Consider the following 55,423-nt stretch of genomic DNA (forward strand, 5'->3'; position numbering starts at 1 on the left):
CGTGGGACACGAGACCTCCGGGTCGTCGGTGAGGCGTCAGCACCCACACCCTCACCCGGAGGTCTCCTCGCTGTCTCAGCCCGCTAGGCCGTCAACAACGCTCGTGGTCACTACAGCTAGGCCGTCAACAACGCTCGTGGTCACTACAACTAGGCGGCCTCGTCCGGCGAGCACCTCGGCCCCTCCGCGGGGGCGGCGGGGCCTCCCTCAGTCGCGGAGCTTCGCGCGCAGCGCGGCCTGCTCGGCGGCGCCGAAGCCGTGCTCGTCGAGCCAGCCCAGCGGCCCGCCGTGCCGCTCGCCCAGGATCTCCAGCAGCCGGCGCATGGTCGCCGCCCGCGGCGTGTGGCTGGCGACGTCGCGGCGGGTCATGTCGTCGGCGTACGTCGGCGACCGGCGCAGCTTCGCCACCAGTGCCTCGATGACCTCGGCGGTCAGCGCGTAGTCGGCGACGATCTCCTCGTCGGGCACCCCGGCCACGGCCAGGCAGAACATGGCGACGACGCCGGTGCGGTCCTTGCCCGCGGCGCAGTGCACGACCGCCGCGCCGTCGCTGGCCACGATCGCCCGCAGCGCCGCCAGCACGTTCTCCGGGCGGTGGTGCAGGTAGCCGAGGTAGGAGCGCACCGCCGGCGGCTCGACCTCGTCGGCCTCGGTGGTCTGCCGCGGCAGCACCGTCTCGGCCCAGTCGGCCGGCAGGTCGGGGACCTCGTCCTCCTCGACGGCGAACACGTCGGTGTGGTGGCCCCGCTCGGGCAGCAGGCTGAGGTGCCGGTGCGTGACCTCGGCGACCGCGCGCAGCGGGCCGCGGCCCTCGAGCAGCACCTCGGCGGTGGTGCGCAGGTCGATCACGTCGCTCAGGCGCAGGTCCTCGAGCAGCCGCCGCACGTCCTCGTCGCTGAGGGTCTGCAGGTTGTCGCTGCGCAGCACGCGGCCGAACGCCGTCACGCCGCCGTCGGTGGTGGGCAGGCCGCCCAGGTCGCGCGTGTTCGTCGTCCCGTCGAGCCGCAGCCAGCGGTCGGTGCGCACGTCATCGGAGGTCGAGGTCACCCGTCCGACGGTACGGGCCCGTGGTGAACGTCCCGTGCCGCCCGGAGAGGTGTGCTCGCTCACCACAGGGACGGGTGTGGCTGTGGAGGTCACCGACATGGGCAGTCCGTGACGGGCTCCCTACGGTGTGGTCCAGACCACGCCGGACGGGACCGTCCGGAGCAGCAACCGTGCACCGCCGCACACACCGAGGAGCTCGCCATGTCGCGTCCCCGCCACCGGTCCCGGACCGCCGTCCTCGCCACGGGCGCCGCGCTGGCCCTGTCGGTCGCCGCCTGCGGCAGCCCCACCGCCGCCTCGTCGGGAGGGAGCGGCGGGGACGGCGGCGGCGAGGGCGAGCCGATCCGGGTCGGGCTCGTCTTCTCCTCCACCGGGCCGCTGGCCACCTACGGCGAGCAGTACCTGCAGGGCTTCGAGGCCGGCCTGGACTACGCCACCGACGGCACCGGCGAGGTCGACGGCCGGCCGATCGAGATCGTCGAGCGCGACGACGCCGGCGACCCCGCCAAGGCCGTCGCCGAGGCCACCGACCTCATCGGCCAGGGCGTGCAGGTGCTCGCCGGGTCCACCGCCTCGGGCGTGGCCACCCAGGTCGCGCCGCTGGCCGAGCAGAACGACGTCCTGTTCATCTCCGGGCCGGCCGCCACCGACGCGGTGACCGGCGTCAACAACAACACCTTCCGGTCGGGCCGGCAGACCTACCAGGACATCCTCACCGCGCAGTCGTTCATCGGCGACGCGCAGGGCAAGACCGTGCTGGTCTTCGCCCAGGACAGCGCCTTCGGCCAGGCCAACGTCGGCGCCGTCACCGCCGTCCTCGGCGAGGCCGGGGCCACGGTCACCCCGCTGCTGGTGCCGGCCAGCGCCACCGACTTCACGCCGTTCGCCTCCCAGGCCCGCGACGCCGGCGCCGACCTGGTCTTCGTCGCCTGGGCCGGGGAGACCGCGCCGGCCATGTGGCAGGCGATGGGCCAGCAGGGCGTGCTCGACTCCACCACCGTCGTCACCGGCCTGGACATCCGCGCCAGCTACGCCACCTACGGCGCGCAGGCCACGCAGATCGACTACCTGTCGCACTTCTTCGCCGAGGCCGTCGACAACGAGGTCAGCCAGGCGATGACCGAGCGGGTCGAGGAGGCCGGCGGCACGGTCGACCTGTTCACCCCGGACGGCTTCACCGCCGCGCAGATGGTCGTGCACGCGCTCCAGGAGGGCGGCGACGACGTCGGCGCCATGGTGGACGCACTCGAGGGCTGGCAGTTCGACGGCGTCAAGGGCGAGCTGACCATCCGCGAGGAGGACCACGCGCTCCTGCAGCCGATGTTCCAGGCCCGCCTGGAGCAGCAGGGCGACGAGCTGGTCCCGGTGCTCGTCGAGACCCTCGACCCGGAGGCCACCGCGCCGCCGGTCGCCACCTCCTGACCCGGGCGCTCCTCCCGAGGACCGGGCAGTGACCACCTCCCTCCCCGCCCCGGCACCGGCCGCCCGCCCCGCGGGCGAGCCGGTGCTCCGGGTGGCCGGCCTGACCTGCGCGATCGGCGGCGCGGTCATCGTCTCCGACGTCTCCCTCGAGGTCGCCCCCGGTGAGTTCGTCGCCGTCATCGGGCCCAACGGGGCGGGCAAGACCTCCCTGTTCAACCTGCTCTCCGGGCTGCTGCCGGTCACCGCCGGCACGATCACCCTGGACGGTACCGACATCACCCGCGCCGGCCCGGCCGCGCGGGCCCGCCTGGGGCTGGGCCGGACCTTCCAGTCCTCGTCGGTGTTCGCGGGCCTCGGCGTCCGGGAGAACGTGCGCCTGGCGGCGCAGGCCCGGCTCGGCGGCAGCCTGCGGCCCTGGCAGCGGGTGCGCCCCTCGGACCGGGCGTTCGAGGTGGCCGAGCGGGCGCTGGGCCGGGTGGGCCTCGCCGCCCGCGGCGACGCGCTCGCCGGGTCCCTCTCCCACGGCGACAAGCGCAAGCTGGAACTGGCGATCCTGCTGGCCACCGACCCCGCCGTCGTGCTGCTCGACGAGCCGATGGCCGGCGTCAGCACCGGGGAGGTCGCCGGCCTCACCCAGGTCATCGCCGACGTGCACCGCGAGGAGGGCCGGACGGTGCTCATGGTCGAGCACCACATGGACGTCCTGCTCGGCCTCGCCGACCGGGTCGCCGTCATGCACCACGGCGCGCTGCTCGCCCTGGACACCCCGGCACGGGTCACCGCCGACCCCGTCGTCCAGGAGGCCTACCTGGGGGACCAGCTGTGACCGCCGACCGGCCGGTGCTGCTCCGGCTCTCCGACGTGCACGTCCGGCTGTCGGGATCGCACATCCTGCAGGGGGTCGACCTCACCGTCCGCCGCGGCGGGGTGACGGCCCTGCTCGGCCGCAACGGCGCGGGCAAGACGACGACGGTGAAGTCGGTGCTCGGCCTGGTGCCCTCGACCGGCCGCATCGAGCTCACCGACGCCGCCGGCCGCGTGCACCGGCTGTCGGGCCGGCGCACCCACGACGTCGTCCGGCTCGGCGTCGGCTACGCGCCCGAGGACCGCGAGGTCTTCGGCGGGCTGACCGTGGCCGAGAACCTCACGCTGGCCGAGCGGCGCGACTCCGCGCACCACCACGACCGCGTGTACGAGCTGTTCCCCGAGCTCGCGAAGCGCAGCCGCCAGCTGGCCGGGACCCTCTCGGGCGGCCAGCAGCAGATGGTGGCCATCGCCCGGCTGCTGCTCAACGACAACCAGCTGCTGCTCGTCGACGAGCCGACCAAGGGCCTGGCGCCGCTGCTGGTCGCCGAGGTCGCCGACGTGCTCGCCCGCGCCGCCGAGGAGGTGACGGTGCTGCTCGTCGAGCAGAACCTGTCCGTGGTGCGCCGCATGGCCACCGACGCCGTCGTCGTCGACCAGGGGCGCGCGGTGTGGAGCGGGTCGGCGCCGGAGCTGCTGGCCGACGCCGACCGCACCCGCGAGCTGCTCGGCGTCGCCTCGAGCGGGGGTGCGCACGCAGTGGGCGAGCTCGCGAGCCCACCGGGGACAGAGCCACGGGTGCGCGTGCACCGGACGAGCGCCGGCGAGGCCGGCGCATGAGCACCATCGTGCTGCTGACCGTCACGGGCCTCGGGCTCGCGGCGCTGTACTTCCTCGTCGCCTCCGGGCTCTCGCTGATCTTCGGGCTGATGGGCGTGCTCAACTTCGCCCACGGCGCCTTCCTCACCATCGGCGCCTACGGCACCTGGTGGGCCTCGGAGAACCTGCCCGGCGCCGGGTCCGGCGGGTGGGGCTTCGCGTTCGCCGTCGCCTTCGGGGTCGCCGTCGGCACGGTCGTCGCGGCGCTGATCGAGCTGTTGCTGATCCGCCCGCTCTACGAGCGGCACATCGAGCAGGTGCTGGTCACCGTGGGGCTGAGCCTGGCGCTGGTCGCGCTGGTGCGGGCGATCTGGGGCGCCGACCCGCGGCCCTTCCCCGCGCCGGCCTGGGCCAAGGACACGACGTCGGTGCTCGGCGCCAGCGTGCCCAACGACCGCTTCCTGCTCATCGGCAGCGCCGTCGTCGTGCTGCTCGCCGTGCTGGCCTTCCTCCGCTACACCCGCTTCGGCCTGGTCATCCGCGCCGGCGTGGAGAACCGGTCGATGGTGACCGCGCTCGGCATCGACGTGCGGCGGGCGTTCACCCTGGTCTTCGCCATCGGCGGCGCGTTCGCCGCGCTGGCCGGCGCCCTCGGCGGCGTCTACCTCGGCTCGATCTCGCCGGGCCAGGGCACCTCGCTGCTGATCTTCGCCTTCATCGTCGTCGTCATCGGCGGGATGAGCTCGATCACCGGCGCCGCGGTGGCGGCGGTCCTCGTCGGGCTGGTGCAGCAGTTCGCCAACTACTACGCGGCCAGCGGGGTGGGGGACCTGTCGGTCGTCCTGCTGCTCGCCGTCGTCCTGCTGACCCGCCCCGGCGGGCTGACTGCGAGGGTGGCATGAGCCGGAACCTGACGCGGCTGGCGCCGCTGGTCGTCCTCGTCGTCCTGGCGGTCCTGCCGTACTCCACGTTGCAGGTCCCGGGCCTCTTCGACGGCGTCCTCAACAGCCCCGGCACCCTCCAGCTGCTGGCGCTGTGCCTTGTCTTCGGCGGGGTGGCGCTGTCCTACGACCTGCTGTTCGGGTTCACCGGGCTGCTGTCGTTCGGGCACGCGCTCTACTTCGCGGCCGGCACGTACGTGGCCAACCTGGCGCTGACCGAGCTCGGCTGGGGCCTGGGCGCGGCGCTCGCGCTGACCACCGTGGTCGGCATCGCGCTGCCGCTGCTGGTCGGCGGGGTGGCGCTGCGGGTGTCGGGCATCGCCTTCTCCATGGTCACGCTGGCCATGGCGCAGGTCGGGTCGATCGTCGTCCTGCGCGACCCCGGCGGCCTGACCGGCGGCGAGGAGGGCCTGGCGCTGGACCGCTCGAACGTGCCCGACGCGTTCGTCGGCGTCCTCAACACCGTCAACCTGTACTGGCTGGCGCTGGCCTACCTCGCCGTCGTCTACGTCGTCGTCGCGTGGGTGACCGGCTCGCGGGCCGGGCGGGTGTGGCAGGCGATCCGGGAGAACGAGCGCCGGGTCGAGGTGCTGGGCCTGCGGCCCTACTCGTTCAAGCTGGTCGTCTTCGTCCTCGCCGGCCTGCTGGCCGCGCTCGGCGGGGTGGTGCACCTGCTGCTGCTCGGCGGCTCCACGCCCCGGACGACGACCGCCGACTTCACCCTCGGCCTGCTGGTCATGGTGGTGCTCGGCGGGGCGGGCAGCCGGTGGGGCGCGGTGCTCGGTGGCGTCCTCTACACCTACCTCGACAGCCGGCTCACCGACCTCGCCTCCTCGCCCGCCGTGCAGGACCTGCCGGCCTGGCTGCGGGTGCCGCTGTCGGAGCCGCTGTTCCTGCTCGGGGCGCTGTTCGTGGTGGTCGTGTTCTTCGTGCCGGGCGGCATCGCGGGCCTGGTCGCCCGGCTGCGCGAGCGCCGCTCGGGCCGCCGTCCTTCGGCGCCCACCGGTGGGGAGACCCCGCCGCCGGGCCGGGTGGTCGAGCAGCTGCGCGAGACGGCGTCCCGCGGGGTGGGCGTCGGCGCGGCCGGTCCCCGCGACGGCGTCTGACGCGGGATCCGCAGCACGATCAGCTGACCTGATCATGCCGCGTCCTGGCTCACCGTCGACCGTGAGCCAGGACGCGCTGCGGTGAGCTAGGACGCCAGCAGCGCGTCGCAGACCTCGACCAGCCGCCGCCGCAGCGGGGTCGCGCGCCCGGCGAACCCCCGCTGCGCGGCCACGTACGCCGCCTTGCCCTCGGCCGTCTCGATCCGCACCGGCGCGTAGCCGCGGTCGGCCAGGTCGTAGGGCGAGGCCCGCATGTCCAGCTCGCGCACCTCGACGGCGAGCTCGAAGCAGTCGGCCACCAGCTCGCCGGGCACCGCGGGGGAGAGCTTGTAGGCCCACTTGTAGAGGTCCATCGTCGCGTGCAGGCAGCCCGGCTGCTCCATCGCGACCTGCGTCTCCCGCGTCGGCTGCAACCGGTTGAGCCCGACGGCGGACGGCGTGAAGAACCGGAACGCGTCGAAGTGGCTGCACCGGATCGCGTGCGCCTCCACGACGGCGTCGGTGCCCGCCTGCCCCAGCCGCAGCGGGACCGCGTGCCGCCGCTCGTCGGCGCGGTGCACCATCGCCCACTCGTGCAGCCCGAAGCAGCCGGTCTGCGCCGGCCGGGACGCGGTGGCGGCGAGCAGGTCCCGCACGAAGCGGACGGTCGGCGCCCGGTCGGCCAGCCAGGCGGCGACGTCGAGCCGCACCGCGCCGTCGCCGCCGGTCGCGTACCAGCGCCAGGCGGCGTGCGGCGCCGGTCCCTCCGCCGACGGCGCCAGCGCGACGCCCGGGCCCGGGTGCCACCGGCGCAGCCGCGACGGCGTCTCCGAGTAGTAGGTGAACAGGAAGTCCAGCACCGGGTGCTCCTCGCCCCGACGGCGGCGCTCGCGGTGCGGCGCCGTCCACCGCTCCACGCGCGCGGCGTGCGCGGCCGCCCGCGCCGTCCACTCGGCCGCCGGCAGGCAGGGGAGGACGGCGGTCACCGGACCAGGGTAGGAGGGACCTCGGACCCACCGGCCGGGGACGCGACGGTGCCAGCCTGGGGGTCTGCGACGAGGGAGGCGATCGCCATGGCCGGCGACGCGCGGACCACCCCGAAGCCCCTGCTCTGCCGCCTGGGGCTGCACGCCTACGTGCAGCGGCACCCCGACGACGAGCGGCTGCGCGGCCCCGGCCACGAGGTCTGCCGGCGCTGCGGCCGGCGCCGGGACGTCGGGATCGACAGCATCGTCCCGCCGGGCGTCATGGGCTGACCGCTGCGCCCTCGGCGGTGGTCAGCCGGTGCAGCCGCAGCGCCAGCTGCACCTCCAGCGCCCGCTCCGGTGCGGACCAGTCGCGGCCCAGCAGCCGGCCCACCCGGTCCAGCCGCTGGGTGACCGTGTTGACGTGCACGTTGAGCACCTCGGCCGCCCGCGCGGGGGAGCCGCCGGTGTCGAACCACGCCCGCAGCGTGGCCACCAGGTCGGTGCCGCGGCGGGCGTCGTAGTCGAGCACCGGTGCCAGCGTCGCCTGCACGAAGCCGGGCACGTCGCGGCCCTCGCCCACCAGCAGGCCGACGAAGCCCAGCTCGTCCGCGCTCGCCGACTCCCCGGTGCGGCCCAGCGCCTCCAGCGTCGAGGCGCACCGCCCGGCCTCGGCCCAGGCGCCGGCCACGGCGGCCGGGCCGGGTGCGGGCCCGGCGCCGCCGGCGGTGACCGGCCGCCCGACCGCCGCGGCCACCTCCCGGCGCACGAGCGCGGCCGCCGCCCCCGGCGCGAGGTCGGGCAGGCACAGGACGACGCGGCCGTCGCGGGCCCCGGCGAGCCCGCCGCGGGTGGCGGCGAGGTGCGCGGCGGCGGCCAGCGCCCGGCCGCGGCAGCGCTCCTCCACCCGGACGACGACGACCGACGCCGGCCGGTCCAGGTCGGTGCCCAGCCGGCGGGCGCGCTCGCGCAGGCCGTCGGGGTCGCGCAGCGGCACGGTCAGCAGCTCGTCGAGCAGCTCGCCGCGCACCCGGCTCTCGGCCTCGCCGGCGGTCCGCCGGATGAGCAGCAGCAGCGCGGTGACCAGCGCGGCGCGCTCGAGGATGCGCTGGTCGGCGTCGGACAGGTCGCCCTCGCGCTGCAGCACCAGCCCGCCGAGCAGGTCGCTGTCCACGGTCACCGCCGCGGTCCACCAGTCGCCGTCGCGCACCGTGCGGCCGGTGGAGCGGGCCAGCGCCAGCGCGCCGGCGGGGTCGGGCGGGAGGGCGCCCCCGTCGGCCGCGGGCGACGGGCGGCCCTCCTCGTCGAGCACGGTGATCCGGCCGCCCAGCGCCTCGGTCACCGCCGCGGCCACGCCCTCGACGCCGCCCCCGCGGAGCACGACGTCGATGAACCGGTCGTGCGCTCCCGCGGCCCGCTCCACCGACTCGGTGTGCTCCCGCAGCTCCCGGGTGGCCGCCGACAGCTCCTCCAGGGCGGCCCGGGTCTCCTCCAGCAGCCGCGCGTTGTCCAGCGCGATCGCCGCGTGCGCGGCCAGCGAGCCGAGCAGCGCCACCTCGGACCGGTCGAAGGTCCGCTCGGCGCGGTCGGCGGCGTAGAGCACCCCGATCACCTGCGACCCGCGGATCAGCGGCACGCCGAGGATGGCGACCAGGCCCTCCTCGCGGACGCCGCCGTTGATGTCGTCGGTGTGGTGGAACCGGGCGTCGTCGAAGTAGCTCGCCGTCGCGTAGGGCGCGGCCGTCTGGGCCACGAGCCCGCCCAGCCCCTCGCCCATCGGCAGCCGCAGCGCCTGGAAGCGCGCGGACACCGAGCCGTCGGTCACCCGCATGTAGGTGTCGCCGTGGGCGTCGTCGTTGAGCGTCAGGTACGAGACGTCGGTGCCCAGCAGCTGGCGGGCGCGGCGGACGATCGCGGTGAGCACCGAGTCGACGCCGCGCAGCGTGGCGAGGTCGCTCGCGGTGTCGAACAGCGCCGACAGCTCCGACTCCCGGCGGCGGCGGGCGGCGAAGGCGGCGCGCACCTGCAGCGCCAGGAGCCGGACCCGTTCCAGCTCGGCCAGCGTGGCGGGGTCCGCGCCCGCGGCCCGGGCGCGCACCAGCGGGCCCTCGTACTCGATGGCCGCGGCGTCGTCGAGGACCATCTGCAGGTACTCGGCGGCCGCCGAGGGGACCCGGGACGTGCGGCCGGGGCCGTCGGCGGGCGGTGCTGCGGTCCGGGCCACGACCGGCATTGTCACCGGCCGGGCGATCAGTGGGCGGTCCACCCGCCGTCCATGAGCAGCGAGGTGCCGGTGACCGAGGCCGCGGCGGGGGAGCAGAGCCAGGCGACGGCGTCGGCGACCTCGGCCGGCTCGATCAGCCGCTTGAGCGCCGCCGGCGCGAGCATGACCCGCTCGACGACCTCGTCCTCGGAGATCCCGTGGCTGCGGGCCTGGTCGGCGATCTGCCCCTCGACCAGCGGCGTCCGCACGTAGGCCGGGGCGACGCAGTTGGAGGTGACCCCGTGCGGGGCACCCTCGAGCGCCACCACCTTCGACAGGCCCTCGAGCGCGTGCTTGGCGGTGACGTAGGCGGACTTGAACGGCGACGCCCGGTGCCCGTGCACCGAGCTGACGTTGACCACCCGGCCCCAGCCGCGCCGGTACATGTGCGGCAGCGCGCCGCGCACCAGCCGGAACGGCGCCTCGACCATCAGCCGCTGGATGGTGGAGAAGACCTCGACGGGGAACTCGTGCAGCGGCGCGACGTGCTGGAACCCGGCGTTGTTGACCAGCACGTCGACGTCGAGGTCGAGCGCGTCGACGGCGGCCAGGTCGGAGAGGTCGACGGCGACGGCGGTGCCGCCCACGGTGCGGGCCGCCTCCTCGGCCGCCGCGCCGTCCCGGTCGACGACGACCACCGCGGCACCGGCCTCGGCCAGCCGGGCGGCGACCGCACGGCCGATGCCCGACCCCCCGCCGGTCACCATCGCCCGCCGTCCCTCGAGGTCCTTCGCGCTCATGGCGGCGACGCTAGGCCGCGGGTGCGACCCCTCCCACGGCGGCGGCACACACACCTGCGGCGCCGGTGGTGGGTGCCGCCCACACCGGGTGTCCCGGCCGGTCGGGGCACGGTCCCGCCGCGGGACATGTCCGCGGACCACATGACCTGGTTCACAGAACTGGCCTCCGGCACATGGGCAGGCCCCCGCGCGCTTCCTAGCGTCGGTCGGGTCCGGATCCGTCCACCGAGGAGAACCGCGTGTCCGCACCCGCCCAGACCCACCGGAGACGGAGCTTCGGCCGCGTCGTCGGTGCGAGCATCATCGGCACCACCGTCGAGTGGTACGACTTCTTCCTCTACGGCTCGGCCGCCGCGCTCGTCTTCGGCCCGCTGTTCTTCCCCGACTCGTCGGACTTCGCCGGCGTGCTGCTGGCCTTCGGCACCTACGCCATCGGCTTCGCGGCCCGCCCCATCGGCGCGCTGGTCTTCGGCCACTTCGGCGACCGCGTCGGGCGCAAGAAGCTGCTGGTCGTCTCGCTGCTCATGATGGGCGGCGCCACCTTCGCCATCGGCCTGCTCCCGACCTACGCGACCGTCGGCGCGCTCGCCCCGCTGCTGCTGGTGTTCCTCCGCCTGGTGCAGGGCTTCGCCCTCGGCGGCGAGTGGGGCGGTGCGGTCCTCATCGTCTCCGAGCACGGCCGGCCCGAGAACCGCGGCTTCTGGGCCTCCTGGCCGCAGGCCGGGGCGCCCGCCGGCCAGCTCCTCTCCACCGCCGTGCTCGCGGTGCTGGCTGCCGTCCAGTCCGACGCGGCCTTCGAGTCCTGGGGCTGGCGCATCCCGTTCCTGCTCTCGGCCGTGCTCATCCTGGTCGGCCTGTGGGTGCGGCTGGCGGTCAGCGAGTCGCCGGTGTTCCTCGAGGCCCAGCGCGCCGCCGAGGAGAAGGCCCGGGAGACCGGCGCGGCCGAGCAGGCGCCGATCACCGTCGTCCTCCAGCGCTACAAGCGCGAGGTGCTCGTCGCCATGGGCGCCCGCATCGCCGAGAACGTCGCCTTCTACATCCTCACGGCGTTCACCACGGCCTACCTCACCAAGGCGCTCGGCCTGGACGCCTCGTTCGCCCTGAACGCGCTGCTCGTCGCGTCCGCGGTGCACCTGGTGACGATCCCGATGTGGGGCGCGCTGTCCGACCGCGTCGGCCGGCGGCCGGTCTACCTCCTCGGCGCCGCCGGCACCGGCATCTGGGGCTTCGTCCTGTTCGGCCTGTTCGACACCGGGAGCTTCGCCCTCGTCGTGCTGGCGCTGATCGTCGGCCTGCTGTTCCACGGCGCCATGTACGGCCCGCAGGCGGCGTTCTTCGCCGAGCTGTTCGGCACCAAGGCCCGCTACACCGGCGTCTCCATCGGCGCCCAGCTGGCGTCCCTGGTCGCCGGCGCGCCCGCGCCACTGATCGCGGTCGCCCTGCTCGGCAGCTTCGACGACCCGAGCCCGACCCGCGTGGCCGTCTACCTGGCCGCCTGCGCCGTCGTCACGCTCGTGGCGGTCCTCGCCTACGGCGAGACCCGCGTCCGCGACCTCGCCGCGGACGACGCCGTCGGGACGACGGCGGACCGGGCGGGCGCCCGGGTGTAGCCGCACCCGCTCCCGCCACGGGGCACCCCTGACACGTGTCAGGGGTGCCCCGTGCGTCTGCGGGCCCAGGTCGTGAGGGACGGCACCTGTGCCGGGCCCGGACCGGCGGCAGCGTGGGGACGTGCCCCGGAGGACCGGCCGACCAGGAGCCGGCGGGGCGCGAGGAGGAGGCCCCGTGCAGCTCACCCACCCGCGCGCCGACGTCCGCACCCGCGGGGACGCCGGCGCTCCCGCCGTCGAGGTCACCGACCTGCGCCGCCGTCACGGCGCCGTCGAGGCCGTCCGCGGCATCAGCTTCGAGGTCCACCCCGGCGAGGTGTTCGCCCTGCTCGGCGTCAACGGCGCCGGCAAGACCTCCGCGCTGGAGGTGCTCGAGGGCCTGGCCCCGGCCTCGGGCGGCACCGTCCGCGTGCTCGGCGCCGACCCGGTGGCCGACCGCGCCGCCGTCCGCCCGCACCTCGGCGTGCTGCTGCAGTCCAGCGGCCTGCCCGCCGACCTCACCGTCCGCGAGACGGTGGCGACCTGGGCGGCCACGCTCACCGGACCCCGGCCGGTGGCCGAGGCCCTGGAGCAGGTCGACCTGACCGGCCGCGCCGACGTCCGCGTGCGCAGCCTCTCCGGCGGCGAGCGGCGCCGGCTCGACCTCACGCTGGCGCTGCTCGGCTCGCCGCGCGTCGTCGTCCTCGACGAGCCCACCACGGGGCTGGACCCCGAGAGCCGCCGCGCGGTGTGGGAGCTGGTCCGCCGCCGCGTGGCCGGCGGCGCCGCGGTCGTGCTCACCACGCACCACCTCGAGGAGGCCGAGGAGCTCGCCGATCGGATCGCGGTCATGCGGGCCGGCCGGATCGTCCTCTCCGGCACCGCGGCCGAGATCGCCGCCACCCGGCCCGCCACGGTCCGCTTCACCCTGCCGGCGGCGGCCCCCGGGCTGCCGGCCGTCCCCGGCGCCGAGGTCGTGGCCACGACGCCGCGGGTCGTGCTGCACACCCGCGCGCTGCAGCCCGTCCTCACCCGCCTGCTGGCCTGGGCCGACGAGCACGGGCTGGTCCTCGGCGACCTGCAGGCCCGCGCCGCCTCGCTCGAGCAGGCCTTCCTCGCCGTCGCCGACGGCGCCGACCCGTCCTGACCGCACGATCCGGGAGGAGCCCCCGATGACCGCCACCACCGCGCCCGCCCCGTCCCGCCTGCAGCGGGTCGCCGCGCTCGCCGGCGCCGAGACCCGGCTGCTGCTGCGCAACCGCACCGCCGTCGTCAACTCGCTGCTGCTGCCGCTGTTCCTCGTCGCGTTCGTGCCCGTGGCCGGGCTCGGCGGCGACGGGCCGCTGGGCCCGCGCCTGGTCGTCACCGCGTTCGCCGTGACCCTGGTCTTCCTCACCTACCACAACCTGGTGACCACCTACGTCGCCCGCCGCGAGGAGCTGGTGCTGCAGCGGATGCGCAGCGGCGAGCTCACCCCCGGCGAGGTGCTGCTGGGGACCGCCGTCCCCACCCTGCTGGTGACCCTCGCGCAGGTGGTCCTCGTGCTGGCCGGCACCGCCGTGATCGGGGAGTGGTCGGCTCCGACCGACGTCGTCCTGCCCCTGGTGGCCCTGCTCGGCGGGATGCTCCTGATGACGCTGCTGGCCGCGGCGAGCACCTCGTTCACCCGCACCGCCGAGAGCGCGCAGATCACCACGCTGCCGCTGGTGGTGCTCGCCTCGATCACCTCCGGCATCGTCGTGCCGCTGACCGCCTTCCCCGAGCAGGTCGCGCAGGTGGTGCGGCTGACCCCGATCGAGCCGGTCGTCGAGCTCGCCCGGCTGGGCCTGGCCGGGCAGACGTGGGACGGCCGGTCGGTCGACTGGGCCGGCGCCTGGGCCGCCGCGCCCCAGCCGCTGCTGGTCCTCGCGGCCTGGATCGCCGTCGCCGCCGCCGTGGCGCCCCGGGTCTTCCGGTGGGCGCCCCGCAGGTGAGTGACGCGGCCCCCGGCGGTCGGTACGGCAGCATGGGCGCCGTGCCGACCGTCGCGCGCTGGTGGCGGGACCGCTCGGACCCCCAGCGCCTGGACCTCTACACCCGCTGGTCGTTCTACGCCTGGCTCGGCCTGACGCCGGCGTGGGCGCTGCTGGTCGTCGCCGGTGCGGGTCTCGGCGACACCGGGACCGCGCGGCTGTACCTGGCCGGCTCGGTGCTCGTCGCCGTCACCACGGTGCTGCTCGCGCGGGCCGGGCTGGCCGCCCGCGCGACGCAGCGCCCGCTGCCCGGCCGCCCGCTGGTCGCCGCCGCGGCGGCCGCGGCGCTCGCCACCGCCCTCGGCGTGGCCGCGACCGTCGGCGCGGGCGCCGACCCCGAGGGCCGGTGGCTGGTGGTGCTGCCCCCGGCGATGCTGCTCACCGCGGTCTCCCCGGTGTGGACGTCGCGGGCGCTGGCCCGCGCCGCGGCCGTCGTCGGGCTGGGCGTCGGCGCGCTGGCGCTGGCGTCGGGGGAGGTCTGGCCGGCCGCGCTGGTGCTCGCGGTGACGTTCGCGGTCGCCGTCACGGGCCTCGTGCTCGCCTTCCGCTTCTCCGTGTGGGTGCTCGACGTCGTCGTCGCGATGGAGCGCAGCCGCGGCGTGCAGCTGCAGCTCGCCGTCGCCGAGGAGCGGCTGCGCTTCGCCCGCGACCTGCACGACGTCATGGGCCGCGACCTCTCGGCGATCGCGGTGAAGAGCCAGCTGGCCGGGGAGCTGGTGCGGCGGCAGCGGCCCGAGGCGGCCGACGAGGTCGCGGACATCAGCCGGATCGCCGAGCGGTCGCTGCGCGAGGTCCGCGACGTCGTCCGCGGCTACCGTAGCACCGACCTGGCCGGCGAGCTGGCCGGCGCCCGCTCGGTGCTGCGGGCGGCCGGCATCGCCTGCACGGTGCACGGCGAGGAGCACGGCGCCGCCCTGCCCGAGCCGGTGCAGGCGGCGCTGGGCTGGGTGGTGCGCGAGGCGGTCACCAACGTCCTGCGACACAGCTCCGCGGCCGAGTGCACGGTCACGCTGACGGCCGGGGACCCGGTGCGGCTGAGGGTGGAGAACGACGGCGCCGGCCGGGCCGGCGCCGGCTGGGGCAACGGACTGCGCGGGCTGTCCGAGCGGCTGGCGGCCGCCTCCGGCCGGCTGTCCGCGGGGCGGCACGGGGACCGGTTCGTCGTCGAGGCCCGGGTGCCCGCCCGGGCGGTGGAGGAGGTGCGGTGATCCGGGTGCTGCTCGCCGACGACGAGAACCTCATCCGCTCGGCGCTGGCGGCGCTGCTGGCGCTGGAGGACGACCTGGAGGTGGTCGCGCAGGCCGCCTCCGGCGACGAGGCGCTGGCCATGGCGCGGGCGCACGCCCCCGACGTCGCCGTCCTGGACCTGCAGATGCCCGACCTCGACGGCATCACCGTCGCCGCCCGGCTGGGATCGCTGGTGCCCGGCTGCGCGTCGGTCATCGTCACCGGGCACGGGCGCGCGGGGCACCTCAAGCGGGCGTTGGCGGCGGGCGTGCGCGGCTTCCTGCCCAAGACCGTGGCGGCGCCGGTGCTCACCGACGTCGTCCGGACGGTGGCGCGCGGCGGCCGCTACGTCGACCCGGAGCTGGCCGCCGAGGCCATCAGCGCCGGCGACAGCCCGCTCACGCCGCGCGAGGCCGACGTCCTGGAGCTGGCCGCGGGCGGCGCTCCCGTCGAGGAGATCGCCGCCCGCGCCCACCTGTCACCCGGGACGGTGCGCAACCACCTGTCGTCGGCCGCGGGCAAGCTCGGCGCGGCCAACCGGCACGCCGCCGTGGAGGTCGCCCGCCGCCACGGCTGGATCTAGCCCGCCGCCGCGGCCGGGATCAGCTGGCCTCGTTGCCGCCGCGCACCACGGAGTCGTCCCGCTGGGCGTCGTCGTCGGTGGTGAGGGTCGTGTCCTGCTCGCCGCCGTCGGACCGGTCCTCGCCGGGGACGCCGTCGACCATGTTGCTCGCGGTCGGGCCGTCGGTGGTGTCCGGGGACTCGCGGTAGCCGGTGTGCTCGGTCTCGCTCATCAGTCCGATCTCCCTCCGGAACGGGACGTGGGTCCCGGGACCTCGCCGGACGGGCCGTCCGTCCGGGCCCGGGCGACGTCGCTGTCGGCGCGTGCCGGCAGGTCGTCGCCGGAGGCGGCGTCCCGCTCGAGGGCCTCGTCGCGGGTGAGGGGGACGTCGTCGAAGCCGGTCCCGGTGCTGCTGTTGTCGCCCGAGCCCGACGCGGTCGGGACGCCCTGCTGGATGCGGTCGCTGCCCTGCGGGTCGGTCATGGTGCCTCCTGTCCGACGGCGCTGTCGCGGGAGGCCATGCCCGCCGTCGCCCCCGCGAAACGGACGACGGCCGCGGGCCGCGGTGAGGTCCTGGAACGGCCACCCCGCCGGGCCCGGCGCCGGGCGTGCGGGGCGTGGGGGGAAGGGGGTCCTCCTAGAACGCGCCCTCGGGGACCTCCATGAGCGCGTTGTCGGTGGCCTGGACGATGGCGCGCTCGCCGGCCAGGCGCGGCAGCACCTGGGTGGTGAAGAAGCGGGTGGCGGCGAGCTTGCCCTCGTAGAACAGGCGGTCCTTCCCGCTCACCTCGCCGGCCAGGGCGGCCAGCGCCACCTCGGACTGGCGGACCAGCAGCCACGCGGTGACCAGGTCGCCGACGGCCAGCAGCAGCCGGCTGGTGTTCTGGCCGACCTCGTAGAGCCTGGTCACGTCCTCCTGGGCGCCGGTGAGCTGCCCGAACATGGCGGCGAGCATCGCCTGGACCTCGCCGAGGGCGGTCGCGAGGTGCGCCCGCTCCTCCTTGAGCCGGCCGTTGCCGGCCTCGGCGTCGATGGTGGCCTGGATCTGCGAGGCCAGCCAGGTCAGCGCGACGCCGCCGTCCTTGACGACCTTCCGGAAGAAGAAGTCCTGGCCCTGGATCGCCGTCGTGCCCTCGTAGAGGGTGTCGATCTTGGAGTCCCGGATGTACTGCTCGATCGGGTAGTCCTGCAGGTAGCCCGAGCCGCCCAGGGTCTGCAGCGACTCCTGCGTGAGCAGCTGGGTGGCCCGCTCGGAGCCGAAGCCCTTGACCACCGGCAGCAGCAGGTCGTTGACGCGCGCGGCGAGCCTCGCCTCCTCGCCGTCGGCGGTGCCGGCGGCCTCGGCCTCGGTGACCCGGTCGCGGAAGCTCGCCGTGTACAGGTACAGCGCCCGCATGCCCTCGGCGTAGGCCTTCTGCAGCATCAGCGAGCGGCGCACGTCGGGGTGGTGGGTGATGGTCACCCGGGGGGCGTCCTTCGACGTCGCGGTGAGGTCGGCGCCCTGCACCCGCTCCTTGGCGAAGGCCAGCGCCTGCTGGTAGCCCGCCGACAGGGTGGCGATCGCCTTGGTGCCCACGAACATGCGGGCGTGCTCGATGACCTTGAACATCTGCGCGATGCCGTCGTGCACGTCGCCGACCAGCCAGCCCCTGGCCGGGACCGGCCCGTCGCCGAAGGTGAGCTCGCAGGTCGTGGAGACCTTGAGGCCCATCTTCTTCTCGACGTTGGTCACGTACACGCCGTTGCGCTCACCGAGCGCGCCGGTCCCGAGGTCGACGTGGAACTTCGGGACGACGAACAGCGACAGGCCCTTGGTGCCGGGCTTCGCGCCCTCGGGGCGGGCGAGCACCAGGTGGACGATGTTGTCGGACAGGTCGTGCTCGGCGGAGGTGATGAACCGCTTCACGCCGGTGACGTGCCACGAGCCGTCGGGCTGCTGCACGGCCTTCGTCCGGCCGGCGCCCACGTCGGAGCCGGCGTCCGGCTCGGTGAGCACCATGGTGGCGCCCCACCGGTGCTCGATCATCAGCTCGGCGAGCCGCTTCTGCTCGGCGTTGCCGAGCTCGTGCAGGACGGCGGCGAAGGCGGCCCACGCGCCGTACATGAACACGGCGGGGTTGGCGCCGAGCACCATCTCGAACGCGCCCCAGGTCAGCGCGTGCGGGGCGCCGAAGCCGCCGAGCTCCTCGGGCAGGTCCAGGCGGTACCACTCGCCGTCCTCGATGGCCCGCACCGAGCGCTTGAAGCTCTCCGGCAGCGTCACCGAGTGCGTGGCCGGGTCGAACACCGGCGGGTTGCGGTCGGCGTCGGCGAAGCTCTCGGCGATCGGACCCTCGGCCAGCCGCCGGATCTCGGCGAGCACGCCGCGCGCGGTCTCGGCGTCCATCTGCGCGAACGGGCCGGTGCCGAACCGGTCCTTGGTGTCGAGGAACTCGAACAGGTTGAACTCGAGGTCCCGCAGGTTCGCGGTGTAGTGGCTCATGCGGTCTGGCTCCGTTGCTCCGTACCGGGGGGACGGCGGGCAGGGGTGCCTACTCGCCGGTAACGAACGTTATTACCGGCGGGTAACCAGGAGCAAGGCCGCGGCCCGGGACACGCCCGCAGGGGTCAGGCGCGTCCCGGGCAGGGGTCAGCGGTTGCGGCGGCGGGCGCGCAGCACGAGGCCGGCCAGCGACGCGACGAGCGCCCCGAGCGCCGCGGCGATGAGCAGCGCCACCACCAGCGGCGCCTGCACGTCACCGAAGACGAGGCTGATCTGCACCGTCTGGCCGTTGAACACGACGAACAGCACCAGCAGGACGGTGACGAACAGCAGCAGGCCGAGGGCGAGGCCGCGGCCGACGGTGCGGCCGGCCGCCCCGGCGCGCGACGGCCCGGAGGGGCGGGGCGTCGCGGGGGAGGTGCCGGCGGGGGAGCCGCCGGCGGACGTCGACGGGGTGCCGTAGCCGCCGGCGGACGTCGACGGGGTGCCGTAGCCGCCGGCGAGCGGGTCGCTGCCGGGCGCGGACGTGCCGGACGTGGGGTACCGGGGGTCGGCGGGCGAACCGGGAGCAGTCATGATCACGGACTGTCCGCGGGACGGCTCCCTCAAACCGCGGACCCCGGGGTTCCGCTCGGGGAGCGGGGCCTCAGTCCCGGTGCGCGGCCGGCTCGGTCTCCGCCGGCGGCCAGGACGGGCCGGCGGCGCCGTCGGCCGGGCCGGTCGCCTCGGGGCCGTCGGAGTCGGGCGCCGGCGGGCCGGACGTGCTGCTGCCCAGCGGGCCGACGGAGCGGGGCTCGTCCGGCTCGGGCATCTTCTGCTCGCGGGTGCTCACCCGCCCGAGTCTGCGGCCCCGGCGGGCGGGCGGCGACCGGACGGCGTCAGTCGTCGAGCGCGGGGCCGGCCTCGTGCGCGGGGTGCCCGGCGGTGCGCTCGCGCTGCTTCATGCGCGCCTCGAACACGTGCCGGTCGCCGTCGGCCAGCTCCTCGCGGGCCCGCTCGTCGAAGGCGCGGAACACCGACCAGTAGTTCGCGTCGTAGTCCTCGACGATCTGGAAGGTCCACCGGTCGGCGATGACGTTGCGGCCCACGAGGTCGCGGTCGAGGTCGTCGGCGAGCTCGGTGTGCCCGGCCTTCCGGAACAGCTCCACCGCCTCCTGCAGGAGCAGGTCCGCCTTGCCGGAGTGCTGGTGGAAGCCGTAGAGCTGGCCCCGGGCCTGCTCGATCGTCTCCAGCGCCTCGGAGAGCTTGCCGAGGCCCTCGACGGTCGTGTCGTCCAGGTCGGGGCGGCTGCGGTCCACGGTCACCGGCCCATCCTGCGGGCCCGGGGCCGGGCCCGCCCGGCGAGCGGTGCGGCTCCCCGCCGGGCGCCGGGTCAGGCGGGGACGGCGACCGGCCCGGCGGGAACCGCGGCGGAGGCGGCGACCGCGAGGTCGGTGAGCTGCTCGGCCAGCGCGCGCCCGTGGGCGGCCGGGCCGTCGGGGCCGAGCAGGCCGCCGGAGAGGTACATGCCGTCGATGATCAGGTGGACCTGGGCGGCGAGGTCCTCCCCGAAGCCGGGCGCGACCTGCTCGGCCAGCCGCTCGAGGCGGGCGTGCAGCTCGAACTTGTAGTCGGCGGCCGCGCTGCGGGCCGGGTGCGCCGGGTCGTCGTACTCGCTGCTGACGTTGGTGAACGGGCAGCCGCGGAAGCCGGCGCGGGTGACGTCGGCGTCGACGTACTCGACGACGGCGAGCAGCGCGGCGCGCGGGTCGTGCTCGTGCAGCAGCAGGAGCTCGTCGACGTGCCCGAGCACCGTGGCCGCCTTGCGGGCCAGGTAGGCGCCGACCAGCTCGTCCTTGCTCTTGAACAGCCGGTAGACGGTCATCTTGCCCAGGCCCGTCTCGCGGACGAGCTCGTCCATGCCGACGCTGCGCGAGCTGCGGGCGGAGAACAGCCGCTCCGCGGTGTCGAGGACGATCGCCTCCCGCTCCGCGCGGCTGCGGCGGACCGGGGCGGGGCTGTCGGCGTCGGCGTCGGCGAAGGAGAGGGCGGCGGCGGTCACGCGGTGGATCGTGCCGCCTGCCGTGACGGATCAGTTCGCGGCACGCCGGGTGCCCGGCACGGCTGCGCGCTCGTGGGTGCCGAGGGGCGAACGCGCAGGTCGGGGCGGTGGTGAAGCGTGGGACCGCTGTGACGACGCGGCGGGCGCGTCAGGCGCGGCGGGTGCGGCGCGGGTTGGCCGGCAGCTGGACGACGCGCTCGGCGGCCGCCTGGGCGGCACCGGACCCCGGGGCCGGCGGGGTGCCGGTGGCGTCGTCGCGGATCCGGTCCTCGGGCCGCACCTCGGCCATGCGGGCCGGCCTGCCCCGCTCGGCCCGGGGGAACGGCCCCCGGCGGGGACCGCACCCGCCCGGGGGTGGGACGTCCGCCACCCCGGGGCGCGGCACGGCCGGGCCGTGCCGGGCCCCGGCCGGGACGGGTCCGTCCCGGTCAGACGTCGGGGCTCTCGGCCGGGCCGTCGCCCAGCGGCTGCCCCTCGGCGGGCTCCTCGGAGCGCGGGGTGCGCCCGGCGTCGCCCTCGTCGCCGGGCGGGTCGCCCTCCGCGCGCTCGGGCGTGCGCGGCGGCCGTTCGGGCTCGGTCACGGCGTCCTCCTCGGGATGCGGCGGTGCGGTCGGGGAGGCCTTGCCCACCTGCGCGCCCGCCAACCCCGGGTCAGTCCACGCGCACCGCCGCGGGCACCCGCGGCAGCACCGCCCGGACCGCGGCCGCGTCGGGCAGGGCGCCCCGCGCGCCCGGCCCGGTCGTCGACAGCGCCGCGGCCGCGACCGCCTCCCGCACCGCGCCCGCCAGGTCCGCGCCCCGCGCGAGGGCGGCGCCGAGCGCGCCGCACAGGCAGTCGCCGGCGCCGGTGGTGTCCACCGGCTCGACCGGCGGCGGCGCCTGCAGCAGCACCGGACCGTCCGCCGGCACCACGAGCGCGCCCCGGGCGCCCAGGGTCACCACGGTGGCCGCGGCGCCGAGGGTGCGGGCGAGGGCGGCCAGCTCCGTGGGCGCCCGCGGCCCCGGGTCCGCGCCGGCCAGCTGCACCAGCTCGTGCTCGTTGGGCACCAGCACCGCCACCCGCCGCAGCAGCTCCGGCGGTAGCGGCTGCGGCGGCGCGGGGGTGAGCACGACGGTGCCCGACGCCGCGTCCGCGGCCGCCCGCACGGTCGGCAGGGGCACCTCGAGCTGCAGGAGCACCACCGCGGCCCGCCGCACGGCCGGCACGTCGACGTCCTCCGGCGTCAGCTCCCCGTTGGCCCCGGGGACGACGACGATGAGGTTCTCCCCGCTGCCGTCCTCGACCGGGATCGTCGCCGAGCCGGTCGGGTGCCCCGGCGTCGGGAGGACCAGCGCGGTGTCCACCCCGGCGTCGGCCAGCGCCGCCCGCTGCCGCTCCCCGGCCGGGTCGTCGCCCACCCGGCCGACCATCGCCACCCCGGACCCGGCCAGCCGCCCGGCGGCCGCCGCCTGGTTGGCGCCCTTGCCGCCGGGGGCGAGCACCGCCGCCCGCCCGACGACGGTCTCGCCGCGGCCGGGCAGCCGCCCGACCGCGACCAGCACGTCCTCGTTGAGGCTGCCGACGACGGTGACGGACACGGGCGACCTCCGGGAGCGCGGTGACGACGGCGCTCAGTCTGCGGGCCGCACCCCGTCGTCCGGCGGGCCGGGCCGGTGGGCGGTGTCCGCGCGCCGCGCCCACAGCGGCAGCCCGTACCAGGTCGCCGTCCCGACGAGCAGGACGCCCACCCCGGCGACGACGCCCGGTCCGCGGCCCAGGGCGACGTCGAGGACGAGCAGCACGCCGGAGCTGATCGCCAGCACCAGCAGGGCCAGGCCCACCAGGAGCAGCCGGTCGCCGACCACGACGAGCACCGCCTTGCGCCGCCGGCGGAACACCAGCCGGTGGAAGGCGACCGGGGCGATGAGGGCGACCGTCGCCAGCGCCGAGGCCAGCAGCGTGACGGTGTACACGGTGAGCTGGAAGCCGTCGAGCTCGGTGAACCGCTGGGTGAAGGCCAGGCCGAGCAGGAAGGCGAACAGCACCTGCACGCCGGTGATCGCGACCCGCAGCTCCTGCAGCAGCTCGGCGAGGTTCCGGTCGAGGACCTGGTCGAGGCTCTCCCCGCGGGCCTCGGCGTTCTGGGTCGCGGTGGCGACGTCGATGCCGCCGGCGCGCCCGCGCGTCGTCGTCCTCCCGTCGCCGTCCCCACCCGGCACCACGGCCCCCGGGTACCCGGGACGGCGCCCGCCTACCCGGCCCGTGCCCGCGCGCCGTTTCCCGAGGTCGGCGCCGCGGTACCGCCCGGGGGAGACCGACCGAGGAGGGGCCGTGGCCGACGACGACCGGGACGCGATCAGGAAGGACTTCGACGGGGCGGTCAACATGAGCGCCTCGGAGCTGGAGCGGTGGCTGGCCACCGACGAGTCGCAGTCGGTGGGGCAGAAGAGCGGCGGGTCGGGGGAGTCCACCGGGCACGAGTCCGGACGGCGGATCGTCGAGCTCCTGCGCAAGGAGCAGGGCGACCTCACCGACGACGACTACGCGCACATGCGGAAGGTCCACGGCTACGTCCAGCGGCACCTGGCCCAGGAGCCGGCGAAGGAGGACGTCGAGGACTCCAGGTGGCGGTACTCGCTGATGAACTGGGGCCACGACCCGCTGAAGAAGGGCTGACCCCGCCCGTGCGCATCGACGACCCCCGCCGCAACGACCCGGCCCAGTACGACGACCTGGCCGACCAGTGGTGGGAGGTCTCGGGCGGCTTCGCCATGCTGCACTGGCTGGCCGCCCACCGGGCCCGGTACATCCCCCCGGCGCCGGGCCCCGGCGCCCTGCTGGTCGACCTCGCCTGCGGCGGCGGGCTCATGGCCCCGCACGCCGCCCGCCTGGGCTACCGGCACGTCGGCGTCGACCTGGGTGCCGCCGGGCTGGCGGTGGCCGCCCGGCACGGGGTGTGCGCCGTCCGCGGCTCGGTGCTCGCGGTGCCGCTGCGGGACGGGTGCGCCGACGTCGTCGTGGCCGGGGAGATCCTCGAGCACGTCACCGACGACGTCGCGGTGCTCACCGAGGCCGCGCGGCTGCTGCGCCCTGGCGGCACGCTGGTCATCGACGCCATCGCCGCGACCCGGCTGGCGGAGCTGATCGCCGTCCGGCTCATGGAGCGCGTCCCCGGCGGGCCGCCGCCGGGCATCCACGACCCCGCCCTGTTCGTCGACCGGCGCCGGCTGCTCGCCGCCGCCGACGGCCTCGGCCTGGACCTGCGGCTCGTGGGGCTGCGGCCGTCGGTGCGCGACCTGGTCGCCTGGCGGCTCGGCCGGCGTGACGTCGTCCGCATGCGCGAGCTGCCCACGACGGCGGTGCTGTTCGCCGGCCACGGCCGCCGGCGCGACGCTGCGCGTCCGCCGGGTGACGGCACGCCACCCGAGGAGCGCCGCACCGCCTCCGCCCGTACGGTCGGGGCGTGATCGCCTCGCTGAGCAGCGCGTTCCCCCGGGGGCCCCGCGGGTGAGCGCCGCCCTGCTGACCGGCGCCGGAGCCGCCCTCCCGGCGACCCTCGACCAGGACGCGGCGTGGGAGGGCTTCTTCGCCCGCCACTACGAGGGCGTCCGCGCCGCCCGGCGGATCTGGGCGAGCGCCGGCGTGCGCACCCGGCACGCGGTCGCCAACCCGGTCGACGAGGACCTCAGCCGGTGGAGCACCGGCGCGCGCATGGCCCGCTACGTGGAGGAGGCACTGCCGCTGGGGAAGCAGGCGGTCGCCGGGGCGCTCGACGACGCCGGCCTCGCGCCGGGCGACGTCGGCCTGTTCGCCGTCGCCACCTGCACCGGGTACGCGACCCCCGGGCTGGACATCCGGCTGGCCAGCGACCTGGGCATGCCCGCCGGTCTGCAGCGGTTGCTGGTCGGGCACATGGGCTGCTACGCCGCGCTGCCCGGGCTGGCCGCCGTCGGCGACTTCGTGGCCGCGCGCTCGCGCCCGGCGGTGCTGCTGTGCTGCGAGCTGACCAGCCTGCACGTGCAGCCGGCGCAGCGGGACCTGGACCAGGTGGTCGCGCACGCGCTGTTCTCCGACGCCGCGGCCGCCGTCGTCGTCGAGCCCGGCGCCGCGCGCGGGCGGCGGCTGGCCGGCGTGGTGGCGCGCACCGACCCCTCGACGGCCGACCACATGACCTGGGACGTCACCGACCTCGGCTTCCGCATGGGCCTGTCCCCGCGGGTGCCCGACGTGCTGTCCCGGCACGTGGGCGACGTCGTCGCGGAGCTGCTCGACGGCGCGGGCCTGCGGGTCGAGGACGTCGCCGGGTGGGCGGTGCACCCCGGGGGCCCGCGGATCATCGACGTCGCCCGCGACGAGCTCGGCCTCGCCGAGGCGCAGGTCGCGGCGTCCCGCCGGGTGCTGGCCGAGCACGGCAACTGCTCCTCGGCCACCGTGCTGCTCGTCCTCCAGGAGCTCGGCGACGTCGACGGTCCGGTGGTCGCGATGGCCTTCGGACCGGGGTTGACCCTGTACGCAGCGTTGCTCCTGCCGATCTGACCTCGCAGGACCCTCCGTTTCCGCACTACCCTCTGTGATCCTGATCACGATCGTGGAGGGGGGGCGGTCATGGTCACCGGTGCGTCCGTCCGCGTGTTCCTGGTCGACGACCACGAGGTGGTGCGTCGGGGCGTGGCCGAGGTCCTCGAGGACGACCCGGGGCTGGCGGTCGTCGGCGAGGCGGGCAGCGTCACCGAGGCCCTGGCCCGCTGCCCGGCGGTCCGGCCCGACGTCGTCCTCGTGGACATGCGGCTGCCCGACGGCGACGGCGCCGAGCTGATCCGCGAGCTGGGGGAGCGGCTGCCCGGGGTCCGCTGCCTGGTGCTGTCCAGCTACGCCGACGAGGCGGCCGTCGCCGCGGCCGCGTCGGCGGGGGCGGCCGGCTACGTCGTGAAGCAGGTGCGCGGCGCGGACCTGGTCTCGGCGGTGCACACGGTCGCGGGCGGCGGCACGCTGGCGGGCTGGCCCGGGCGGCGGCCGGGGTCCGGGCCCGACGGCGACCGGCGCCTGGCCGCGCTCACCGAGCAGGAGCGCACCGTGCTCATGCTGATCGGGGAGGGGCTGACCAACCGGCAGATCGGCGAGCGGATGGGCCTGGCCGAGAAGACGGTCAAGAACTACACCAGCCACCTGCTGGCCAAGCTGGGGCTGGAGCGGCGCACCCAGGCCGCGATCCTGGCCACCGAGCTGCGCGGCCGCCGGTCCTCCTGACCGGCGGGCCGGGCACTCAGGACCGCTGCGCCCACCCCGGCACCGTCCAGGTCACCTCGGTGCCCGCCGGTCCCCCGGTCGCGGTCAGCCGGCCGCCGCGGCGCTCGGCCCGCTCGGCCAGGTTGGCCAGCCCGCTGCGGACCGTGACCGCGGGCAGCCCGCGGCCGTCGTCGGTGACCCGGACGGACACCGGCGCGCCCGGCCCGTCCTCCCCGACCTCGACCGACACCTCGACCCGGCTCGCGTCCGCGTGCCGGACGACGTTGGTCACGAGCTCCCGCACCACCGCCAGCAGGTCGGTGGCCAGGCCCGCGGGCAGGCCGTCGAGGTCGCCGCGCAGCCGCAGCCCCGGTTGCACCGCCGAGCCCTCCGTGGCCTGCCGCACGGCGTCGGCCACCCCCGCGGCCAGGCCCTCGGGGACGACGTCGTCGTGGAGGCCGAAGATCGCCGAACGGATCTGCCGCAGCGTCCCGTCCAGCTCGTCGACGCTGCGCCCGATGCGGCGGGCGGCGTAGGGGTCGACCTCCTCCAGCGCCCGGCTGATCCGGTCCAGCGAGAGCGCCGTCGCGTAGATCCGCTGGACGACGTGGTCGTGCAGGTCACGGGCGATCCGGTCGCGGTCGGCCTGCACCTGCAGCCGGCGCTCGCGCCGCTGGCTGCGCGCCAGCTCCAGGGCCAGCCCCGCCTGACCGGCGAACGCGGACAGCGCCTCGAGGACCTCCGCGTCGAACGGCTCCCGGTCGGCGCGGCGCAGGCAGACCAGGGTCCCCAGGGCCGGGCCGAGCGGGACGATGACCGCGGAGCGGGCGCCGCGGACGAGCTCGACGGCGACCTCGGCGTGCCGGCCCAGCACGGGGTCCGCCGCGACGTCCTCGACCAGCTCCCCCAGCCCGGTGCGGTGCACCCGGCCGACGTGGGTGTCCTCGAGCGGGACCCGCACCCCGTCGAGCTCGCCGGCCATGTAACCGGCCGAGGCCACGATGGTCAGCGCCTCGGGGTCGCCCTCCTGTGCGATGAGCAGTGCCCCGGCCTCGGCGTCGCTCAGCGCGACGGCCCGTTCGGCCACCGTCAGCAGCACCTCGGCCGGGTCCTCACCCGACAGCAGCTCGGTGGCCACCTCGGTGCCGGCCTGCACCCACGCCCGGCGGCGCTCGGCGGCCTCGGCCAGCCGCGCGTTCTCGATGGCCAGGCCCGCGGCCGCGGCCAGCGCCAGCACCGCCTCCTCGTCGGCCTCGGTGAACGGGCCGCCGGTGCGCTTCTCGGTCAGGTAGAGGTGGCCGAAGACGGCGTCGCGGACGCACACCGGCACCCCGAGGAAGGACTGCATCGGCGGGTGGCCGGCCGGGAAGCCGACGGAGTCGGGGTGGGACCCGAGGTCGTCGAGCCGCAGCGGCCGGGGGTGGTCGACCAGCAGGCCGAGGATGCCGGCGCCGGCCGGGAGGCGGTCGATGCCGGCGCGCGTCTCCTCGTCCATGCCGACGATGACGAAGCGGTCCAGCCGCCGCCCGTCGCGGGTGAGGACGCCGAGCGCGCCGTAGGTGGCGTCGGCGTGCGCGACCGCCGCCTCGACGATGGCGTGCAGCGTCGCCTCGAGGTGCTCGCCGGCCGCGGCCGCCCGCACGCCGGCGGCGAGCGCCGGCGGCGTGCCCTCCGGGCCGGGCGGGGTCACGGCCCGTCCGGAGGGGTCCTGCTGCGCGTCGGGGCGGCCGTCCGCCGGGGTGGTCCCGCCGGAGGGTTCACGCACCGTGCGCGAGGCGGCGGCTCGGGTGGCGCGGCACGACCTGCCGCAGGAGGGCGCGTCCCGATCCGTTCACCAGCACCAGGTCACCGCCGCGGCCGGCGCCGACGAGGGCCTCGAGCAGCGGCCGCTCCAGGGTGGCGGTGCGGACGCGGCCGGTCACGCCCGTCTCGGCGATGGCGCGGACGACCTGGGCCTCGATCCGCTCGAGGACCACGGCGCGGGTCTGCTCCGCGGCCGCGCGCTGTCCGGTCAGCGTCCTCTCGCCGCCGTCGACGACGTCGACGGCGAGCACGGTCCCCTCGCGGCGGGCCGCCTCGCGCAGCGCCCAGACCAGGGCGCCGTAGCCGGAGGGCGAGCCGTCGACGTGGACGACGAGCGAGGGCGCGGGACGACGGGAGAACTGCGGGACGAGCCGGACGGGCTCGACGGGCTGAAGGGACCGGTCCTCGGGCGGAACGGGAGCGGTCGGATCTGCCATGCAGTGATCCTCGCGACACGCGGCGCGTCGGGACAGGGACCAAGGGCCCGGTCAGCCCCCGCGGGCCCCCGTGACGACCGCGGTCCCGTCCTCCCCGGGGCCGTGGACGTCCGGCCGCAGCCCGGCGGCGGCGAGCACCGCGGCGAGCACGGGCGCCTGGTCCTCCCCCGCCTCGGCCAGCAGGACCCCGCCCGGGGCGAGCCAGGCCGGGGCGCCCGCGGCCACGCGCCGGTGCACGTCGAGGCCGTCCGCGCCCCCGTCGAGCGCCGTCCGGGGCTCGTGCAGGCGCGCCTCGGGCGGCAGCAGGGGCAGCGCCGCGGTGGGCACGTACGGCGCGTTGACCACCAGGACGTCGACCCGCCCGTGCAGCCGCCGCGGCAGCGCGTCGAACAGGTCGCCGCCGTGCACCTGCCCGCCCACCGGCGCGAGGTTGCGCCGGGCGTGGTGCAGCGCGGCGGGGGCGACGTCGGCGGCGTGCAGCTCGGCCAGCTCGACGGCGGTGGCCAGCGCGAGGCCGACCGCGCCGCAGCCGCAGCACAGGTCGACCGCGACCGGCGGGCGCCCGTGCCGGTCCCGCGCCGCCCGCGCCACCTCCACCGCCCGCGCGACCAGGGCCGCGGTGCGCCGCCGCGGCACGAAGACCCCGGGGCCGACGGAGACCCGCAGGCCGCAGAACTCCACCTCGCCGAGGACGTGCTCCAGCGGCTCGCCGGCCACCCGCCGTCCGGCGAGGGCGTCGAGCTCCTCCGGTGTGGCCGCGGCGGCGGTCAGCAGGCGGGCCTCGTCCTCGGCGAAGACGCAGCCGGCGGCGCGCAGCCGCGCGACGAGGGCGTCGGTGGCCGCGGCGGAGAGCCCCGGGCTCATCCCCGGCCTCCGCGGGACGGGTCCACGGACAGACCCTGGCACGGCCGCCGGTCCGCGGCCCGGCCGGGCGTCAGTGCGGGGACGCGGCCGGGACGTCCTGCCCGGTGGTGCGGGGCACCGGGGCGGCCCGCAGGGCGGCGCCGGGGGAGTGCGGCCGGCGGCGCTCGGCCCCGGTGGCCACCGCCTCCTCGTGCACCGCCTCCTGGTGCACCGCCTCCTCGTGCGCCGCGGCGGGCAGGGGACGACCGAGGTGGTAGCCCTGCCCGTACCCGACGCCGAGCCCGCGGAGCGCGGCCAGCTCGTCGGCGGTCTCGATGCCCTCGGCCACGAGGTCCAGGCCGAGCGTCTGGCCCAGCTGCACGATCGCGCCGATGACCGCGTGGTCCTCCGGGCTCGTGGCCACGCCGTCGACGAAGGACTTGTCGATCTTGAGGACGTCGATGGGGAACCGGCGCAGGTAGCCCAGTGACGAGTAGCCGGTGCCGAAGTCGTCGAGGGCCAGCCGGACGCCGAGGTCCTTGACCTCCTCCAGCTTGCCGGTGGTGGCGGCGGCGTCCTGCACGAGCAGCGACTCGGTGATCTCGAGGGTCAGCCGCCGCGGGTCCAGGCCGGAGCGGTCCAGCGCCTCGGCGACGTCGCCGACGAGGCTGGGGTGCTGGAACTGGCGCACCGACACGTTGACGCTCATCCGCGGGCCGCTGCCGTCCGGTCGCTGCCACGCGGCGGCCTGGCGGGTGGCCTCCCGGAGCACCCAGCGGCCGATCGGGACGATCAGGCCGCTGTCCTCGGCCAGCGCGATGAACCGCGCCGGCGGCACCAGCCCGTGCGCGGGGTGCTGCCAGCGCACCAGGGCCTCGTAGCCGCTGGTCGTGGCCGACGCCAGGTCGACGATCGGCTGGTAGTGGAGGACGAGCTCCTGCCGGTCCAGCGCCTGGTAGAGGTCGGCGAGCAGGCGCTCGCGCTCGAGGTGCGCGGCGTGGTGGCTGGGCTGGAAGGTCTCGTAGCGCCCCTTGCCGCTGGACTTGGCCACGTACATGGCGATGTCCGCCGCGCGCAGCAGGCCCAGGCCGCTGGCGGCGCACGTCGCCGAGGTGGCGATGCCCATGCTCACGCTGGCGCGGACGGCGCGGTCGGCGACGTGGACCGGCTGGGCGAGGGCGGCCAGCACGCGCTCGGCGACCAGGGGCGCCAGCTCCCCGCTGCGCGCGCCGCTCATCAGCACGGCGAACTCGTCGCCGGCCAGGCGGGCGAGGGTGTCCTCGGGGCGCAGGCAGCCGCCGACCCGCTGGGCGACCACCCGCAGCAGGGCGTCGCCGCCGTCGTGGCCGAGGTTGTCGTTGACGGTCTTGAGGTTGTCCAGGTCCAGGAACAGCACCGCCGACGGGGTGCCGGTGACCCGCTCGCGTTCCTCCGCCGCGCGCAGGCGCTCCATGAACAGCGCCCGGTTGGGCAGGCCGGTCAGGGGGTCGTGGAAGGCCTGCACGCGCAGCTGGTCCTCGAGCTCCTTGCGGTCGCTGGTGTCGCGCGTGGTGAGCACGATGCCGCTGACGGCCGGGTCGTCGAGCAGGTTGCGGGCGGCGGTGTCGGTCCAGCGCCAGGAGCCGTTGCGGTGCCGCATGCGGGCGGCCGGCCAGGTCGCCGGCGGCTCCCCGGCGGCCACGCGGCCGAGGTGCTCGCGGAAGCCCCGCACGTCCTCGGGGTGGACCAGGTCGTGGACGTCGGTGCCGATCAGCGTCCCCGGCGGGTAGCCGAGGACCCAGCCCACCGACGGGGTCTGGTACGTCACGGTGCCCGCGGTGTCGACGACGGTGATGACGTCCGAGGCGTTGCGGACCAGCGACCGGAAGTGCTCCCCCGCCTCCAGGGCGTCGAGCAGGCTGTTGAAGGCGCGGGCGGTCTCGCCGAGCTGGTCGTCGGAGTCCACGGTGATCCGCTGCGACGTCGACTGCGACCAGTCCCCGGTCCGGCTGGCGTGCGAGATGGTCTGCGCCACCGAGTGCAGGTGGGTGCTGAGGACGGCCAGCCGCCCACCGACCAGGCACCGGCACAGCGTGTAGCTCAGCCCGCCGACCAGGAAGCCGGCGACGAGACAGGCCGCCCGGAACACCGGGCGGTCGGCGTACTGGGCGGGGACCCCGAGGCCCGTGGCGAACGGCGGGAAGACCAGCCCGACCGCGATGCCGAGGCCGACCATCCACACCGCGAGGTCCCAGAACACCCGCGAGGTGAGACGGAAACCCCGGGGCCGTCGCCGGTCGCCGTCGACCCGGAGCTGGAAGGCACTCATGCCCAGGGACGTCGTCACCGTGCCCGGGCGCTTGAGGCCGGGGACCGGAGATCACCCTCAGGGGGTGGACCCGGGCGGGAGGCGCGGCGCCGGGCTCGATTTCGGCCGGGACGTGCCGATGGGGATCCCATGCGACTGGTTCCCGACACCTCCCCGGGCCGGCTCGTCGGCGAGGACGTCCGCGTCCCGACGGCCGGCGGGGGGCTCACCCGCTACGTCGACCTCGACGCCGCGGCCACCAGCTCGTCGTCGGTCCGGGTGGCCCGGGCGGTGCAGGAGTTCCTGCCCCGCTACTCGAGCGTGCACCGCGGTGCCGGCGCGAAGTCCCGGTACACCAGCGCCCGCTACGAGGCCGCCCGCGAGACTGTGCTCGCCTTCGTCGGGGCGGACCCCGCCACGCACGAGACCGTCTTCGTCCGCAACACCACCGAGGCGCTGAACGCGCTGGCGTTCCGGCTCGGGCTCGAGCCGGACGACGTGGTGCTCACCACCGCGGTCGAGCACCACGCCAACCTGCTGCCGTGGCGCCGCGCCGCGCGGCTGCGGGTGGTCGAGGTCGGCGCCGGGGGGACCTTCACGGCCGAGGACGTCGTCGCCGCGCTCGACCAGCGCCCGACCCCGCGAGTCCTGGCCCTCACCGGCGCCTCCAACGTCACCGGCTGGCTGCCCGACCTGGCCGCCATCACCGCCGCGGCCCGGGAGCGCGGCGTGTTCGTGGTGGTGGACGCCGCCCAGCTGGCGCCGCACCGGCCGATCGACGTGACCGCCCTCGGCGTCGACGCCCTCGCCCTGTCGGGGCACAAGGCGTACGCGCCCTTCGGCGCCGGCGCGCTCGTCGCCCCGCGGAGCCTGCTCGGCCGCGGCGAGCCCCTGCTGGTCGGCGGCGGCGCGGTCCGGGCGGTCTCCTTCGACGACGTCGTGTGGGCCGGTGCCCCCGACCGGGACGAGGCCGGTTCGCCGAACGTCGTCGGCGCGGTCGCGCTGGCCGCCGCGGCCGAGGAGCTGGCCGAGGACTGGCCCGGCCTGCTCGCCCACGAGCGCGCCCTCACCGCGGCGCTGGACGCCGAGCTCGCGACGGTCCCGGGGCTGCGCCGCCTCGGCCCGGTGACGGGGGACCGGCTGCCCGTGGCGGCCTTCCTCCTCGACGACCTCCCGCACGGTCTGGTGGCCGCCCGGCTGTCCGCGGAGTTCGGGATCGGCGTGCGCAGCGGCTGCTTCTGCGCCCACCCGTACATGGCCCGCCTGCTGGAACTGAGCGAGGAGCAGGTCCGCGCCTTCCACGACGCGGCCCGGGGCGGCGAGGTCCGGCTGCCCGGCGCCGTGCGCGCCAGCGCCAACCGCGGGACGACCCTGGACGACGTCGCGGCGCTCGGGGCGGCGCTGCGCACCGTCGCGGCGACGCCGGAGGAGAGCGCCCGCTACCGCGTCGACGAGCGGGGCGAGTACCTGCCCGGTGAGGCGCGGACGCCGGTCCTGCTGGGGGCCTGACCCCGGGAGGTCAGACGCGGGCGAGCAGCGACCTCAGCGGCGGCGGGTACGCCGCGGGCTCCAGCCGCTCGACGAGGGCGCGCGCGTAGCGGGCCTTGCGCCCGCTGGTGGTGCCGAGGAAGCGGCGCAGCTGCGCGTCGGCCGGGCGCCCGCGCTGCGCCGGCTGCCGCCGGAAGGTGGTCAGGGCGTGGGCCTCGCGGTGCTCGGCGACGGCCGCCTCGACCCCGGCCGTCCCCACCGCCCGGACGAGCTCGTCCTCGAGGTCGGCGACGCAGGCGGAGAACCCGGCCGTCGCCGGGTCGGGCACCCCGAGCGCCCGGCGGACGACGTCCCGCTCGGCGAGGTCGTAGAGGCCGGCCACGCGGACGCCGGGACCGATCGCGGCCAGGTGGCGGCGGACGGCGTGCGCACCGCCCATCGCGACCACGTCCACGCCCTCGGCGGCGAGGTCCCGGCCCAGGCCCCGCGCGGCCGCCAGCACGGCCTCGCGGTCGCTGACCCCCTCGACGAGCACCACCGCGCGGAGGACGGGCGGGAGCGGCACGGGCGGACGGTCCCACGCGGGGAGCGGGGAGGCCACCGGGTTGCCGGGTGGAGCGGAGGAGAGCGGGTGACGGGAATCGAACCCGCACTGTCAGCTTGGGAAGCTGATGTTCTGCCATTGAACTACACCCGCGACGGCCTGACGGCCGGACGCCAGCGTAGCAAGGGCGGCGGCATCGGTCGGCAGGCCGGGGTCAGCCGGCGGGCCGGGGGCTGCGGATGGTCACCGTGGTCCCCTCCGGCCCCGGAACCGCGGTGACGTCGGCGAACGCGCTCATGAGCATCGAGCCGCGGCCGCGGTCCATGCTCGACGTCCGCTCCTTCCACTGCCCGTGGTCGCGCACCGCGATCTCCACCGCGCCGCCGTCGACGGCCACCCGGACGTCCACGTACGGCTCGCGCGGGTCCTGCGCGTGCTCCACCGCGTTGGTGGCGGCCTCGCAGGCGGCCAGCACGAGGTCGTGGACGCGGTCCTCGTCCAGGCCGGCGTCGGTGAGCAGCGCCCGCAGCCGGCGGCGCAGCGGCGGGATCGCCGCCGCGCTCGAGGGGAACCGCCAGGTCGTCGTCGTCGCACCCGGGAGGTGCGCCGGGGTCGGCGCCGCGGGGGCGGCCGGGACGGCGTCGGCGGCGCGGGGACGCGGCGGCGCGGGAGCGGGGACGGCCGGGGCGGACGGCGACGGGGCGGCCGGGGGCGCCGGCTCCCGCCGGCCCCGGGAGCGCTCGAGGACCGCGCGCAGCCGGCCGAGCAGCTCCGCGGACTCGAACGGCTTGGGCAGGTAGTCGTCGACGCCGGCGTCGAAGCCCTCGACCGCGGCCTCCTGCCCGGCCCGCGCGGTGAGCATGACCACCGGGACGGCGCGCGTCGCGGGGTCGGCCCGCAGCGCGCGCAGCAGCCCGAACCCGTCCAGGCCCGGCATCATCACGTCGCTCAGGACGACGTCGGGACGCACCCGCGCGACGTCGCGCAGGGCCGCCTCGCCGTCGGCCGCCGTCCGCACCGTCCACGACGGCGACAGCAGCCGGGCGAGGTAGGCGCGCATGTCGGCGTTGTCGTCGACGACGAGCACGGTGCCCAGCGGGTCGGGCGACGGGGCGGGCCGGCGCAGGTCGTCGTCCCACGGGGTGAGCGCGGCCGCGCGGACCGCGGCTGCCGACGCGGGCGGCGGGGTGTCGGTGTCCGGCTCGCCGAAGGGCAGCCGCACGGTGAAGGTGCTCCCGGCGCCGGGCTCGCTCTCCACCTCCACGGTGCCGCCGTGCAGCGCGACCAGCTCCCGGACCATCGCCAGGCCCAGGCCGGTGCCCTCCCGGCTGCGCGCGGGGGAGCCGGTCACCCGGTGGAACCGCTCGAACAGCGCCGGCAGCTCGGCGGCGGGGATGCCCACGCCGGTGTCGGCCACCCGCAGGACCACCTCGTCGCCCTCGGCGCGCAGGGAGACGGTGATGCCGCCGACGAAGGTGTACTTGACCGCGTTGGCGACCAGGTTGAGGACGACCTTCTCCCACATCCGCGGGTCCACCGCGGCGGGGCGGGGCAGCGGCGGGCAGTCGACGTCGAGGGTCAGGCCGGCCCGCTCGGCCGCGGCGCGCAGCACGCCGGCCAGCTCGCCGGTGCAGGCGGCGAGGTCCGTGGCCACCCGCACCGCGGCCGTGCGCCCGGCCTCGATGCTCACGAACTCCAGCAGGTCGTCGACCAGGCGCTTGAGCCGCTGGCCGTTGCGCAGGGCGAGGGTGAGCCGCTCGCGCACCGGCTCCGGCAGCTCCCCGCCCGAGTCGGCGAGCGCGTCGGCGATCGGGGCCAGCAGCAGGGTCAGCGGCGTGCGCAGCTCGTGGCTGACGTCGGAGAAGAACGTCGTCTTGGCCCGGTCCAGCTCGGCCAGCGCCTCCGCCCGGGCGCGCTCGGCGGCGTAGGCGCGCGCGTCGGTGACCGCGCCGGCGACCTGCGCGGCCAGCAGCTGGTGGAAGGTGCGGTACTCCTCGTCCAGCGCCCGGTTGGGGCTGACGCCGACCAGCAGGGCGCCCACCGTCTCGCGCCCCGCCCCGCCCGACAGCGGCAGCGCGACCGCCCGCTCCACCTCGTCACCGAACGGCCCGCCGGGCACGTGCAGGCCGGCGACGTCGACCGCGCCGAGCTCGGCCGCCGCGCCCACCGCCGCCGGCAGCGCCGCGGCGCCGACGCCCGCGGTGGCCACCCGGTGCAGCCGGCCCTCGCCGTCGCCCAGGTAGACCGCGGCGAACGGGACGTCGAGCGGGTCGGCCCCCAGCGCCCCGCACACCCGGACGGCCAGGTCGCGCTCGTCCTCGCGCCGGCCGGCCGCGGTGGCCACCTCGTGCAGCAGCCGCTGCCGCCGCTCGGCCACCACCTGGCGGGTCACCTCGGTGCACACCGCGTGCATCCCCGCCACCTCGCCGTCGTCCCCGAAGGCGGGGGCGTGCGAGACGGTGAAGTAGGTCTCCTCGCGGTAGCCGGCGCGCTCGAGCAGCAGCAGGAGCTGCGGGATCCACGAGGCCTCGCGGGTGGCCATCGCCCGCTCGACCGGCTCCTGCAGCGCGGCCCAGCCCTCGGCGAGGGTGATCCGCAGGTCGTCGCCGATGGCGCCGGGGTGCTTCGCGCCGATCAGCGTGGCGTAGGCGTCGTTGTAGAACTGCGTGTACTCCGGGCCCCAGGTCAGGATCATGGGGAACCGCGAGGCCAGCACGGTGCGGACGGCGTAGCGCAGGCTCGCGGGCCAGCTCTCCACCGGCCCGACCGGCGTCGTCGCCCAGTCGAAGGCGGCCATCAGCCGGCCGTTCTCGCTGCCGCCGGCGAAGACGTCCTCGGTCCCGGGGCCCGGCGCGACGCCGCGGACCCCGCCGGACGCGACGGGATCCGGCGCCACGCACACCTCCCGGCACAGCCGTGCGGACGCGGGCGGGACCGCCGCCGGCGCGTCAGGACCTCGGGAGCCGAGCTGCTCCCCGCTGCTCGAACGGTACATCCGTGACCCGGGACCCCACCGGCCGTGCCGGGGTCAGCGCCGCATCTCGGCCAGGAACCCGGTGGCCTCCGAGCGCAGCCGCTCGGCCATCTGCGACAGGCCGGTGACGTCGGTGTCCGCGGTGCCCAGCGACGCCGTGCCGTCGACGGCCGCGGCGATCCCGTCGACCAGGCCGTTCATGTCGGTGACCGTGGTGCCGACCGAGCCGATGACGGCGGTGACGTCGTCGCAGGTCGCGCGGATCGCCTCGACCTGCGCGGTCACCCGCTCGGTGGCCTGCGCGGTCTGGTCGGCGAGGTCCTTGACCTCGGAGGCGACGACGGCGAAGCCCTTGCCGGCCTCCCCGGCGCGGGCGGCCTCGATCGTGGCGTTGAGCGCCAGCAGGCGGGTCTGCGCGGCCACGGACTCGATGAGGGCGATGACCTCGCGGATCTCGGCCGAGGTGCGGGTCAGGGAGCCGAGCGTGCCGGTCGCGTTGCCCACCTCGGCCGACGCCGCCGCCGCCGCGCTGGTCAGCCCGGCGGCGGACGCGCTCATCTCCGTGGCCGCCGTCGCGACCTGCTCGCTCATCGCCAGCACCACCGACTCGAACGCGTCGGCCAGCCGCAGCCGCGAGGTCTGCGCCTCGGTGACCCGCCCGGCGGTCGCCCGCATGGCGTCGCGGGCGGTGTTGATGTCGGTGGCCGCGTGCCGGTAGGCGCCGTGCAGCCCGGTGCGCAGGACGCTGCGGTGGAAGCGGCCCTCGGCGGCGGCGGCCAGCGCCGCCCGGGACTCGCGCACGAAGGCGTCGCTGACGTCGAGCGCGCGGTTGACGCCGTGCCGCAGCGCGGCCAGTTCCGGCACGGCGTCCGAGCCGTCGACCGGCACGGCCCGCGCCTCCAGGTCCCCGCGCGCGGCCGCCTCGCAGGTCTCGGTCAGCCGGCGCACGAACGCGCGGTGGACCTCGAGCTCCGCGGCGTCGGAGCGGGTGCGGGAGCGTGCCATCTCAGTCCTCCTCCTCGGCGATGACCGACCACACGAAGTCCGCGTAGGACGCCGCGTGCTCGCCGATCAGCCGGTCGAACAGCTCGGACGACGCCGCGACGGCCGCGCGGGCGTTCGGGTGCCGCCGCTCCTCGGCCAGGAGGCGCTCGTAGATCGGGCGGACGCGGTCGACCGCCCGGCGGGAGGGCCGGCGGCGGTTGGAGTGGTAGCCCACGACCGACCCGTCGGCGCCGTAGGACGGCGTCACGTGCGCCAGCACCCAGTAGTGCGCGCCGTCGGCGGCCAGGTTGTCGATGTAGGCGAACAGCTCCTGCCGGGCGGCGAGGGTGTCCCACAGCAGCGTGAACACCGCGCGCGGCATGTCGGGGTGCCGGATGAGGTTGTGCGGCTGCCCGATGACCTCGTCGAGGGTGTAGGCGCCCACCCGCAGGAACACGTCGTTGGCGTACGTGATCACCCCGCGCAGGTCGGTCTTGGAGACGATGAGCTCCTCGGCCGCGAACGTCCGCTCCTCACCCGTCGGCCGCACGGCGAGGCGGCCGGCGCGCGGTGCGGTCCGGGGGCGGGTGTCCAGCACGCGGTGTCCTCCTGCGTCCGGCGGGTCGTCCCGGCAGGTATCGGCAGGAACGGTCCGGACACGACCCGAACCGGGGGGTCCGGGACCTCCGTCCCGCGGGAAGCGGAGGGGGCGCCCGGCGGCCTCCCTAGACTCCGCGCCATGCTGCTGTCCGACCGCGACATCCGCGCCGCGATCGCCGAGGGGCGTCTCGGCATCGAGCCGCACGACGCGGGGCTGGTGCAGCCCTCGAGCATCGACGTCCGGCTCGACCGCTACTTCCGGGTGTTCAACAACGCCCGCTACACCCACATCGACCCCGCCCAGCAGCAGGACGACCTGACCACCCTGGTCGAGCCCGACGGCGACGAGCCGTTCGTCCTGCACCCCGGCGAGTTCGTCCTCGGCTCCACCCTCGAGGTCGTCACCATCCCCGACGACCTCGCCGCCCGGCTGGAGGGCAAGAGCTCGCTCGGGCGCCTGGGGCTGCTCACCCACTCGACGGCGGGCTTCGTCGACCCCGGCTTCTCCGGCCACATCACGCTGGAGCTGTCGAACGTGGCCAACCTGCCGATCACGCTGTGGCCGGGCATGAAGATCGGCCAGCTGTGCCTGTTCCGGCTCACCGGCCCGGCCGAGCACCCGTACGGCTCGGCGGTGTACGGCTCCCGCTACCAGGACCAGCGCGGGCCGACGCCGTCTCGCTCGTTCCGGAACTTCACCCGCGCGGAGACCCGGCGGGCGCAGGGCTGACCGCCGCCGGCGACCAGCCGGGCACCTCGTCGTCGACGAACCGGTCCCGGGTGACCAGCCACCCGGTGACCGTGAGCCCGACGGTGGCGACGGCGACGAGCACGAACATGCCGGTGTAGCCGCCGGTCGCGCCGCGCAGCACGCCGACCAGCAGCGGCCCGGCGCCGGCGAGGACGTACCCCCAGCCCTGCGTGACCGTGGACAGCGCGGCCGTCGTCTCCGGCGTCCGGGCGCGCAGCCCGATCAGCGCCAGCACCATGCTGAAGGTGCCCATGCCGACGGCGAGCACGCTCATCCACAGCCACGGCAGCGTGCGCGGGGCCAGCCACAGGCCGCTCCAGCCGACGACGTAGCAGGCCATGAAGCCCAGCAGCAGCGGCCGCTGCCACCGCTGGCGGACGGTGAGCGACGGGGTGACCGCGTTGACCGGGATGACGACGACCGAGTTGATCCCGAGCAGCAGCCCGGCGGTGGCCGCGCTCAGGCCGGAGTCGCGCAGGTACTGCGCCGACCAGCCCATGACGACGTAGGCCTGCGTCGCCTGCAGGCCGAAGAACGCCGCCAGGGTGAGCGCCAGCGGGCTGCGCGCCAGCGGCGCCATCCGCACCGCGCGGTGGGTGCCCCGGCTCGCACCGGGGGAGCGCGGGGCGAGGAACCACGGCACCGCGGCGACCAGCGCGAGCAGCGCCCACACGCCGATGGCCCACCGCCAGCCGCCCGGGCCGACGGCGGCGGCGATCGGCGCGGTGGAGATCGCCGCGACGGCCCCGCCGATGGCCATGGACGCGCTGTAGGCGCCCACCAGCAGGCCGGTGCGCGCGGGGAACCAGCGCTTCACCAGGCCGGGCAGCAGCACGTTGCCCAGCGCGCCGCCGACCATCGCCAGCACCGTGCCGGCGACGAACAGCGGGAACGAGTCGACGACCGCCCGCAGCACCAGCCCGGCGGCCATGGTGAGCAGCGCGCCGGCCAGCACGTGCGCGTCCCGGAACCGGGCGGCCAGCGGCGGCCCGGCGAAGCCGATGGCGGCGAAGCACAGCACCGGCAGCGTCGTCACCACGCCGGCCGCGGCGCTGGAGACGCCCAGGCCGCGCTCGAGCTCCTCGAGCACCGGGCCGACGGTGCTCACCGCCGTCCGCAGGTTCGCGGCGGTCAGCACGATGGCGACCGCGACGAGCGCGAGTCCGCGCCGTCGCTCGCCGGCCGTCGGGATCGGGGGAGCGTCGTCGGCCGTGCGGGTCACCCGTCGATGGTCCCCCGCACGTCCGGCCCGCCCGGAGGCGGGTGCACGGGCCAACCGTCTAGGTGCGCAGTCCCGTGCGCGGCGTGGCCTCGAAGCGGGGCAGCACCTGGGGGACCCGCCGCCACAGCACCCGCTGCAGGAGCAGCGTGACCACGGCGGCCAGCAGGATGCCGGCGAGGTTGATCCCCAGCTGCAGGGCCGCGCGCCAGAACTCGGCGCCGCCGCCCAGGGCCAGCGACACGGCCATGTCCGCGGCGGCGGGCACCGTCGTCACGGAGATGAAGACGCCGACCAGCGCTCCGCTCTTCGCCGACGTCAGCGACAGCACGCCGGCGATGCCGGCCAGCACCGCCACCACCACCGACCAGTGGTCCGGCGCGGTGATGAACCCGGTCTGCGGGCGGTCCGTGGCGAGCACCCCGGGGTCGACCCAGCCCAGCCCGCGGGCGGCGAGCGCGGCCAGCGCGGTGACCGCGATCGCCAGGGCGAAGCCGGCGAGCAGCGCGCGGGCCGCCGCCCGGGCGACCCCGCGCCGCCGGTGCACGAGCGCGACGGCGAGCCCCGCCAGCGGGGCGAACTCCGGGCCGAGCACCATCGCGCCGATGACCAGGACCGCCGAGTCGTTGACGATCGCGATGCCGGCCAGCAGCGTCGCGATGGTCAGGAACGACAGGTAGGAGACCGACAGCGACGAGTCCGCGGCCGTCGTCCGCACCACCTGCTCCCAGACGACGGCGTCCGAGCCGTCGCCCGGCGCGGCCTCCTCCGCCCGCTCGGCGACGGCGGAGACGGCCGTGTCCACGGCCTCGATCGCGATGCCGCCGTCGCGGTCGACGTGCAGCTCGCGCAGCGCCCCGACGAGGGCGTCGGCGGACTCGCGGGCGACGTCGGCGAGGAGCAGGTCGCCGGGCGGCTCGACCGAGGCGCCGGGCAGCACGGCGAGGTGGGCGGTCCCGGGGCAGCGGGTGAACAGGTCGCGGACGGCGTCGGTCCGGTCGGGCGGGACGGTCACCCGCAGCTGCAGCAGCACGCGCGGTGTTCTACCGGAGGACCGGCCCCCGAGACGGCGGACGCCGCCGGCGAGGAGCTGCCCTGCCGACGGCGTCCGTCAGGGTGGTGCGGGTCCTCGCTCAGGCCTGGCCGTGGCCGGTGGCGGCGGAGCCGGTGCCCGCGACGTCGTCGTCCGCGGTGCCGACCTCGGCGCCGTGCTCGGTGCCCGGGGTGCCGACCGGCGCCATCGAGCGCAGCAGGATCTGGCTGACGTCGAGGACCTCGACGTGCTCGGCGGCCTCGCCGTTCTGCTTCTTCGCCGTCAGGGCGTCCGACAGCATCGTGATGCAGAACGGGCACGCCGTGGAGATGACGTCCGGGTCGAGGCCGAGGGCCTCCTCGGTGCGCTCCACGTTGATCCGCTTGCCGATCTTCTCCTCCATCCACATGCGCGCCCCGCCGGCGCCGCAGCAGAAGCCGCGGTCCTTGCAGCGGTGCATCTCCTGGGTGGAGAGGCCCTGCACGCTGTCGAGGATCTCCCGCGGCGGCGTGTAGACCTTGTTGTGCCGGCCCAGGAAGCACGGGTCGTGGTAGGTGACCTTGCGGTCCACCGGCGTCACCGGGGTGAGCCGGCCCTCCTCCACCAGCTGGCTGAGCAGCTGCGTGTGGTGGACGACCTCGTACTCGCCGCCGACCTGCGGGTACTCCCGGCCGAGCGAGTTGAAGCAGTGCGGGCAGGTCGTGACGATCTTGCGGGTGCCCGGCACGCGGCCCTCGAAGACGCCGTTCAGGGTCTCGACGTTCTCCTGGGCCATCATCTGGAAGACGAACTCGTTGCCCATGCGGCGGGCGGGGTCGCCCGAGCAGGTCTCCCCGGAGCCCAGGACGGCGAACTCGACGCCGGCGGTGTGCAGCAGCTCGGCGACGGCCTTGGTGACCTTCTTGGCGCGGTCGTCGATGGCGCCGGCGCAGCCGACCCAGAACAGGTACTCGACGTCGTAGGGCAGCGGGCCGTCGGCCATGCGGACCTCGAAGTCGACCTCCTTGATCCAGTCCTCGCGGGTGCTCGGGCTGACGCCCCAGGGGTTGCCGCGGTTCTCGAGGTTGCGCAGCATCACGCCGGCCTCGGACGGGAAGTTCGACTCGATGAGCACCTGGTAGCGGCGCATGTCGTCGATGTGGTCGATGTGCTCGATGTCGACCGGGCACTGCTCGACGCAGGCGCCGCAGTTGGTGCAGCTCCACAGGACGTCGGGGTCGATGACCCCGCCCTCCTCGAGGGTGCCGACCAGCGGGCGGTGCGCCTGCGCGTCGTTGGTGCCCTCGATGCGCGCGTAGCCGGAGGCCCAGACCTGCTCGTCGCTGGGCTTGAGGACGTCGAAGTCCGGGGCGGTCTCGGCGGCGGTCTTCTCACCCAGGAGGTACGGGGCCTTGGCGTACAGGTGGTCCCGTAGGTCCATGATCACCATCTTGGGAGACAGCGGCTTGCCGGTGTTCCAGGCAGGGCACTGGCTCTGGCACCGCCCGCACTCGGTGCAGGTGGTGAAGTCGAGCATCCCCTTCCAGGTGAAGTCCTCGATCTTGCCGCGACCGAAGACGTCGTCCTCGCCCGGGTCCTCGAAGTCGATCGGCTTGCCGTTCGAGGTCATGGGCTGCAGCGGGCCGAGGGCCGGGGCGCCGCTGGTGCCCTCGCGCTTGAAGTAGATGTTCGGGAAGGCGCTGAACCGGTGCCAGGCGACGCCCATGTTGAGCGTGCGGCTGAGGACGACCAGCCAGACCAGCGAGACGACGATCTTCACGAACGCGACGACGCTGAGCAGGTCCGGGCTGTCGGGCAGCACGGTGGCCAGCAGGCCCGAGACCGGGTGCGACCAGGCCGGCGCCTCGGTGAGGTCCGAGGAGATCTTGAGCGCGCGGATCAGCAGGATGCAGATGCCGACGGTCAGGACGACGGCCTCGACGAAGTAGCCGCGCCCCTCGTTGGACCCGGCGAAGCGGCTCGCGCGGCCCTGGCGGCGCGGGTGGTCCTTCTGGCGCCGGTAGATCAGGTACAGGATGCCGAGGATCGTCCCGGTGCCGATGACGTCGGCGAAGAGGTTCCACAGGCTCCACTCGCCGAGCAGCGGCAGGTGGAAGGCCGGGTTCCAGACCTCGCCGAAGGCCTCGACCAGGGTGAGGAACAGGCCGTAGAAGCCGACGAAGACGAACCAGTGGGCCGCGCCGATGGCCGACCACTTGAGCATCCGGGTGTGGCCGAGCGACTCGACCAGCAGGGTCTTCATCCGCGGGCCGAACGGCCCGAACCGGCTGCTGTCGGCCTGGCCGGTGCGGATGATCCGGACCATCGCCCGGACGGCCTTGTAGGCGAGGACGACCGACACGATGAGGAACAGCACGCTGATCGTGCCGAGCACGATCTGCAGGGGGCCCGTCATGATTCCCTCTCCCCACGCCTCTGCGGCGTCGGTTGACTCCGTCCGCACCGGACGACGAGAAGGGTCCCGCCGCCGTCTCCGGCCCTGAGGACCGGGGGCGGATCACGCGCGGGCTGCGGTGCCCACGCAGCCCAGCACGATAGCCGGGGTGCGCTCAGGTTACTCGGCAGTAACCGGAGGCGCGGCGCCCCGATCCGGGGCGGTCCGACGGTCCTCCCCGCCCACCGACCGGCGTCCTGACGTGCGGTTTCGCGACCTGGGGATCCGGCTGGAACACGACGGGGGCGTGTTTCCGCGCAGGCGCCGTCGGGGTGGGGAGTGACCGGGCTCACGCCCCCGGGTCACGCCCCGGTCACCGCGTCCCGGCCGTCGCACGATCAGGCCGCCTGATCGTGCCGCGTCCTGGTGCAGCGCCGACGGTGAGCCAGGAGGCGTCGTGGTGAGCCAGGACGGTGTCGCGACGTCGTCCACAGGTTCCGTGGGGACCACGGCGCGGTCGCCGCAAGATCGAAGACTGTCGACGTGCACCCGGAACTCGCCCGCCTCGCGGCCGCCCGACTCGGCGTCTTCACCGCGCGAGAGGCCGTGCGCGTCGGCTACCGACCCGACGAGATCCGCTCCGAGCTGAGCGCCGGCCACTGGCGCTGGTTGCGGCGAGGCGTCTACGTCCGCGCCCGAGACCTAGCTGCCGCCGAGTCGGACGTCCGGCTCCGGCACCTCCTCGACTGCGTCGCGGTCCTGCTCGCCCTGGCTCCCGGTCCGGTCCTGAGCCACACCTCCGCCGCCCGGGTCCACCGCCTCGTCCTCCCCGAGGACGTCGACGGGGCCGTGCGGCTGACCCACCCGGGCCAGTGGCGGCGCGGTCGGGGTTACGTCGTCGCCCGGGCTTCGCTCCCGGACGGTGACCTCGGGCGACTCGCCGGATTCGGCGTGACCGCGCCGGCGCGGACGCTCGTCGACTGCGCCCGGGAGTGGGACCTCGTGGACTCGGTGGTGGCGATGGACGCCGCACTGCACGACCGGCTCGCCGGACGGGAAGACCTGCAGGCTGCCGTCCTCCGTGCGGTGCACTGGGTCGGCATCGGCGACGCGGCACGGGCCCTCGGGCTCGCGGACGGCCGCGCGGAGTCCCCGCTCGAGTCCCGTGGTCGGCTCGCGTTGATCGAGGCCGGACTGCCCCGTCCGGAGTTGCAGGTCGAGGTGCACGGTCCGCGAGGCTTCGTCGCGCGGGTCGACGCCTGGTACGACGACGCCGGAGTCGCCATCGAGTTCGACGGGCGGGTGAAGTACCTCGACCCCGTCGACGGCCGGCATCCCGGGGAGGTGCTCTGGCGGGAGAAGCGGCGCGAGGACCTCCTGCGCGCGCTGGGCATCCGGGTCGTGCGCCTGGCACACGAGGACCTCGTGCCCGGACGGCGGCGCGAACTCGAGGCCCGGGTGGGTGGGCTCCTGGCGGCCCCGGCGGTCGGGCCACGCCGGTATCGCGTCGTCCGCACCGTCGAGCCCACCAGGGGGACCGGGCCGATCGCGGCGTCGTCGACCTAGCTCGCCGTCGTGCGTCCTGGCTCACCGCCGACGCTGAGTCAGGACTCAGCACGATCAGGCCGCCTGATCGTGCGCAGCTCGACCCCTCGGGAACACCGCCGGGTGGTCTGCCGTTACGGTGGGCAGGAAAGTTGAGCGGACCCCGCGCAAGGCGGGAGGTCCCTCGACCGACCCCCACGACACCCAGCACCACCCGAGCACACGGAAGAGGAGCCAGCTCCATGGCACGAGCGGTCGGCATCGACCTCGGCACCACCAACTCCGTCGTCACCGTCCTGGAGGGCGGCGAGCCGACGGTCATCGCCAACAGCGAGGGCTCGCGCACCACGCCCTCGGTCGTCGCGTTCGCCAAGAACGGCGAGGTCCTGGTGGGCCAGTCGGCCAAGAACCAGGCGGTCACCAACGTCGACCGGACCATCCGGTCGGTGAAGCGCCACATGGGCACCAACTGGCAGACCGGCGAGATCGACGGCAAGCGCTACACGCCGCAGGAGATCAGCGCCCGCATCCTGCAGAAGCTCAAGCGGGACGCCGAGACCTACCTGGGCGAGACGGTCACCGACGCCGTCATCACCGTCCCCGCCTACTTCGAGGACGCGCAGCGCCAGGCCACCAAGGAGGCCGGTGAGATCGCGGGCCTCAACGTCCTGCGCATCGTCAACGAGCCGACCGCGGCCGCGCTGGCCTACGGCCTGGACAAGGGCGAGACCGAGCAGACGATCCTCGTCTTCGACCTCGGTGGCGGCACGTTCGACGTCTCGCTGCTCGAGATCGGCGAGGGCGTCATCGAGGTGAAGGCCACCGCCGGTGACAACCACCTCGGCGGTGACGACTGGGACGAGCGGATCGTCAAGCACCTGGTGCAGACGTTCAACGCCCAGAACGGCATCGACCTGTCCAAGGACAAGCTGGCCATGCAGCGCCTCCGCGAGGCCGCCGAGAAGGCCAAGATCGAGCTGTCCGGCGCGCAGTCGACCAACGTCAACCTGCCCTACATCACCGCCGGTGCCGAGGGCCCGCTGCACCTCGACGTCACGATGACCCGCGCCGAGTTCCAGCGGCTCACCCAGGACCTGCTCGACCGCACCCGCGCGCCGTTCAACCAGGCGATCCGCGACGCCGGCATCTCCGTCGGCGAGATCGACCACGTCGTCCTGGTGGGTGGCTCGACCCGCATGCCGGCCGTCACCGACCTGGTCCGCGAGCTGACCGGCGGCAAGGAGCCCAACAAGGGCGTCAACCCGGACGAGGTCGTCGCCATCGGCGCCGCCCTGCAGGCTGGCGTCCTCAAGGGCGAGGTCAAGGACGTCCTGCTGCTCGACGTCACCCCGCTGTCCCTCGGCATCGAGACCAAGGGCGGGATCATGACCAAGCTCATCGAGCGCAACACCACGATCCCGACCAAGCGCTCCGAGATCTTCACGACGGCCGACGACAACCAGCCGTCCGTGCAGATCCAGGTGTTCCAGGGCGAGCGCGAGATGGCGATGTACAACAAGAAGCTCGGCATGTTCGAGCTGACCGGTCTGCCGCCGGCGCCGCGCGGCGTCCCGCAGATCGAGGTCGCCTTCGACATCGACGCCAACGGCATCGTGCACGTGTCCGCCAAGGACCTGGGCACGGGCAAGGAGCAGTCGATGACCATCACCGGCGGCTCGGCCCTCCCCAAGGAGGACATCGAGCGGATGATGCGCGACGCCGAGGCCCACGCCGAGGAGGACAAGCGCCGCCGCGAGGAGGCCGAGACCCGCAACCTGGCGGAGTCGCTGCAGTACCAGACCGAGAAGTTCCTCGCGGAGAACGGCGAGCGCATCCCGGCCGACAAGAAGGAGGAGCTCGGCGAGGCCCTGACCGAGCTGCGCTCCGCCCTCGGCGGCTCGGACATCGCCGCGATCAAGTCGGCGCAGGAGAAGGTCGCCCGCGTCTCGCAGGAGGTCGGCGGCGCGCTCTACGCCCAGCAGGCCCAGGCGGGTGACGGCGCCGGCGCCGGTGCCGGTGCCGGTACCGCGGGCGCCTCGGGTGACGGGTTCGGCGCGTCGGCCCCGTCCGGCGACGACGACGTCGTCGACGCCGAGATCGTCGACGAGGACACCGACCGCCGATGAGCCAGGGGGACGAGCAGCCGCGGGTCGTGATCCGGGACAAGCGGCGGATCGACCCCGTCAGCGGTGAGGTGCGGATGCCGGCCGGCGAGCAGCCGGCCGGCGTCCCGCCCCGCCCGGCTCCGGCACAGACACCGGCCCACCCATCGCCAGGGGAGCAGATGACCGAGAACCAGACCGCCGCCCCGGAGGCCCCGGCCGCGCCGGTCGTCGACAGCGCCGCGGACGGCGACCTGTCGCGCCAGCTGACCGAGCGCACCGAGGACCTGCAGCGGGTCACCGCCGAGTACGCCAACTACCGGCGGCGGGTCGACCGGGACCGGCAGCTCGTCGTCGACCAGGCGGCCGAGCGCTTCGCCGCCCAGCTGTTCCCGATCGTCGACGACATCGAGCGGGCCCGGGACCACGGCGACCTGACCGGCGCCTTCAAGGTGGTCGCCGACCGCGTGCTCGGGCTGCTCGACGGCCTGGGCGTGGAGGCCTTCGGCGTCGCGGGGGACCCGTTCGACCCGTCGCTGCACGAGGCCGTCCTGCACGACACGTCCGACCACGTCACGGTGCCCACCGCGACGACGGTCCTGCGGCAGGGTTTCCGCCGGGGCGACCGCGTGCTGCGCACGGCCATGGTGTCCGTGACCGAGCCCGCGGGCGGCGCCGCGGACGCCCCCGAGCAGGAGGCGACCGGCGGCGGCGTGCCGGGGGAGACCCCGGCCGCCGGCTGACCGGCCGCCACCAGACGCAGAGAGGAGGCGTCCGATGAGCACCCGGGACTTCATCGAGAAGGACTACTACGCCGCGCTGGGCGTCTCCCAGGGCGCTGACGCCGCGGAGATCAAGAAGGCCTACCGCCAGCTCGCCCGCGACCTGCACCCGGACAAGAACCCGGGCAACACGCAGGCCGAGGCGCGCTTCAAGGAGGTCTCCGAGGCCTACGACGTGCTGTCCGACCCCAAGCGGCGGGCCGAGTACGACGACGCCCGCCGGCTGTTCGGCTCCGGCGGCGCCGGGGCGCGTGCCGGGTTCCCCGGGGGCTTCCCCGGCGGGACCGGCGGCGGCCAGCCGTTCGACCTGGGCGACCTCTTCGGCGGAGCCGGGGGCGCCGGGACGCGCGGCGGGGGCGGCGGGCTCGGCGACCTGTTCGGCAACCTCTTCGGCGGTGCCGCACCGGGCTCGGCCCGGGCCCGCTCCCAGGCGGCGTCCGGGCCGGCCCGCGGGCAGGACGTCGAGACCGAGGCCACCCTCTCCTTCGAGGAGGCCGTCCTCGGTGTCACCGTGCCGCTGCGGATGCAGAGCCCGGGCACCTGCCCGACCTGCTCCGGCAGCGGCGCCCGCCCGGGCACCTCGCCGCACACCTGCGAGGTGTGCGGCGGCGCCGGGGTCACCAGCCGCAGCCAGGGCGCGTTCGCCTTCTCCGAGCCGTGCCGCAACTGCCGCGGCACCGGCCAGGTGGTCGACGACCCGTGCCCGACCTGCCAGGGCGACGGCGTCACCACCCAGACCCGCACGATCACCGTGCGGATCCCGGCCGGCGTCAAGGACGGGCAGCGGATCCGGCTGGCCGGCAAGGGCGCGCCGGGACGGCGGGGCGGCCCCGCCGGCGACCTGTTCGTGGTCGTGCACGTCAGCGACCACGAGCTGTTCGGCCGCAAGGGCGACGACATCACCCTCACCGTGCCGGTCACCTTCCCCGAGGCGGTCCTCGGCACGACGCTGACCGTGCCGACCCTGGACGGCAACGTCACGCTCAAGGTGCCCGCCGGCACGGCGAGCGGCCGCACGCTGCGGGTCCGGGGCCGGGGCGTGCCCGGCCGCGGCCGCGACGGCGACCTGCTGGTGACCGTGGAGGTCGCCGTCCCGCAGCGGCTCTCGGCCGAGGCCGAGCGGGCGGTGAAGACCCTCGACGCCGAACTGGGCGACCCGCGCCCGCAGATCACCGCGGCCACCCAGCGCAACGCCGAGCGCGGGAGCACCCGGTGAGCGCCGCGGGGACCGAGGGCCGGGAGCGCGCCGACGCGAGCCGCGCCGTCGCCGACGACGCGCCGGTCTTCGTGATCTCCGTGGCCGCGCAGCTGGCCGGCATGCACGCCCAGACGCTGCGCCAGTACGACCGGCTCGGCCTGGTCACCCCGGGCCGCACGGCGGGCGGCGGGCGGCGCTACAGCCCGCGCGACGTCGCGCTGCTGCGCGAGGTCCAGCGGCTGTCCCAGGAGGACGGCGTCAACCTGGCCGGCATCAAGCGGATCATCGACCTGGAGTCCCAGGTCGAGGCGCTGCAGCAGCGCGTGCACGAGCTGGTCGCCGAGCTCGAGGAGTCCGAGCACCGGCGGATCGCCGCGGAGACGGCGATGCGCAGCGGCTACGGCCGCGACCTGGTCGGCACCGACCTCGTGCCGGTGCGGCGGCAGCACACGTCCGCGCTGGTCGTCTGGCGCCCGAGGGAGGCGCAGCGGTGAGCGGGAACCCCGGCGGCGCCGTCGTCGTCCAGGGAGACGTGACGAGCGCGCGCCGGGAGCAGCAGCACGAGTCCTTCGTGCGGCTGGAGCGCGAGATCGGCCTGCTGCTGCGCCGGTCGCGGGCCATCTCGGCCCGGCTCGCCCGCGAGCTGCACCCCGACCTCGACGGCGCGGCCTACGGCCTGCTCGCGCTGCTGGCCGACGCCGGCCCGCTGCGCGCCAGCGACCTGGTCGCCCGGCTCGGCCTGGACAAGAGCACGGTCAGCCGCCAGGTGGCCTCCCTCGTGGCACTCGGCATGGTCGACCGCGAGCCCGACCCCGCCGACGGGCGGGCGCAGGTGCTCACCCCGTCCCCCGAGGGCGCGGCCCGGCTCGCCCGCATCCGCGACGCCCGCCGGGCGCGCTGGGAGGCCGACCTGTCCGGCTGGCCGGCCGAGGACGTCGCCCAGCTCGGCGAGCTGCTGGCCCGGTTCAACCGGCTCGGCGAGGCCCGCGAGGCGGGGGACGCCGCGGTCCCCGCGTCCTGACCCCGCCCCTCCCGCACCACGCCACGACGGCGCCCGGACCCCCGCGGTCCGGGCGCCGTCGTCGTGTCGGGGGAACACACCGGGCGGGTAGTAGGTTGTAGACAGCAACCAACCGCATGTATGGTTGTGGTCTGCAATCACCTTGTCCACGAGGTCGCCATGCCCATCACCTCCCGGACGCGCGAGCGGCTCACCGCCGGCATCGCGCGCCTCGTCCGGGCCGGCCGGCACGTGTCCGGCCGGGCCGCGGACTCCGTCTACGGGGAGCTGCCCTCCTTCGGCTGGGCGCTGCTCGTCCCGCTCGAGCGCGACGGCGAGCAGCGCTGCAGCGCGCTGGCCGCGCAGGCCGGCGTCGACGTCTCGGTCGCCAGCCGCCAGGTCGCCGCCCTCGAGAGGGCCGGCCTCGTCGAGCGCCGGCCCGACCCGCACGACGGCCGCGCCAGCCTCATCCGGGTCTCCACCGCGGGCGTCACCGCCCTGGCCCAGACCCGCGCACTGCGCTCGGAGTGGGCCACCCGGGCCCTGGCCGACTGGGACGAGGCCGACGCCCACCGGCTCACCGAGCTGCTCGAGCGGCTGGCCGACGACCTCGACCGCGCCGCGCCGCCGCCCGCCCGCTCGCCGCACGCCGGCTCCCCGCACGCCGTCGGGGCCGCCTCGTGACCACCGCCCGACCGTCCGGGCCGCCGTCCGCACCCGATCCCGCACCGACCAGGAGCACCGTGACCACCACCCGCGAGCCCGCCGTCGCCGCCCCGGCGGCGGAGGCGCCCGCCGAGCAGCAGGGCCGCATGACGCACCGGCAGATCCTCGAGGCCCTCTCGGGGATGTTGCTGGCGATGTTCGTGGCGTTCCTGTCCTCGACCGTCGTCTCCAACGCCCTGCCCACGATCATCACCGACCTGCGGGGCAGCCAGAGCCAGTACACCTGGGTCGTCACCGCCACCCTGCTCGCCTCGACGGCGTCCACGCCGATCTGGGGCAAGCTCGCCGACCTGTTCAGCAAGAAGCTGCTGATCCAGCTGTCGATCGTCGTCTTCATCGTCGGCTCGATGCTCGCCGGCCTGTCCCAGTCGGTGGGCACGCTCATCGGCTGGCGCGTGCTCCAGGGCCTGGGTCTCGGCGGCCTGCAGGCGCTGGTGCAGATCGCGATGGCCGCGATGATCAGCCCCCGCGAGCGCGGCCGGTACTCGGGCCTGCTCGGCGCGGTCATGGCCGTGGCCACCGTCGGCGGCCCGCTGCTCGGCGGCCTGCTGGTCGACACCAGCTGGCTCGGCTGGCGCTGGTGCTTCTACGTCGGCGTGCCCTTCGCCGCCGTGGCGCTGGTGCTGCTGCAGCGCACGCTGCACCTGCCGGTGACCAGGCGCCGGGTCCGCATCGACTACCTCGGCGCCGCGTTCCTCACCGCGGGCGTCTCCGCGATGCTCATCTGGGTCACCCTCGCCGGCGACCGGTTCGCGTGGGCCTCGGTCGAGACGGCGCTGTTCCTGGGCGGCAGCGCGCTCGCCGTCGTCGCCTTCGTCGTGACCGAGCTGCGGGCGGCCGAGCCGATCGTCCCGCTGCGGCTGTTCCGCGACCGGACCACGACCCTCGCCATCGTGGCCAGCGTCGCGATCGGTGTGGCGATGTTCGGGTCCACCGTCTTCCTCGGCCAGTACCTGCAGATCTCCCGCGGCTACTCGCCGACGGCGGCCGGCCTGCTGACGATCCCCATGGTCGGCGGCCTGCTCGTCTCCTCCACCGTCTCGGGCATCCTCATCACCCGACACGGCCGGTGGAAGCGGTTCCTGGTGGCCGGGTCGCTGCTCGTCGTCGCCGGGTTCGGCCTGCTGGCGACCGTCGACCACGAGACGGACATGGTCCTGCTCGGCGTCTTCCTGTTCGTCCTCGGCGTCGGCATCGGCATGACCATGCAGAACCTGGTCCTCGCGGTGCAGAACACCGTGGCCGCGAGCGACCTCGGCGCGGCGTCGTCGGCGGTGGCGTTCTTCCGCAGCCTCGGCGGCACCGTCGGCGTCTCCGTGCTCGGCGCGGTGCTCAGCAACCGGGTGACCGACCTGATCACCGCGGGCCTGCCGCCGGAGGCGGCCGCGGCCGGCGGCGGCTCGGGCGGCGTCGGCCTGGCGAGCCTCGCGGACGCGCCGCCGGCCATCCAGGAGCTCATCCGGGTCTCCTACGGCGACGCGACCGGCCGGGTCTTCCTCGTCTCCGCGGTCATCGCGGTGGTCGCCGTCGCGGCCATCCTGCTCATCCGCGAGGTGGCCCTGCGCACCGAGAGCGGCGAGGAGCGGCTGGCCCGCGAGTCCCGCCCCGCGCCCGCCGAGGACGAGGCGGTCGGCACCGCCCGCTGACAGAACGCACGACGGCCCGCTCCCCGGCTGGGGAGCGGGCCGTCGTGCGTCCCGGGGTCAGGAGTCCAGCTGGGCGTCCAGCGTGATGTCGACGGCGGCGAGCGCCTTGCTGACCGGGCAGCCGACCTTCGCCGCCTGCGCGGCCTTCTCGAACCCGTCGGCGTCGAGGCCGTCGACCTCGGCGCGCACGGTGAGCTTGATCCCGGTGATCGTGGCGCCGTCCTGGAGGCCGAGCGTGACGTCGGCCGTGACCTCGAGCGACTGCGGCGTGCCGCCGGCCTTCGCGATCTCGTTCGACAGGGCCATCGAGAAGCAGGCGGAGTGGGCCGCGGCGACGAGCTCCTCGGGGCTGGTGGAGCCGCCGGCCTCGTCGGAGGTCCGCTTCGGCCAGCTCACGTCGAAGGTGCCGAGCTTCGAGCTGGACAGCTCGACCTGGCCGGATCCGTCCTGGAGGGTGCCGTTCCAGGCGGTGCGGGCGGTGCGGGTGGGCATCGGGCTGCCTTCCGGTCGGGGGGCGCGCCGGTGTCGTCTCGCCGGCGCGCGGGACCCCGCGGCCCTACCCCGGCGGGTTGCGGGCAACCCACCGCCCGGGTCACACGGCGCGCGGCGCCTCGGTGACCCGCTGGGTCAGCACGTTGAGCGTCTGCTTGAGATCGGAGAAGGACTCCACGTCCAGGTCGAGCGCGCAGATCATGTCCTGCGAGATGGCGAAGGCCTTGTCGCGCAGGGCCCGGCCGGTGTCGGTGAGGGCGATGGCCACCGACCGCTCGTCCTCCACGCGGCGGTGGCGCGTGACCAGCCCGGCCGCGGTGAGCCGCTTGAGCAGGGGGGACAGGGTGCCGCTGTCGAGCGCCAAGCGGGCGCCGAGCTGGCCGACGGTCTGGTGGTCCTCTTCCCAGAGCAGCATCATCACCAGGTACTGCGGATAGGTGAGCCCGAGCTCCTCGAGCATCGGCCGGTACCGGGCGGTCATCGCGCGGGACGCTGCGTACAGCGCGAAGCACAGCTGATCGTCCAGAGCCACGCTCGGGGCAGGGCGGCGCGGGTCTCCGGTGGTCGTCATGCCTTGAGTGTAGGGACCATCCGGTCGCGTGGCATGCAGTTGTGCCGGATGTCAACCCCTCGGGGCGCCTCCTCGACCACCTCCTGCCCCACGAGGCAAGTTGAGCGGAACAGACTCAACCCCTGGTCCGTTGCACCGGACGACAGGATCCCCCGCCGGGACCCCGGCACGCCCAGGAGAGGACCGAGCGCACCGACCATGGAGAGCAAGCTGACCACCCGTTCGCAGGAGGCGTTCGCGGCCGCCCAGCGGCTGGCGGTCGACCGGGGGCAGGCGGCGCTGGAGCCGCTGCACCTGCTCGTGGCGCTGCTGCAGCAGAGCGACGGCATCGCCGGCCCGCTGCTGACCGCCACCGGAGCGGACCCGGCCGACGTCCGGGCCAAGGCCGAGGCCGCCCTGCGCCGCATGCCGAGCGTCAGCGGCGCCACCGTCGCCGCGCCGTCGCCGTCGCGTGAGCTGCTGCGGGTGGTCAACGCCGCCGGCGAGCAGGCCAGCGCGCTGGGCGACGAGTACGTCTCCACCGAGCACCTGCTGGTCGGCCTGGCCGGCTCCGGGGGCGAGGCCGGCACGGTGCTCACCAGCGCCGGTGCCACCCGCGACGCGCTGCTGGCCGCCTTCCGCACCGTCCGCGGCAACCGCAGGGTCACCACGGCCGACCCCGAGAGCACCTTCCAGGCGCTGGAGAAGTTCGCCGTCGACCTCACCGAGCGCGCCCGCGAGGGGAAGATCGACCCGGTCATCGGCCGGGACACCGAGATCCGCCGCGTCGTGCAGGTGCTCTCCCGCCGCACCAAGAACAACCCGGTCCTCATCGGCGAGCCCGGCGTCGGCAAGACGGCGATCGTCGAGGGCCTGGCCCAGCGGATCGTGGCCGGCGACGTCCCCGAGAGCCTCAAGGGCAAGCGGCTGATGGCGCTGGACCTGGCGAGCATGGTCGCCGGCGCCAAGTACCGCGGCGAGTTCGAGGAGCGGCTCAAGGCCGTCCTGCAGGAGATCGCCGAGTCCGAGGGGCAGGTCGTCACCTTCATCGACGAGCTGCACACCATCGTCGGCGCCGGCGCCACGGGCGACTCGGCCATGGACGCCGGCAACATGATCAAGCCGATGCTCGCCCGCGGCGAGCTGCGCATGGTCGGCGCGACCACGCTCGACGAGTACCGCGAGCACATCGAGAAGGACCCGGCGCTGGAGCGCCGCTTCCAGCAGGTCTTCGTCGGCGAGCCCTCGGTCGAGGACACGATCGGCATCCTGCGCGGGCTCAAGGAGCGCTACGAGGTGCACCACGGCGTCCGGATCACCGACGCCGCGATCGTCGCCGCCGCCACGCTGTCGGACCGGTACGTCACGGCCCGCTTCCTCCCCGACAAGGCGATCGACCTGGTCGACGAGGCGGCCAGCCGGCTGCGCATGGAGATCGACAGCCGCCCGGTGGAGGTCGACGAGGTCGAGCGCGCCGTGCGCCGCATGGAGATCGAGGAGATGGCGCTGGAGAAGGAGGACGACCCGTCCTCGCTCGACCGGCTGGCCGCGCTGCGCGCCGACCTCGCCGACCGGCGCCAGGAGCTCGCCGAGCTGACCGCGCGCTGGCAGCAGGACAAGGGCGCGATCGTCCGCATCCAGCAGCTCAAGGAGGAGCTGGAGCGGCTGCGCACCGAATCCGCGCGCGCCGAGCGCGAGGGCGACCTCGCCCGCGTCGCCGAGCTCCGCTACGGCGTGATGCCGCAGCTGGAGAAGGACCTCGCCGCGGCCGAGGAGTCGGTGGCCGCCCAGGCCTCCATGCTCAAGGAGGAGGTCGGCCCCGACGACATCGCCGAGGTCGTCCAGGCCTGGACCGGCATCCCCGCCGGCCGGCTGCTCGAGGGGGAGACGGCGAAGCTGCTGCGGATGGAGGACGAGCTCGGCAGGCGGGTCGTCGGCCAGCCCGACGCCGTCCGCGCCGTCTCCGACGCCGTCCGCCGCGCGCGGTCGGGCATCGCCGACCCCGACCGGCCCACCGGCTCGTTCCTGTTCCTCGGCCCCACCGGCGTCGGCAAGACCGAGCTGGCGAAGGCGCTGGCGGAGTTCCTGTTCGACGACGAGCGGGCGATGGTCCGCATCGACATGAGCGAGTACTCCGAGAAGCACTCGGTGGCCCGGCTGGTCGGCGCCCCTCCGGGCTACGTCGGCTACGAGGCAGGCGGCCAGCTCACCGAGGCGGTCCGGCGGCGGCCCTACACCGTCGTGCTGCTCGACGAGGTGGAGAAGGCCCACCCCGACGTCTTCGACGTGCTGCTGCAGGTCCTCGACGACGGCCGGCTCACCGACGGCCAGGGGCGGACGGTGGACTTCCGCAACACCATCCTGATCCTGACCTCGAACCTCGGCTCGCAGCTGATCGCCGACCAGTCGCTGCCGGAGGAGGCGCGGCGCTCCGCGGTCATGGACGTCGTCCGGTCGCACTTCAAGCCGGAGTTCCTCAACCGCCTCGACGACGTCGTGGTGTTCCGGGCGCTGGGCAGCGAGGAGCTGGCCGGGATCGTCGAGATCCAGGTGGGCGTGCTCGCCCGCCGGCTGGCCGCCCGCCGGCTGACGCTGACCGTCACCGACGCCGCCCGCGAGTGGCTGGCGCTCAACGGGTTCGACCCGGTCTACGGCGCCCGCCCGCTGCGCCGCCTGGTGCAGTCGGCGATCGGCGACCCGCTGGCCCGCGCGCTGCTGGCCGGGGACATCCGCGACGGCGACGAGGTCGTCGTCGACGCGCCGGACGACCTGGCGGAGGAGGGCCTCACCGTCCGCCGCGGCTGACGCGGGGAGCTCCTCACCCGGGCCCGCCGTCCCTC

54 protein-coding genes and 1 tRNA gene are annotated in these 55,423 nt (G+C 75.6%); 26 read left to right on the plus strand and 29 right to left on the minus strand.

Annotated features, from left to right (window positions below; translation table 11 throughout):
- Positions 1-207 precede the first annotated feature (207 nt).
- Positions 208-1,047 carry a tyrosine-protein phosphatase gene (locus tag ACI8AK_RS14355; RefSeq protein ID WP_456956789.1) on the minus strand — a complete coding sequence of 280 codons (840 nt, stop codon included), beginning with the start codon at positions 1,045-1,047 and terminating at the stop codon, positions 208-210.
- Between the two features lie 201 nt (positions 1,048-1,248).
- Between ACI8AK_RS14355 and ACI8AK_RS14360 the strand changes: the two genes are divergently transcribed.
- From ACI8AK_RS14360 to ACI8AK_RS14380, 5 genes are read left to right on the plus strand one after another with little or no spacing between them, the layout of a single operon-like run.
- Complete coding sequence (locus ACI8AK_RS14360) at positions 1,249-2,469, plus strand: substrate-binding domain-containing protein (RefSeq protein WP_456956791.1); 1,221 nt, start codon at positions 1,249-1,251, stop codon at positions 2,467-2,469.
- Between the two features lie 28 nt (positions 2,470-2,497).
- Positions 2,498-3,295 carry an ABC transporter ATP-binding protein gene (locus tag ACI8AK_RS14365; RefSeq protein ID WP_456956793.1) on the plus strand — a complete coding sequence of 266 codons (798 nt, stop codon included), beginning with the start codon at positions 2,498-2,500 and terminating at the stop codon, positions 3,293-3,295.
- Positions 3,292-4,113 carry an ABC transporter ATP-binding protein gene (locus tag ACI8AK_RS14370; protein WP_387991934.1) on the plus strand — a complete coding sequence of 274 codons (822 nt, stop codon included), beginning with the start codon at positions 3,292-3,294 and terminating at the stop codon, positions 4,111-4,113. Before ACI8AK_RS14365 ends, ACI8AK_RS14370 begins: the two co-directional genes overlap by 4 nt.
- Entirely contained in the window at positions 4,110-4,994 is an 885-nt protein-coding gene (locus ACI8AK_RS14375) for a branched-chain amino acid ABC transporter permease (RefSeq protein ID WP_387991938.1), read from the plus strand. Before ACI8AK_RS14370 ends, ACI8AK_RS14375 begins: the two co-directional genes overlap by 4 nt.
- A complete protein-coding gene (locus ACI8AK_RS14380; RefSeq protein WP_387991941.1) occupies positions 4,991-6,139 on the plus strand; it encodes a branched-chain amino acid ABC transporter permease in 1,149 nt (382 codons plus the stop codon). The genes ACI8AK_RS14375 and ACI8AK_RS14380 overlap by 4 nt, the downstream gene beginning before the upstream one ends.
- An 86-nt stretch (positions 6,140-6,225) precedes the next feature.
- On the opposite strand, the gene ACI8AK_RS14385 is transcribed toward ACI8AK_RS14380, so the two are convergent.
- Positions 6,226-7,104 carry a 3-methyladenine DNA glycosylase gene (locus ACI8AK_RS14385; RefSeq protein WP_456956795.1) on the minus strand — a complete coding sequence of 293 codons (879 nt, stop codon included), beginning with the start codon at positions 7,102-7,104 and terminating at the stop codon, positions 6,226-6,228.
- Positions 7,105-7,191: 87 nt separating this feature from the next.
- On the opposite strand from ACI8AK_RS14385, the gene ACI8AK_RS14390 reads away from it, so the two are divergent.
- On the plus strand, positions 7,192-7,374 hold the full coding sequence (locus ACI8AK_RS14390) for a hypothetical protein (RefSeq protein ID WP_387991947.1): 183 nt from the start codon (positions 7,192-7,194) through the stop codon (positions 7,372-7,374).
- Here the strand turns inward: ACI8AK_RS14390 and ACI8AK_RS14395 are convergent.
- Together ACI8AK_RS14395 and ACI8AK_RS14400 are read right to left on the minus strand one after the other, a co-directional pair.
- On the minus strand, positions 7,364-9,316 hold the full coding sequence (locus ACI8AK_RS14395) for a helix-turn-helix domain-containing protein (RefSeq protein WP_456956928.1): 1,953 nt from the start codon (positions 9,314-9,316) through the stop codon (positions 7,364-7,366). The genes ACI8AK_RS14390 and ACI8AK_RS14395 overlap by 11 nt on opposite strands.
- Before the next feature lie 17 nt (positions 9,317-9,333).
- Positions 9,334-10,086, minus strand: a complete 753-nt coding sequence (locus tag ACI8AK_RS14400) for a 3-hydroxybutyrate dehydrogenase (RefSeq protein WP_456956797.1) — start codon at positions 10,084-10,086, stop codon at positions 9,334-9,336.
- A gap of 239 nt (positions 10,087-10,325) precedes the next feature.
- Here ACI8AK_RS14400 and ACI8AK_RS14405 point away from each other — a divergent pair, with 239 nt between their 5' ends.
- The 5 genes from ACI8AK_RS14405 (at position 10,326) to ACI8AK_RS14425 (ending at position 15,497) form a co-directional block, all read left to right on the plus strand.
- The gene (locus tag ACI8AK_RS14405) at positions 10,326-11,696 is read left to right on the plus strand and encodes an MFS transporter (protein WP_456956799.1); all 1,371 of its coding nucleotides are present in this window, start codon (positions 10,326-10,328) and stop codon (positions 11,694-11,696) included.
- Positions 11,697-11,871: 175 nt separating this feature from the next.
- Positions 11,872-12,822, plus strand: a complete 951-nt coding sequence (locus tag ACI8AK_RS14410) for an ABC transporter ATP-binding protein (RefSeq protein WP_387991955.1) — start codon at positions 11,872-11,874, stop codon at positions 12,820-12,822.
- Between the two features lie 25 nt (positions 12,823-12,847).
- Positions 12,848-13,648: an ABC transporter permease gene (locus ACI8AK_RS14415; protein WP_456956801.1), complete on the plus strand. Its 801-nt coding sequence runs from the start codon at positions 12,848-12,850 to the stop codon at positions 13,646-13,648.
- Positions 13,649-13,689: 41 nt separating this feature from the next.
- Positions 13,690-14,895: a sensor histidine kinase gene (locus tag ACI8AK_RS14420; protein ID WP_456903134.1), complete on the plus strand. Its 1,206-nt coding sequence runs from the start codon at positions 13,690-13,692 to the stop codon at positions 14,893-14,895.
- Entirely contained in the window at positions 14,892-15,497 is a 606-nt protein-coding gene (locus ACI8AK_RS14425; RefSeq protein WP_387991964.1) for a response regulator, read from the plus strand. Before ACI8AK_RS14420 ends, ACI8AK_RS14425 begins: the two co-directional genes overlap by 4 nt.
- Before the next feature lie 19 nt (positions 15,498-15,516).
- Here ACI8AK_RS14425 and ACI8AK_RS14430 read toward each other — a convergent pair whose 3' ends face one another.
- From ACI8AK_RS14430 to ACI8AK_RS14480, 11 genes are all read right to left on the minus strand, one after another.
- Positions 15,517-15,708 (minus strand): hypothetical protein, encoded by a 192-nt coding sequence (locus ACI8AK_RS14430; RefSeq protein WP_387991967.1) that lies wholly within the window; start codon positions 15,706-15,708, stop codon positions 15,517-15,519.
- Complete coding sequence (locus ACI8AK_RS14435; RefSeq protein ID WP_456903133.1) at positions 15,708-15,959, minus strand: hypothetical protein; 252 nt, start codon at positions 15,957-15,959, stop codon at positions 15,708-15,710. Before ACI8AK_RS14435 ends, ACI8AK_RS14430 begins: the two co-directional genes overlap by 1 nt.
- A gap of 154 nt (positions 15,960-16,113) precedes the next feature.
- Positions 16,114-17,958, minus strand: coding sequence for an acyl-CoA dehydrogenase (locus ACI8AK_RS14440; RefSeq protein WP_456956803.1), 1,845 nt, complete (start codon positions 17,956-17,958; stop codon positions 16,114-16,116).
- Positions 17,959-18,105: 147 nt separating this feature from the next.
- Positions 18,106-18,534: a lipopolysaccharide assembly protein LapA domain-containing protein gene (locus ACI8AK_RS14445; protein WP_387991975.1), complete on the minus strand. Its 429-nt coding sequence runs from the start codon at positions 18,532-18,534 to the stop codon at positions 18,106-18,108.
- Positions 18,535-18,604: 70 nt separating this feature from the next.
- On the minus strand, positions 18,605-18,790 hold the full coding sequence (locus ACI8AK_RS14450; RefSeq protein WP_387991978.1) for a hypothetical protein: 186 nt from the start codon (positions 18,788-18,790) through the stop codon (positions 18,605-18,607).
- A 46-nt stretch (positions 18,791-18,836) separates the two neighbouring features.
- Positions 18,837-19,262, minus strand: a complete 426-nt coding sequence (locus ACI8AK_RS14455; RefSeq protein ID WP_387991981.1) for a hypothetical protein — start codon at positions 19,260-19,262, stop codon at positions 18,837-18,839.
- A gap of 68 nt (positions 19,263-19,330) precedes the next feature.
- Positions 19,331-19,999, minus strand: coding sequence for a TetR/AcrR family transcriptional regulator (locus ACI8AK_RS14460; RefSeq protein WP_387991984.1), 669 nt, complete (start codon positions 19,997-19,999; stop codon positions 19,331-19,333).
- A 148-nt stretch (positions 20,000-20,147) separates the two neighbouring features.
- A complete protein-coding gene (locus ACI8AK_RS14465; protein ID WP_387991987.1) occupies positions 20,148-20,288 on the minus strand; it encodes a hypothetical protein in 141 nt (46 codons plus the stop codon).
- A 139-nt stretch (positions 20,289-20,427) separates the two neighbouring features.
- The gene (locus tag ACI8AK_RS14470) at positions 20,428-20,580 is read right to left on the minus strand and encodes a hypothetical protein (protein WP_456903129.1); all 153 of its coding nucleotides are present in this window, start codon (positions 20,578-20,580) and stop codon (positions 20,428-20,430) included.
- A 70-nt stretch (positions 20,581-20,650) separates the two neighbouring features.
- A complete protein-coding gene (locus tag ACI8AK_RS14475) occupies positions 20,651-21,577 on the minus strand; it encodes a ribokinase (protein WP_456956805.1) in 927 nt (308 codons plus the stop codon).
- A 33-nt stretch (positions 21,578-21,610) separates the two neighbouring features.
- Positions 21,611-22,201: a DUF6328 family protein gene (locus tag ACI8AK_RS14480; RefSeq protein WP_456956807.1), complete on the minus strand. Its 591-nt coding sequence runs from the start codon at positions 22,199-22,201 to the stop codon at positions 21,611-21,613.
- A gap of 109 nt (positions 22,202-22,310) precedes the next feature.
- Here ACI8AK_RS14480 and ACI8AK_RS14485 point away from each other — a divergent pair, with 109 nt between their 5' ends.
- The 4 genes from ACI8AK_RS14485 (at position 22,311) to ACI8AK_RS14500 (ending at position 25,226) form a co-directional block, all read left to right on the plus strand.
- Positions 22,311-22,655: a DUF3140 domain-containing protein gene (locus ACI8AK_RS14485; protein ID WP_387991996.1), complete on the plus strand. Its 345-nt coding sequence runs from the start codon at positions 22,311-22,313 to the stop codon at positions 22,653-22,655.
- An 8-nt stretch (positions 22,656-22,663) separates the two neighbouring features.
- Positions 22,664-23,446 carry a methyltransferase domain-containing protein gene (locus tag ACI8AK_RS14490; RefSeq protein WP_456956809.1) on the plus strand — a complete coding sequence of 261 codons (783 nt, stop codon included), beginning with the start codon at positions 22,664-22,666 and terminating at the stop codon, positions 23,444-23,446.
- 40 nt (positions 23,447-23,486) lie between these two features.
- Entirely contained in the window at positions 23,487-24,515 is a 1,029-nt protein-coding gene (locus ACI8AK_RS14495) for a type III polyketide synthase (protein WP_456956811.1), read from the plus strand.
- A gap of 69 nt (positions 24,516-24,584) precedes the next feature.
- Positions 24,585-25,226 (plus strand): response regulator transcription factor, encoded by a 642-nt coding sequence (locus ACI8AK_RS14500; RefSeq protein WP_456903125.1) that lies wholly within the window; start codon positions 24,585-24,587, stop codon positions 25,224-25,226.
- A 16-nt stretch (positions 25,227-25,242) separates the two neighbouring features.
- On the opposite strand, the gene ACI8AK_RS14505 is transcribed toward ACI8AK_RS14500, so the two are convergent.
- The 4 genes from ACI8AK_RS14505 to ACI8AK_RS14520 all read right to left on the minus strand — a co-directional run bounded on the left by ACI8AK_RS14505 (position 25,243) and on the right by ACI8AK_RS14520 (position 30,596).
- Positions 25,243-26,895, minus strand: a complete 1,653-nt coding sequence (locus tag ACI8AK_RS14505; protein ID WP_387992008.1) for a sensor histidine kinase — start codon at positions 26,893-26,895, stop codon at positions 25,243-25,245.
- Positions 26,896-26,962: 67 nt separating this feature from the next.
- On the minus strand, positions 26,963-27,445 hold the full coding sequence (locus tag ACI8AK_RS14510; RefSeq protein ID WP_387992011.1) for a universal stress protein: 483 nt from the start codon (positions 27,443-27,445) through the stop codon (positions 26,963-26,965).
- 51 nt (positions 27,446-27,496) lie between these two features.
- Positions 27,497-28,309, minus strand: coding sequence for a putative protein N(5)-glutamine methyltransferase (locus ACI8AK_RS14515; RefSeq protein WP_456903123.1), 813 nt, complete (start codon positions 28,307-28,309; stop codon positions 27,497-27,499).
- Between the two features lie 70 nt (positions 28,310-28,379).
- Positions 28,380-30,596, minus strand: coding sequence for a putative bifunctional diguanylate cyclase/phosphodiesterase (locus ACI8AK_RS14520; protein ID WP_456956813.1), 2,217 nt, complete (start codon positions 30,594-30,596; stop codon positions 28,380-28,382).
- 129 nt (positions 30,597-30,725) lie between these two features.
- Here ACI8AK_RS14520 and ACI8AK_RS14525 point away from each other — a divergent pair, with 129 nt between their 5' ends.
- Positions 30,726-32,084, plus strand: a complete 1,359-nt coding sequence (locus tag ACI8AK_RS14525; protein WP_456956815.1) for an aminotransferase class V-fold PLP-dependent enzyme — start codon at positions 30,726-30,728, stop codon at positions 32,082-32,084.
- Between the two features lie 10 nt (positions 32,085-32,094).
- Here ACI8AK_RS14525 and ACI8AK_RS14530 read toward each other — a convergent pair whose 3' ends face one another.
- The 5 genes from ACI8AK_RS14530 to ACI8AK_RS14550 all read right to left on the minus strand — a co-directional run bounded on the left by ACI8AK_RS14530 (position 32,095) and on the right by ACI8AK_RS14550 (position 37,163).
- Positions 32,095-32,628 (minus strand): TOPRIM nucleotidyl transferase/hydrolase domain-containing protein, encoded by a 534-nt coding sequence (locus ACI8AK_RS14530; protein WP_387992023.1) that lies wholly within the window; start codon positions 32,626-32,628, stop codon positions 32,095-32,097.
- Between the two features lie 61 nt (positions 32,629-32,689).
- Positions 32,690-32,760: transfer RNA gene (locus ACI8AK_RS14535), tRNA-Gly, on the minus strand.
- 61 nt (positions 32,761-32,821) lie between these two features.
- Positions 32,822-35,503 carry an ATP-binding protein gene (locus ACI8AK_RS14540; RefSeq protein ID WP_456956817.1) on the minus strand — a complete coding sequence of 894 codons (2,682 nt, stop codon included), beginning with the start codon at positions 35,501-35,503 and terminating at the stop codon, positions 32,822-32,824.
- 132 nt (positions 35,504-35,635) lie between these two features.
- Complete coding sequence (locus ACI8AK_RS14545) at positions 35,636-36,586, minus strand: methyl-accepting chemotaxis protein (protein ID WP_456956819.1); 951 nt, start codon at positions 36,584-36,586, stop codon at positions 35,636-35,638.
- 1 nt (position 36,587) lies between these two features.
- Positions 36,588-37,163 carry a PAS domain-containing protein gene (locus tag ACI8AK_RS14550; protein WP_456903118.1) on the minus strand — a complete coding sequence of 192 codons (576 nt, stop codon included), beginning with the start codon at positions 37,161-37,163 and terminating at the stop codon, positions 36,588-36,590.
- 141 nt (positions 37,164-37,304) lie between these two features.
- On the opposite strand from ACI8AK_RS14550, the gene dcd reads away from it, so the two are divergent.
- Positions 37,305-37,895: a dCTP deaminase gene (dcd, locus tag ACI8AK_RS14555; RefSeq protein WP_387992035.1), complete on the plus strand. Its 591-nt coding sequence runs from the start codon at positions 37,305-37,307 to the stop codon at positions 37,893-37,895.
- On the opposite strand, the gene ACI8AK_RS14560 is transcribed toward dcd, so the two are convergent.
- From ACI8AK_RS14560 to ACI8AK_RS14570, 3 genes are all read right to left on the minus strand, one after another.
- Positions 37,861-39,138, minus strand: coding sequence for a CynX/NimT family MFS transporter (locus ACI8AK_RS14560; protein ID WP_456903117.1), 1,278 nt, complete (start codon positions 39,136-39,138; stop codon positions 37,861-37,863). The genes dcd and ACI8AK_RS14560 overlap by 35 nt on opposite strands.
- Positions 39,139-39,196: 58 nt before the next feature.
- Positions 39,197-40,168 carry a DUF389 domain-containing protein gene (locus ACI8AK_RS14565; protein ID WP_456956821.1) on the minus strand — a complete coding sequence of 324 codons (972 nt, stop codon included), beginning with the start codon at positions 40,166-40,168 and terminating at the stop codon, positions 39,197-39,199.
- Between the two features lie 100 nt (positions 40,169-40,268).
- Positions 40,269-42,563 (minus strand): heterodisulfide reductase-related iron-sulfur binding cluster, encoded by a 2,295-nt coding sequence (locus ACI8AK_RS14570; protein ID WP_387992044.1) that lies wholly within the window; start codon positions 42,561-42,563, stop codon positions 40,269-40,271.
- Positions 42,564-43,085: 522 nt separating this feature from the next.
- Between ACI8AK_RS14570 and ACI8AK_RS14575 the strand changes: the two genes are divergently transcribed.
- From ACI8AK_RS14575 to ACI8AK_RS14610, 8 genes are all read left to right on the plus strand, one after another.
- Positions 43,086-44,108, plus strand: coding sequence for a hypothetical protein (locus ACI8AK_RS14575; RefSeq protein ID WP_456956823.1), 1,023 nt, complete (start codon positions 43,086-43,088; stop codon positions 44,106-44,108).
- Positions 44,109-44,329: 221 nt separating this feature from the next.
- Positions 44,330-46,213, plus strand: coding sequence for a molecular chaperone DnaK (gene dnaK / locus ACI8AK_RS14580; protein ID WP_456956825.1), 1,884 nt, complete (start codon positions 44,330-44,332; stop codon positions 46,211-46,213).
- Positions 46,210-46,932: a nucleotide exchange factor GrpE gene (gene grpE / locus ACI8AK_RS14585; RefSeq protein WP_456956827.1), complete on the plus strand. Its 723-nt coding sequence runs from the start codon at positions 46,210-46,212 to the stop codon at positions 46,930-46,932. The genes dnaK and grpE overlap by 4 nt, the downstream gene beginning before the upstream one ends.
- 34 nt (positions 46,933-46,966) lie before the next feature.
- Positions 46,967-48,187, plus strand: a complete 1,221-nt coding sequence (dnaJ, locus tag ACI8AK_RS14590) for a molecular chaperone DnaJ (protein ID WP_456956829.1) — start codon at positions 46,967-46,969, stop codon at positions 48,185-48,187.
- On the plus strand, positions 48,184-48,663 hold the full coding sequence (locus tag ACI8AK_RS14595) for a heat shock protein transcriptional repressor HspR (protein WP_387992059.1): 480 nt from the start codon (positions 48,184-48,186) through the stop codon (positions 48,661-48,663). The genes dnaJ and ACI8AK_RS14595 overlap by 4 nt, the downstream gene beginning before the upstream one ends.
- A complete protein-coding gene (locus tag ACI8AK_RS14600) occupies positions 48,660-49,190 on the plus strand; it encodes a MarR family winged helix-turn-helix transcriptional regulator (protein WP_387992062.1) in 531 nt (176 codons plus the stop codon). The genes ACI8AK_RS14595 and ACI8AK_RS14600 overlap by 4 nt, the downstream gene beginning before the upstream one ends.
- A 159-nt stretch (positions 49,191-49,349) precedes the next feature.
- Positions 49,350-49,853: a MarR family winged helix-turn-helix transcriptional regulator gene (locus tag ACI8AK_RS14605; RefSeq protein ID WP_456956831.1), complete on the plus strand. Its 504-nt coding sequence runs from the start codon at positions 49,350-49,352 to the stop codon at positions 49,851-49,853.
- A 59-nt stretch (positions 49,854-49,912) separates the two neighbouring features.
- Positions 49,913-51,541, plus strand: a complete 1,629-nt coding sequence (locus tag ACI8AK_RS14610; RefSeq protein ID WP_456956833.1) for an MFS transporter — start codon at positions 49,913-49,915, stop codon at positions 51,539-51,541.
- Positions 51,542-51,598: 57 nt separating this feature from the next.
- Here the strand turns inward: ACI8AK_RS14610 and ACI8AK_RS14615 are convergent, their stop codons facing one another.
- Complete coding sequence (locus ACI8AK_RS14615; protein ID WP_387992071.1) at positions 51,599-52,033, minus strand: OsmC family protein; 435 nt, start codon at positions 52,031-52,033, stop codon at positions 51,599-51,601.
- A gap of 100 nt (positions 52,034-52,133) precedes the next feature.
- The gene (locus tag ACI8AK_RS14620) at positions 52,134-52,604 is read right to left on the minus strand and encodes a MarR family winged helix-turn-helix transcriptional regulator (RefSeq protein WP_387992074.1); all 471 of its coding nucleotides are present in this window, start codon (positions 52,602-52,604) and stop codon (positions 52,134-52,136) included.
- A gap of 198 nt (positions 52,605-52,802) precedes the next feature.
- Here ACI8AK_RS14620 and clpB point away from each other — a divergent pair, with 198 nt between their 5' ends.
- Positions 52,803-55,388 carry an ATP-dependent chaperone ClpB gene (gene clpB / locus ACI8AK_RS14625; protein WP_387992077.1) on the plus strand — a complete coding sequence of 862 codons (2,586 nt, stop codon included), beginning with the start codon at positions 52,803-52,805 and terminating at the stop codon, positions 55,386-55,388.
- The last annotated feature ends 35 nt before the right edge of the window (positions 55,389-55,423 follow it).

The sequence above is a fragment of the Geodermatophilus sp. SYSU D00867 genome (assembly GCF_054050315.1).

Bases quoted from the DNA above. Each gene is read 5' to 3' on its own strand.
- ACI8AK_RS14520 (WP_456956813.1), bottom strand. From the start codon at position 30,596: ATGAGTGCCTTCCAGCTCCGGGTCGACGGCGACCGGCGACGGCCCCGG.
- ACI8AK_RS14435 (WP_456903133.1), bottom strand. From the start codon at position 15,959: ATGACCGACCCGCAGGGCAGCGACCGCATCCAGCAGGGCGTCCCGACC.
- ACI8AK_RS14360 (WP_456956791.1), top strand. From the start codon at position 1,249: ATGTCGCGTCCCCGCCACCGGTCCCGGACCGCCGTCCTCGCCACGGGC.
- ACI8AK_RS14395 (WP_456956928.1), bottom strand. From the start codon at position 9,316: ATGCCGGTCGTGGCCCGGACCGCAGCACCGCCCGCCGACGGCCCCGGC.
- ACI8AK_RS14375 (WP_387991938.1), top strand. From the start codon at position 4,110: ATGAGCACCATCGTGCTGCTGACCGTCACGGGCCTCGGGCTCGCGGCG.
- ACI8AK_RS14430 (WP_387991967.1), bottom strand. From the start codon at position 15,708: ATGAGCGAGACCGAGCACACCGGCTACCGCGAGTCCCCGGACACCACC.
- dnaJ (WP_456956829.1), top strand. From the start codon at position 46,967: ATGAGCACCCGGGACTTCATCGAGAAGGACTACTACGCCGCGCTGGGC.
- ACI8AK_RS14570 (WP_387992044.1), bottom strand. From the start codon at position 42,563: ATGACGGGCCCCCTGCAGATCGTGCTCGGCACGATCAGCGTGCTGTTC.
- ACI8AK_RS14515 (WP_456903123.1), bottom strand. From the start codon at position 28,309: ATGAGCCCGGGGCTCTCCGCCGCGGCCACCGACGCCCTCGTCGCGCGG.
- grpE (WP_456956827.1), top strand. From the start codon at position 46,210: ATGAGCCAGGGGGACGAGCAGCCGCGGGTCGTGATCCGGGACAAGCGG.
- clpB (WP_387992077.1), top strand. From the start codon at position 52,803: ATGGAGAGCAAGCTGACCACCCGTTCGCAGGAGGCGTTCGCGGCCGCC.
- ACI8AK_RS14390 (WP_387991947.1), top strand. From the start codon at position 7,192: ATGGCCGGCGACGCGCGGACCACCCCGAAGCCCCTGCTCTGCCGCCTG.
- ACI8AK_RS14525 (WP_456956815.1), top strand. From the start codon at position 30,726: ATGCGACTGGTTCCCGACACCTCCCCGGGCCGGCTCGTCGGCGAGGAC.
- ACI8AK_RS14440 (WP_456956803.1), bottom strand. From the start codon at position 17,958: ATGAGCCACTACACCGCGAACCTGCGGGACCTCGAGTTCAACCTGTTC.
- ACI8AK_RS14605 (WP_456956831.1), top strand. From the start codon at position 49,350: ATGCCCATCACCTCCCGGACGCGCGAGCGGCTCACCGCCGGCATCGCG.
- ACI8AK_RS14545 (WP_456956819.1), bottom strand. From the start codon at position 36,586: ATGGCACGCTCCCGCACCCGCTCCGACGCCGCGGAGCTCGAGGTCCAC.
- ACI8AK_RS14465 (WP_387991987.1), bottom strand. From the start codon at position 20,288: ATGGCCGAGGTGCGGCCCGAGGACCGGATCCGCGACGACGCCACCGGC.
- ACI8AK_RS14380 (WP_387991941.1), top strand. From the start codon at position 4,991: ATGAGCCGGAACCTGACGCGGCTGGCGCCGCTGGTCGTCCTCGTCGTC.
- ACI8AK_RS14415 (WP_456956801.1), top strand. From the start codon at position 12,848: ATGACCGCCACCACCGCGCCCGCCCCGTCCCGCCTGCAGCGGGTCGCC.
- dcd (WP_387992035.1), top strand. From the start codon at position 37,305: ATGCTGCTGTCCGACCGCGACATCCGCGCCGCGATCGCCGAGGGGCGT.
- ACI8AK_RS14445 (WP_387991975.1), bottom strand. From the start codon at position 18,534: ATGACTGCTCCCGGTTCGCCCGCCGACCCCCGGTACCCCACGTCCGGC.
- ACI8AK_RS14510 (WP_387992011.1), bottom strand. From the start codon at position 27,445: ATGGCAGATCCGACCGCTCCCGTTCCGCCCGAGGACCGGTCCCTTCAG.
- dnaK (WP_456956825.1), top strand. From the start codon at position 44,330: ATGGCACGAGCGGTCGGCATCGACCTCGGCACCACCAACTCCGTCGTC.
- ACI8AK_RS14620 (WP_387992074.1), bottom strand. From the start codon at position 52,604: ATGACGACCACCGGAGACCCGCGCCGCCCTGCCCCGAGCGTGGCTCTG.
- ACI8AK_RS14400 (WP_456956797.1), bottom strand. From the start codon at position 10,086: ATGAGCGCGAAGGACCTCGAGGGACGGCGGGCGATGGTGACCGGCGGG.
- ACI8AK_RS14500 (WP_456903125.1), top strand. From the start codon at position 24,585: ATGGTCACCGGTGCGTCCGTCCGCGTGTTCCTGGTCGACGACCACGAG.
- ACI8AK_RS14615 (WP_387992071.1), bottom strand. From the start codon at position 52,033: ATGCCCACCCGCACCGCCCGCACCGCCTGGAACGGCACCCTCCAGGAC.